50 protein-coding genes and 1 pseudogene (2 of these 51 running past the window's edge) are annotated in these 57307 nt (G+C 68.0%); 24 read left to right on the top strand and 27 right to left on the bottom strand.

The window, feature by feature from the left end; translation table 11 throughout:
• Positions 1–879, top strand: partial view of a cytochrome-c peroxidase gene (locus CFB89_RS22210; protein ID WP_089469751.1) — the 3' portion only. The gene continues 543 nt to the left of window position 1, outside the view; 879 of the gene's 1422 nt are visible here — the last part of the coding sequence; its start codon lies off the left edge, out of view; its stop codon occupies positions 877–879.
• A 25-nt stretch (positions 880–904) separates the two neighbouring features.
• On the opposite strand, the gene CFB89_RS22205 is transcribed toward CFB89_RS22210, so the two are convergent.
• The 5 genes from CFB89_RS22205 to CFB89_RS22185 all read right to left on the bottom strand — a co-directional run bounded on the left by CFB89_RS22205 (position 905) and on the right by CFB89_RS22185 (position 5298).
• The gene (locus CFB89_RS22205; RefSeq protein WP_089469750.1) at positions 905–1654 is read right to left on the bottom strand and encodes a class I SAM-dependent methyltransferase; all 750 of its coding nucleotides are present in this window, start codon (positions 1652–1654) and stop codon (positions 905–907) included.
• 78 nt (positions 1655–1732) lie between these two features.
• Positions 1733–3028, bottom strand: coding sequence for an FAD-binding oxidoreductase (locus CFB89_RS22200; RefSeq protein WP_089469749.1), 1296 nt, complete (start codon positions 3026–3028; stop codon positions 1733–1735).
• Positions 3025–3780, bottom strand: a complete 756-nt coding sequence (locus tag CFB89_RS22195; RefSeq protein WP_089469748.1) for an amino acid ABC transporter ATP-binding protein — start codon at positions 3778–3780, stop codon at positions 3025–3027. The genes CFB89_RS22200 and CFB89_RS22195 overlap by 4 nt, the downstream gene beginning before the upstream one ends.
• Complete coding sequence (locus CFB89_RS22190) at positions 3777–4433, bottom strand: amino acid ABC transporter permease (protein WP_089469747.1); 657 nt, start codon at positions 4431–4433, stop codon at positions 3777–3779. Before CFB89_RS22190 ends, CFB89_RS22195 begins: the two co-directional genes overlap by 4 nt.
• 88 nt (positions 4434–4521) lie before the next feature.
• Positions 4522–5298 carry an ABC transporter substrate-binding protein gene (locus CFB89_RS22185; RefSeq protein ID WP_089469746.1) on the bottom strand — a complete coding sequence of 259 codons (777 nt, stop codon included), beginning with the start codon at positions 5296–5298 and terminating at the stop codon, positions 4522–4524.
• Between the two features lie 159 nt (positions 5299–5457).
• Here CFB89_RS22185 and CFB89_RS22180 point away from each other — a divergent pair, with 159 nt between their 5' ends.
• On the top strand, positions 5458–6249 hold the full coding sequence (locus CFB89_RS22180) for an IclR family transcriptional regulator (protein ID WP_089469745.1): 792 nt from the start codon (positions 5458–5460) through the stop codon (positions 6247–6249).
• Between the two features lie 338 nt (positions 6250–6587).
• On the opposite strand, the gene CFB89_RS22175 is transcribed toward CFB89_RS22180, so the two are convergent.
• Both CFB89_RS22175 and codA read right to left on the bottom strand, forming a co-directional pair.
• Positions 6588–7922, bottom strand: coding sequence for a chloride channel protein (locus CFB89_RS22175; RefSeq protein ID WP_089469744.1), 1335 nt, complete (start codon positions 7920–7922; stop codon positions 6588–6590).
• A 167-nt stretch (positions 7923–8089) separates the two neighbouring features.
• Complete coding sequence (codA, locus tag CFB89_RS22170; protein ID WP_089469743.1) at positions 8090–9331, bottom strand: cytosine deaminase; 1242 nt, start codon at positions 9329–9331, stop codon at positions 8090–8092.
• Positions 9332–9668: 337 nt separating this feature from the next.
• On the opposite strand from codA, the gene CFB89_RS22165 reads away from it, so the two are divergent.
• Together CFB89_RS22165 and CFB89_RS22160 are read left to right on the top strand one after the other, a co-directional pair.
• Positions 9669–10811, top strand: coding sequence for a porin (locus tag CFB89_RS22165; RefSeq protein WP_089470571.1), 1143 nt, complete (start codon positions 9669–9671; stop codon positions 10809–10811).
• 228 nt (positions 10812–11039) lie between these two features.
• Positions 11040–11342 carry a DUF4148 domain-containing protein gene (locus tag CFB89_RS22160; RefSeq protein WP_089469742.1) on the top strand — a complete coding sequence of 101 codons (303 nt, stop codon included), beginning with the start codon at positions 11040–11042 and terminating at the stop codon, positions 11340–11342.
• 130 nt (positions 11343–11472) lie between these two features.
• Here the strand turns inward: CFB89_RS22160 and CFB89_RS22155 are convergent, their stop codons facing one another.
• Positions 11473–12420 carry a LysR family transcriptional regulator gene (locus tag CFB89_RS22155; RefSeq protein WP_089469741.1) on the bottom strand — a complete coding sequence of 316 codons (948 nt, stop codon included), beginning with the start codon at positions 12418–12420 and terminating at the stop codon, positions 11473–11475.
• 199 nt (positions 12421–12619) lie between these two features.
• Here CFB89_RS22155 and CFB89_RS22150 point away from each other — a divergent pair, with 199 nt between their 5' ends.
• Positions 12620–14803 carry an FUSC family protein gene (locus CFB89_RS22150; RefSeq protein WP_089469740.1) on the top strand — a complete coding sequence of 728 codons (2184 nt, stop codon included), beginning with the start codon at positions 12620–12622 and terminating at the stop codon, positions 14801–14803.
• A gap of 136 nt (positions 14804–14939) precedes the next feature.
• Positions 14940–15152: a hypothetical protein gene (locus CFB89_RS22145; protein ID WP_069616510.1), complete on the top strand. Its 213-nt coding sequence runs from the start codon at positions 14940–14942 to the stop codon at positions 15150–15152.
• Positions 15153–15290: 138 nt separating this feature from the next.
• On the opposite strand, the gene CFB89_RS22140 is transcribed toward CFB89_RS22145, so the two are convergent.
• Positions 15291–16400: a P1 family peptidase gene (locus CFB89_RS22140; RefSeq protein ID WP_089469739.1), complete on the bottom strand. Its 1110-nt coding sequence runs from the start codon at positions 16398–16400 to the stop codon at positions 15291–15293.
• A gap of 64 nt (positions 16401–16464) precedes the next feature.
• Entirely contained in the window at positions 16465–17871 is a 1407-nt protein-coding gene (locus CFB89_RS22135; RefSeq protein ID WP_089469738.1) for an APC family permease, read from the bottom strand.
• Between the two features lie 132 nt (positions 17872–18003).
• Between CFB89_RS22135 and CFB89_RS22130 the strand changes: the two genes are divergently transcribed.
• Complete coding sequence (locus CFB89_RS22130; RefSeq protein WP_089469737.1) at positions 18004–18807, top strand: helix-turn-helix transcriptional regulator; 804 nt, start codon at positions 18004–18006, stop codon at positions 18805–18807.
• Between the two features lie 95 nt (positions 18808–18902).
• On the opposite strand, the gene CFB89_RS22125 is transcribed toward CFB89_RS22130, so the two are convergent.
• A complete protein-coding gene (locus CFB89_RS22125; RefSeq protein ID WP_089469736.1) occupies positions 18903–19280 on the bottom strand; it encodes a nuclear transport factor 2 family protein in 378 nt (125 codons plus the stop codon).
• Between the two features lie 404 nt (positions 19281–19684).
• Between CFB89_RS22125 and CFB89_RS22120 the strand changes: the two genes are divergently transcribed.
• The gene (locus CFB89_RS22120; RefSeq protein ID WP_050010995.1) at positions 19685–20059 is read left to right on the top strand and encodes a hypothetical protein; all 375 of its coding nucleotides are present in this window, start codon (positions 19685–19687) and stop codon (positions 20057–20059) included.
• 131 nt (positions 20060–20190) lie between these two features.
• Here the strand turns inward: CFB89_RS22120 and CFB89_RS22115 are convergent, their stop codons facing one another.
• Positions 20191–21708, bottom strand: a complete 1518-nt coding sequence (locus tag CFB89_RS22115) for a CoA-acylating methylmalonate-semialdehyde dehydrogenase (protein WP_089469735.1) — start codon at positions 21706–21708, stop codon at positions 20191–20193.
• Between the two features lie 49 nt (positions 21709–21757).
• The gene (locus tag CFB89_RS22110) at positions 21758–23113 is read right to left on the bottom strand and encodes an aspartate aminotransferase family protein (protein WP_089469734.1); all 1356 of its coding nucleotides are present in this window, start codon (positions 23111–23113) and stop codon (positions 21758–21760) included.
• Between the two features lie 105 nt (positions 23114–23218).
• Here CFB89_RS22110 and CFB89_RS22105 point away from each other — a divergent pair, with 105 nt between their 5' ends.
• Positions 23219–24169: a LysR family transcriptional regulator gene (locus CFB89_RS22105; protein WP_069616503.1), complete on the top strand. Its 951-nt coding sequence runs from the start codon at positions 23219–23221 to the stop codon at positions 24167–24169.
• Positions 24170–24200: 31 nt separating this feature from the next.
• On the opposite strand, the gene CFB89_RS22100 is transcribed toward CFB89_RS22105, so the two are convergent.
• The 3 genes from CFB89_RS22100 to CFB89_RS22090 are packed head-to-tail and all read right to left on the bottom strand — an operon-like array spanning position 24201 to position 26282.
• Positions 24201–25442, bottom strand: coding sequence for an MFS transporter (locus tag CFB89_RS22100; RefSeq protein ID WP_089469733.1), 1242 nt, complete (start codon positions 25440–25442; stop codon positions 24201–24203).
• A complete protein-coding gene (locus CFB89_RS22095) occupies positions 25439–25774 on the bottom strand; it encodes a hypothetical protein (RefSeq protein ID WP_089469732.1) in 336 nt (111 codons plus the stop codon). The genes CFB89_RS22100 and CFB89_RS22095 overlap by 4 nt, the downstream gene beginning before the upstream one ends.
• A 37-nt stretch (positions 25775–25811) precedes the next feature.
• On the bottom strand, positions 25812–26282 hold the full coding sequence (locus CFB89_RS22090) for a MarR family winged helix-turn-helix transcriptional regulator (protein WP_089469731.1): 471 nt from the start codon (positions 26280–26282) through the stop codon (positions 25812–25814).
• Between the two features lie 170 nt (positions 26283–26452).
• Here CFB89_RS22090 and CFB89_RS22085 point away from each other — a divergent pair, with 170 nt between their 5' ends.
• A complete protein-coding gene (locus CFB89_RS22085) occupies positions 26453–26944 on the top strand; it encodes a 2,4'-dihydroxyacetophenone dioxygenase family protein (protein WP_089469730.1) in 492 nt (163 codons plus the stop codon).
• 106 nt (positions 26945–27050) lie between these two features.
• Here CFB89_RS22085 and CFB89_RS22080 read toward each other — a convergent pair whose 3' ends face one another.
• Positions 27051–27773, bottom strand: a complete 723-nt coding sequence (locus CFB89_RS22080) for an epoxide hydrolase family protein (RefSeq protein WP_089469729.1) — start codon at positions 27771–27773, stop codon at positions 27051–27053.
• 75 nt (positions 27774–27848) lie between these two features.
• Positions 27849–28808, bottom strand: coding sequence for a GlxA family transcriptional regulator (locus tag CFB89_RS22075; RefSeq protein WP_089469728.1), 960 nt, complete (start codon positions 28806–28808; stop codon positions 27849–27851).
• A 132-nt stretch (positions 28809–28940) separates the two neighbouring features.
• On the opposite strand from CFB89_RS22075, the gene CFB89_RS22070 reads away from it, so the two are divergent.
• A complete protein-coding gene (locus CFB89_RS22070; RefSeq protein ID WP_089470570.1) occupies positions 28941–29741 on the top strand; it encodes an SDR family oxidoreductase in 801 nt (266 codons plus the stop codon).
• A 119-nt stretch (positions 29742–29860) separates the two neighbouring features.
• Here the strand turns inward: CFB89_RS22070 and CFB89_RS22065 are convergent, their stop codons facing one another.
• The 3 genes from CFB89_RS22065 to CFB89_RS22055 form a co-directional block, all read right to left on the bottom strand.
• Complete coding sequence (locus tag CFB89_RS22065) at positions 29861–31210, bottom strand: MFS transporter (RefSeq protein ID WP_089469727.1); 1350 nt, start codon at positions 31208–31210, stop codon at positions 29861–29863.
• Positions 31211–31304: 94 nt separating this feature from the next.
• Positions 31305–32657, bottom strand: a complete 1353-nt coding sequence (locus CFB89_RS22060) for an MFS transporter (RefSeq protein WP_089469726.1) — start codon at positions 32655–32657, stop codon at positions 31305–31307.
• 186 nt (positions 32658–32843) lie between these two features.
• Positions 32844–33803, bottom strand: a complete 960-nt coding sequence (locus tag CFB89_RS22055) for an MBL fold metallo-hydrolase (RefSeq protein ID WP_050010982.1) — start codon at positions 33801–33803, stop codon at positions 32844–32846.
• A gap of 178 nt (positions 33804–33981) precedes the next feature.
• Here CFB89_RS22055 and CFB89_RS22050 point away from each other — a divergent pair, with 178 nt between their 5' ends.
• Positions 33982–35631, top strand: coding sequence for an IclR family transcriptional regulator (locus CFB89_RS22050; RefSeq protein ID WP_089469725.1), 1650 nt, complete (start codon positions 33982–33984; stop codon positions 35629–35631).
• 796 nt (positions 35632–36427) lie between these two features.
• On the opposite strand, the gene CFB89_RS22040 is transcribed toward CFB89_RS22050, so the two are convergent.
• A complete protein-coding gene (locus CFB89_RS22040) occupies positions 36428–36910 on the bottom strand; it encodes an Lrp/AsnC family transcriptional regulator (protein WP_006479115.1) in 483 nt (160 codons plus the stop codon).
• A gap of 284 nt (positions 36911–37194) precedes the next feature.
• On the opposite strand from CFB89_RS22040, the gene CFB89_RS22035 reads away from it, so the two are divergent.
• The 3 genes and pseudogenes from CFB89_RS22035 to CFB89_RS22025 form a co-directional block, all read left to right on the top strand.
• The gene (locus tag CFB89_RS22035) at positions 37195–37857 is read left to right on the top strand and encodes a LysE family translocator (protein WP_089469724.1); all 663 of its coding nucleotides are present in this window, start codon (positions 37195–37197) and stop codon (positions 37855–37857) included.
• A 74-nt stretch (positions 37858–37931) separates the two neighbouring features.
• Positions 37932–38363, top strand: a complete 432-nt coding sequence (locus CFB89_RS22030) for a YqaA family protein (protein WP_089469723.1) — start codon at positions 37932–37934, stop codon at positions 38361–38363.
• Positions 38364–38661: 298 nt separating this feature from the next.
• A pseudogene (locus tag CFB89_RS22025) lies at positions 38662–39300 on the top strand (methyl-accepting chemotaxis protein); the annotation flags it as partial.
• Between the two features lie 37 nt (positions 39301–39337).
• Here CFB89_RS22025 and CFB89_RS22020 read toward each other — a convergent pair.
• A complete protein-coding gene (locus tag CFB89_RS22020) occupies positions 39338–40990 on the bottom strand; it encodes an acyl-CoA synthetase (RefSeq protein WP_089469722.1) in 1653 nt (550 codons plus the stop codon).
• Between the two features lie 168 nt (positions 40991–41158).
• Between CFB89_RS22020 and CFB89_RS22015 the strand changes: the two genes are divergently transcribed.
• The 6 genes from CFB89_RS22015 (at position 41159) to CFB89_RS21990 (ending at position 50239) form a co-directional block, all read left to right on the top strand.
• Complete coding sequence (locus CFB89_RS22015; protein ID WP_089469721.1) at positions 41159–41902, top strand: Crp/Fnr family transcriptional regulator; 744 nt, start codon at positions 41159–41161, stop codon at positions 41900–41902.
• A 185-nt stretch (positions 41903–42087) separates the two neighbouring features.
• Positions 42088–45255 (top strand): efflux RND transporter permease subunit, encoded by a 3168-nt coding sequence (locus CFB89_RS22010; protein WP_089469720.1) that lies wholly within the window; start codon positions 42088–42090, stop codon positions 45253–45255.
• 47 nt (positions 45256–45302) lie between these two features.
• Positions 45303–46532: an efflux RND transporter periplasmic adaptor subunit gene (locus CFB89_RS22005; RefSeq protein ID WP_089469719.1), complete on the top strand. Its 1230-nt coding sequence runs from the start codon at positions 45303–45305 to the stop codon at positions 46530–46532.
• A gap of 5 nt (positions 46533–46537) precedes the next feature.
• Positions 46538–48049 (top strand): efflux transporter outer membrane subunit, encoded by a 1512-nt coding sequence (locus CFB89_RS22000; protein WP_089470569.1) that lies wholly within the window; start codon positions 46538–46540, stop codon positions 48047–48049.
• A gap of 22 nt (positions 48050–48071) precedes the next feature.
• On the top strand, positions 48072–48767 hold the full coding sequence (locus CFB89_RS21995; protein ID WP_059505120.1) for a heavy metal response regulator transcription factor: 696 nt from the start codon (positions 48072–48074) through the stop codon (positions 48765–48767).
• Complete coding sequence (locus CFB89_RS21990) at positions 48764–50239, top strand: heavy metal sensor histidine kinase (protein WP_089469718.1); 1476 nt, start codon at positions 48764–48766, stop codon at positions 50237–50239. Before CFB89_RS21995 ends, CFB89_RS21990 begins: the two co-directional genes overlap by 4 nt.
• 75 nt (positions 50240–50314) lie before the next feature.
• Here the strand turns inward: CFB89_RS21990 and CFB89_RS21985 are convergent, their stop codons facing one another.
• From CFB89_RS21985 to CFB89_RS21970, 4 genes are all read right to left on the bottom strand, one after another.
• Positions 50315–51358, bottom strand: a complete 1044-nt coding sequence (locus CFB89_RS21985; RefSeq protein ID WP_089470568.1) for a helix-turn-helix domain-containing protein — start codon at positions 51356–51358, stop codon at positions 50315–50317.
• Positions 51359–51502: 144 nt separating this feature from the next.
• Complete coding sequence (locus tag CFB89_RS21980) at positions 51503–53029, bottom strand: amidase (protein WP_089469717.1); 1527 nt, start codon at positions 53027–53029, stop codon at positions 51503–51505.
• 55 nt (positions 53030–53084) lie between these two features.
• Complete coding sequence (locus CFB89_RS21975; RefSeq protein WP_089469716.1) at positions 53085–54143, bottom strand: phenylacetaldoxime dehydratase family protein; 1059 nt, start codon at positions 54141–54143, stop codon at positions 53085–53087.
• 95 nt (positions 54144–54238) lie between these two features.
• Complete coding sequence (locus CFB89_RS21970) at positions 54239–55135, bottom strand: transporter (RefSeq protein WP_089469715.1); 897 nt, start codon at positions 55133–55135, stop codon at positions 54239–54241.
• Between the two features lie 511 nt (positions 55136–55646).
• On the opposite strand from CFB89_RS21970, the gene nthA reads away from it, so the two are divergent.
• The 3 genes in view from nthA to CFB89_RS21955 are tightly spaced (at most 44 nt apart) and all read left to right on the top strand, a layout consistent with a single transcriptional unit that may run on beyond the window.
• Positions 55647–56246 carry a nitrile hydratase subunit alpha gene (gene nthA, locus CFB89_RS21965; protein ID WP_089469714.1) on the top strand — a complete coding sequence of 200 codons (600 nt, stop codon included), beginning with the start codon at positions 55647–55649 and terminating at the stop codon, positions 56244–56246.
• A 44-nt stretch (positions 56247–56290) separates the two neighbouring features.
• Positions 56291–56944 carry a nitrile hydratase subunit beta gene (gene nthB / locus CFB89_RS21960; RefSeq protein WP_089469713.1) on the top strand — a complete coding sequence of 218 codons (654 nt, stop codon included), beginning with the start codon at positions 56291–56293 and terminating at the stop codon, positions 56942–56944.
• A protein-coding gene (locus CFB89_RS21955) for a GTP-binding protein (protein WP_089469712.1) crosses the window boundary here: on the top strand, positions 56941–57307 show its 5' end (the start). 896 nt of this gene lie beyond the right edge of the window; only the first 367 of its 1263 coding nucleotides appear in the window; its start codon is at positions 56941–56943; the stop codon falls past the right edge of the window. The genes nthB and CFB89_RS21955 overlap by 4 nt, the downstream gene beginning before the upstream one ends.

The following is a 57307-nucleotide window of genomic DNA, read 5'->3' as shown; positions in this document are numbered from 1 at the left end:
ACGTCGGCCGCGCCGCAGCTCGTGCCGCAGGGCGGGATGTTCTGGGACGGCCGCGCCGATACGCTGCAGCAGCAGGCGTTCGGCCCGCTGCTGAATCCGGTCGAGATGGCGAATGCGAGCGTCGACGACGTCGCCCGCAAGCTTGCGCAGTCGTCGCATCGCGCGCAGATCGAGCAGTTGTTCGGGCCGCGCGTGTTTTCCACGCCGCAGCTCGCGGTGTCGGAGGCGATGTTCGCGATCGCGCGGTATCAGGTCGAGGATCCGTCGTTCCACCCGTACGACAGCAAGTACGACCGCTGGCTCGAAGGCCGCGCGCGCCTCACGCAGGCCGAGTTGCGCGGGCTGCGCCTGTTCAACGATCCGGACAAGGCGAATTGCGCGGGGTGCCACCTGTCGAAACCCGGCAAGGACGGGCTGCCGCCGATGTTTACCGATTACCAGTACGAGGCGCTCGGCGCGCCGCGCAACCGGGCGCTCGCGCAGAACCGCAACCCGGCGTTCTACGATCTCGGCGTGTGCGGGCCGTTCCGCGACGACCTGAAGGACCAGACGCAGTATTGCGGGATGTTCCTGACGCCGACGCTGCGCAATTCGGCGACGCGCCACGTGTTCTTCCACAACGGCGTGTTCCACACGCTCGATCAGGTGATGGCGTTCTACAACGAGCGCAGCATTTCGCCGCAGAAGTTCTATTCGCGCGGCGCGGACGGCAAGGTCGACGAATACGACGACATTCCGCCGAAATATCGCGCGAACGTCGACGTGACCGACGCGCCGTTCGATCGCAAGCCGGGCGACAAACCCGCGATGACGGCGCAGGACATCAAGGATATCGAGGCGTTTCTCGGCACGCTGACGGACGCCCCGGCGCAGCACTGAGCCGCCGGCCGGGCGCCGCGACGGGTCAGCAGCGCGCGCGGATGCACAGGAAGGCCGGCGCCAGCGACAGCTCCGCATGGAGCCGTTCGGATACGGCCTTCATCTCCGGTAGCGGCGTCGGTTCGACGAAGCGGTCGAGCCGCCAGCCGCCGTCGGCCACCGCGTTCAGGATGTCGGCGAGCGGCCGCCGCCACGCTTCGACGTAGGGCCGCGGTTCGCCGAACCCCGACCAGTGGAAACCGAAGCGTGACGTGTCGAAGTACGTGCCGTCGCCGCGCGTGCGTTCGTCCATCCAGTCGCGCATCGGATGCGCCATCGAGAACACGAGCGTCCCTCCGGGGCGTGCGACGCGCCGGAATTCACGCAGCGTCGGCGCGAGGTCGCGCACGTAGTCGAGCGCGAGCGAGCACAGCACCTTGTCGACCGATGCGTCGGGCAGCCACGCGAGCGGCGCTTCGAGGTCGCCTTCCGTGACGTCGACCGCCAGCCCCGCGCAACGGGTTCGCGCGAGCGCAACCATCTCCGGCGTCACGTCGAACGCACGCACGGTCGCGCCGTGACCGGCGAGATGCGCGCTGCAGATGCCGGGCCCGCAGCCGGCGTCGAGCACCGTCAGGCCGTCGACGTCGCCGAGCAGCGCCATCGTGGCCGGTCGCTCGTAGAGCGCGTTGTGCGCCTTCGTCGGCGCGATGTCCGCATAGCGTTGCGCGAAGCTCGCGTACGCGCGGCGGCCGGGTGATTCGTTCGGTTCGGTCGGTTCGGTCGGTTCGTTCATGCGGTATCCGTCGGTCGAAACGGGGCAGGCCGATTCTGCCCGATCGGATAACGGATGGCGACTGCCGTCACGCCTGCGTCAGGACAGGCTGTCGAGCAAGCGATACCACGCGACGCCGGCCGCGATATAGAAGCGCTGCAGCCCGTGCAACGGGATCGGCCGGATCGGCGTGACCCGAAACGGCAGCGGCAGTTGCGCATCGCCCGACAAATGGGCGGCCAGATGCTTGCCGAGCGTCGTCGCCATCGCGATGCCGCGGCCGTTGTAGCCGAGCGCGATCGTCACGCCCGGCGCGGGCTCATGCGCGTGCGGCAGGAAGTCCGCGGTGATCGCCACGCGCCCCGCCCAGCGGTATTCGAACCGAACACCCTTCAGTTGCGGATACAACAGCGTCGTCGCGCGTTCGAGGTGGCGCCAGTCGCTCGGCGCGCGCGGGTCGGCAAACGGGCCGCGGCCGCCCATCAGCAAGCGCCCGGCCGCGTCACGGCGGAAGTACAGCAGCAGGCGCCGCGCATCCGATGCGACCTCGCCGCCGGCGAGGATGTCGCGACCGAGCGCCGGCGCGAGCGGTTCCGTCGCGACGATGAAGCTGTTCGCGGCGATCACCGACTGGCGCAAGCCGGGCCATAGCCCGTCGGTGTAGCCGTTGGTCGCGATCACGACGCGCTCGGCCGACAACGTCGCGCCGCCGGACGTCGCGATCCGCCAGCGGCCGTCGGCACGTGTCAACCCGACGGCGCGGGTCGAGCCGTGCACGACCGCCCCACTCGCCTGCGCGGCGCGCACCAGGCCGCGCGTATAGCTGAGCGGCTGCACGCTGCCCGCGCGGCGATCGATCCAGCCGCCCGCATACGCCGGCGTGCCGAGCCGCCGCGCGACGTCGTCGCGGCTCAGCACGTCGACCGGCGCGCCGCGCGCGGCCCACTGCTGCGCACGGCGCGCGACCGTGTCGAGCATCGCGGCGGTCGGTGCCGGCTGGATCCAGCCGGCGCGACGCGCATCGCAGTCGATTCCGTGCCGCGCGATCAGGTCGAACACGGTATCGGCCGCGCCGCCGACGATGCCGGCAAGCCGCTCGCCAGTCTCGTCGCCGAACCGGCGGACCAGTTCGTCCGGATCGTATTTCAGCCCTGGAATCACTTGCCCGCCGTTACGGCCCGATGCGCCCCAGCCCGGCTGCGCGCCGTCGATCACGCGGACGTTCGCGCCGCGTTCGGCCAGATGAAGTGCCGTCGACAAGCCCGTGAAGCCGGCGCCGACGATCGCCACGTCGCACGACACGGACGCATCGAGCGCGGGCGTATCCGGCGCCGGCGCGGCGGTCGCCGCCCACAGCGAATCCGGCCATCCGGGTGCCGCGTTCGTTGCGCTCATGTTCGATCCGGGTGATCGGCGCCGTCCGACGCCAGCAGACGACGCAGGAATTCCTGCGTGCGGGGATGGGCCGGCTGGGTCAGCACGTCGCGCGCCGGCCCGCTTTCGCAGATCGTGCCGTCGTGCAGAAAGCACACGCGGTCGGCCACCTCGCGCGCGAATGCCATTTCGTGCGTGACGACCACCATGGTCATCCCGTCGCGGGCGAGCCCGCGCATCACGCCGAGCACTTCGCCGACGAGCTCGGGATCGAGCGCCGACGTCGGCTCGTCGAACAGGATCGCCTGCGGCGCCATCGCGAGTGCGCGTGCGATCGCGACGCGCTGCTGCTGCCCGCCCGACAACTCCGACGGATACGCATTCATCCGGTGCGAAAGCCCGACCTTGTCGAGCAGCGCGCGGGCCTGCTCACGCGCTTGGGCAACCGGCACGCGCCGCACGTGCACCGGCCCTTCCATCACGTTCTCGAGCGCCGTGCGATGCGCAAACAGGTTGAAGCGCTGGAATACCATGCCGACCCGCATCCGCAGTTCGTGGATCCGCTTCGAATGCGCGTCGACTGTCACGCCGTCGATCGTGATCGACCCTTCGTCGTAGGTCTCGAAGCCGTTGATACAGCGCAGCACGGTCGACTTGCCGGACCCGGACGGCCCGATCAGGCACACGACCTCCCCCTGCTGCACGTCGAGGCTCACGCCCTTCAGCACCGCGTGCTGCTGAAACCGCTTGTGTATCGAATCGATCCGGATCATGCGCCTCTCCTCAGTGCGAGCCGCTTGCCGAGCCGGTTCACGCCGAACATCAGCGGCAGGCCGAGCGCGAGATACAGCAGCGCGACGAGCGTGTAGACGCTCATGTTCTGGAACGTCGACGACGCGATCAGTTGGCCGGCGCGCGTGATCTCGGCGACCGTGATCGTCGACGCGACCGACGAATCCTTCAGCAGCATCACCAGCGTGTTGCCGTACGGCGGCAGCGCGATGCGAAACGCCTGCGGCAGCACCACGCGTCGCATGATCATCGGGCCGCGCATGCCGATCGCGTGCGCGGCTTCGATCTGGCCGTGGTCGATCGCCTCGATGCCCGCGCGGAAGTTCTCGGCCTGATACGCCGAGTACGCGATGCCGAGGCCCAGCACGCCGGCCTGGAACGCCGACAGTTGCACGCCGAGATCGGGCAGCACGAAGTACATGTAGAACAGCTGCACGATGATCGGCAGCCCGCGGATCACGTTGATGATCGTGCTGCCGGCCGTCGAAACGGCACGATGGCGCGACACCTTCAGCAGCGCGAGGATCAGCCCGAGCACCGAACTGAGCACGAATGCGCATGCGGTGATCTCGATCGTGACCACCGCGCCCTTCAGCAGGATCGGCAGGAAATCGATCGCGTTCTGAAAAAACATGAGGCCTCCTATGCGACGACCGGACGGCGCGCCGCGATGGATGCCCGCGACGCGCGGGCGATGCGGGTCGGGAATCGAGCGACGACGCTCAGCTCATGTGCCACTTCTGCAGGATCTGCTGCAGCGTGCCGTCGGTCTTCATCTTGCGGATCGCGCCGTTGAGCTGCTCGAGCGTCGCTGTATCGCCCTTGCGCACGATGAAACACACCTGCCCCTTCACGACGCTCTGGTATTCGGGCACGAGCCGCACCTGGCGATTGACGCCGTGCTCGATCTGGTACGCGACGATCGGCTGGTCGGCGAAGCCGGCCTTGATGCGCCCGAGCGCGACGTCGCGCATGATGTCCGCGATCGAATCGTAGGTCCGGACTTCCTTGAAGATGCCCTTCTTGTTGAGCGCGTCGACGAACGCCGTGCCGACCTGCGCGCCGACCACCTGGCCCTTGAAATCGTCCATCGACGTATAGCGGCCCGGGTCGTCGGCCTTCACGATCAGGCCTTCGCCGAACGAATAGACGGTGTCGGAGAAATCGACGACCTGCTGGCGCGCCGGCGTCTTCAGCATCGCGGCCGAGATGATGTCGATCTTCTGCGTGGTGAGCGACGGGATCAGCGCCGAGAACACGGTCTGCTGCACGTCGACGCGAAACCCGGCCGACTTCCCGGCCGCGGTGATCGCATCGACCATCATCCCCTGGATCGAATTGCTCTTGACGTCGAGAAACGTGAACGGCACGCCGGTGGCCGTCGCGCCGACCTTCAGCGTGGGCTCGGCCGCAACGGCACCCGCCGATGCCGTGGAGAGTGCGATACAGGTGGCGAAACCGGCGGCCAGTGCGCCGAACCGCTTGATGAACGGAACCATGGTGACTCCTCCTCGAATAATCCGGGCGCCGGCCGGTCGCTAATCGACGCTGCGACGATGACTTGATCTTAAAACGAATCAAAAATATCGCAAATAGATTTTTGCGTATCGATATTCGATACGATATGATGCGATATCGAATCGATCCCGCCCCTCGCCATGGACACGTCGCCCGACCAAGCAAACGATCTGCTGTTCAACCAGTCGCTGGAAAAAGGGCTGAACGTGCTGCGCGCGTTCAGCGCGAAGCGGCGCACGATGACGCTGGCGGAAGTGGCCGACGCGGCGGGGATGACGAAAAGCTCCGCGCAGCGGATGGTCTATACGCTCGAGAAGCTCGGCTACATCCGCAAGCATCCGGTCACGCGGCGCTACCAGCTCACGCCGCACGTGATGCGGATCGGCTTCAACTATCTCGCGGCCGATACGTTGATCGACGTCGCGAATCCGTTCCTGTCCGAGCTCACGAACCTGACCGGCGAAACCACCAATCTCACCGAGCCGGACGAGGATGAAATGGTGTACGTCGCGCGTTTCGTGTCGACGAAGTTCGTGCCGATCCACATGCCGATCGGCAGCCGCATCCCGATGTACTGCACCGGCTCCGGTCGTGCGTTCCTGAGCGCGTTGCCGCCGGAAGAAGCACGTATGCGGCTCGACGGCATGGCGCGCACGCCGCATACGCCGCGCACGGTCACGGCGCTCGACGATCTCGTCGCGTTGCTCGACGGCGCGCGGCGCGAAGGCTACGCGACCAACCAGGAAGAACTGTTCATCGGCGACATGTCGATCGCGGCGCCCGTGCTCGGCAGCCAGGGGCAGCCGGTCGCGGCCGTGCACGTGGTCGCGCCGACGAGCCGCTGGACGTTCGACGACGCGCGCCGCAAGCTCGCGCCGGCGGTAATCGACTGCGCGCGCGGGATCAGCAATTCGATCCGGACGCTTGAGTAGCGTCGATGAAATGGCATGCGGCGCGCCGTTGCATTGAAGTTCTGGAGGCAAGTTCGTGAGCCGGCCTCGGGCGAGGTTTGTACGACGCCTTCGCCACGGCCATCGTCGGTTGAAACGCGATGCACGCCAACGCGGCAGCGATCCGGACTCCCCTCATGACAGGCTCCAGAAATTTGCGCGATCGGTACGATGGTTTTGCCAGCCAATCCACTCCGAGACGGAATTGAGGCGTCAGCGTTGCATGCTCTTCCCGTACCCGCGCAACGCCCCCAGATACGCCACGTCGTGGATGAATCGCGGCGCTCGTCGATGCGTATTCGAGCCCTGGGGTAAGCCCGCTAGCGTGCAACCGCCTCCGGCGTGCTGACGGCTGCGATCGCTGTCGCTCGCCGCTCCGCCAGCTTCTGCGCAAGCCGGTACGCGACAAGCGAGCCCGCCACGGCCAGCAGCATGGGCACGAGGCTGTCGTGATTCGCACGCGTGAATTCGAGCATCAACACGACGGCCGTGATCGGCATCTGCATCGACGCGGCGAGAAACGCGGTCGCGCCGATCAGTGCGCATCCGCCGAGCGATGCGCCCGGCCACACCGCGCTCCACAGTCCGCCGAGCACGACCCCGAGCAACGCGCCGTTCGCGAGACCCGGCGTCAGCAGCCCGCCTTCCGCGCCGACCCGCAGGCTGCCGGCCTCGATCAGCACCTTCAGCACGAGCAACGTCGCGGCGAAACCGATCGTCAGCGTGCCGTCGAAACCGAGCGACGCCGGGCCCTTGCCGTTGCCGAGCAGTTGCGGAAACCCCATCGCAAGCACGCCGATCACCGCGAAATTGAGCAGCGCGAACACCGGCAGCCGCCAGTCCTTCGGCGCGTTCGCCCGCGCGCGGCTCGTGAGCCGCACGAAACCGTACGCGGCGAAGCCGAACAGCGGCCCGCAGACGATCGACCATGCGACGAGCGGCGTGCTCAGCACGAACGCCGGCACCGTGTACTGATGCTCGTTGCCGAGGCCGATCCACGCGACGACCGCCGCGATCGCGGACGTGACGACCGCCACGATCAGCGCACGCAATTCGAACGTGCCGAGCAGCACCTCGAGCACGAAGATCGCACCGCCGAGCGGCACGTTATAGACGGCCGCGAGCCCCGCGCCGGCGCCGCACGCGACCATCAGCCGGCAGTCGTCGGGCGTGAGTCGCGCCGCGTGGGCAAACCGCCCGGCGAGCAGCGAACCGATCTCGCGCGGCGCGACTTCGCGGCCGAGCGGCGAGCCGAGCGCGACGGTGACGATCTGCAACAGCGCATGAACCGTCGTGCTGACGAACGGCATCCGGGGATCGGCCGCGCGCACCGCGCGACGGATGCTGACGAGCGGCCGGCCATACCGGTAAAGCGCCCACCAGCCGCCGCCGGCGACGATCCCGCAGCCGACCAGCACCGCCAACCGGCGCAACGGCTCGGCCGCGGTCACGCCAGTGAGGAAGCTCTCCGGCCCGATCACGTGCGCCAGGCTGTAGCCGTACGCGAGGTGCTGGATCGCATGCAGCAGCAGCGCGAGAAGCATGCCGCCGAGGCCCGCGCCGAGGCCGGTCAGGACAGTGACGACAGCCATGCGCGCGAACGGACTGGCGGTCGGCGAAGCAGCAACGGGGGCGGACGGAAGATCGAGGCGCATGGGGTCGGCGAACGAAGAGGGAAAAGGACGGTGCGCAAAGGGGCACGCCGTCGTCAGGACCGAATCGTAGGCCCCGGCCTCTCATGAGACAAACGTATTTTTCGAATCGACTGATGTATTTTACGAATACTTGACGGCCAGCGGGCCACGACGGCCCGCCTTCCGCATCAATCCGGATACGTAATGCGCTCCGGTTCACGCCGCATGATGACTTCCCCGTGGCGCACCGACAGCGTGGCCTTCGCCTGCCGGCGCACGGCTTCGTAGTCGCTGTCCGCGTCGAGCACGACCAGATTGGCCGGCCGCCCGACCGCGATGCCGTAGCCATCGCCGAGATGCATCGTCGTCGCGCTGTGGTCGGTCACGAAGTCGAGGCAGCGCTGCAAATCCTGGTAACCCATCATGTGGCAGATGTGAAGGCCCGCGTCGAGCACGCGCAGGATGTTGCCGTTGCCGAGCGGATACCACGGGTCCTTGATCGAATCCTGCCCGAAGCACACGTTGATCCCGGCACGGTCGAGTTCCGCGACGCGCGTGACGCCGCGCCGCTTCGGAAACGTGTCGAAGCGTCCTTGCAGATGGATGCTCTCGGTCGGGCACGAGATGAAGTTCAGCCCCGCCCGCTTCAGCAGCCGGAACAGCTTAGAGCAGTATGCGTTGTCGTACGAACCCATCGCGGTCGTATGGCTCGCGGTGACGCGCGCCCCCATGCCGCGCACGCGCGCTTCTTCCGCGAGCACTTCGAGAAAGCGCGAATGCGGATCGTCGGTCTCGTCGCAGTGCACGTCGACGAGGCAGCCCGTGCGTTCCGCGAGATCCATCAGGAAGCGGATCGAGCTGACGCCCTGCTCCCGCGTGTTCTCGAAATGCGGGATCCCGCCGACGACGTCCGCACCGAGTTCGATCGCCTGCTCCATCAGTGCGCGGCCACCGTCGAACGATTCGATGCCCTCCTGCGGGAACGCGACGATCTGCAGGTCGATCAGCCCGCGCGCCTCGTCCTTCACTTCCAGCATCGCCTTCAGCGCGGCCAGCGTCGGATCGGTCACGTCGACGTGCGTGCGCACGTGCTGGATTCCGTGGTCGCGCAGCATGGCGATCGCCGCATGCGCACGCGCCTTCGTGTCCTCGTGCGTGATCGTCGCCTTGCGCTCGGCCCAGCGCTCGATGCCCTCGAACAGCGTACCGCTCATGTTCCACGCGGGTTCGCCGGCCGTCAGCACCGCATCGAGGTGGATATGCGGTTCGACGAGCGGCGCGATCGCGAGCCGGCCGCCGCCGTCGATATGGTCGGGGTTCGTCGACGCGACCGGTGCGATTTGCGCATCGATCCGCGCGATCTTGCCGGCATCGATGCCGATCGTGAACAGGCCGTCGCGGCCGCGCAGGCGTACGTTGAACAGGTTCATGGGGAGGCCTCTTGTCGTATGCGTTGACACGGCCGCGCGATCTGCGTCGGCGGCCGTGCGGTCCGGGCGACCAGTATGGAGGAAAAGCGGCGATGCGCGCACGTACCGCGCATGTTGCATCGACACGACAGCCGGGCCGCGCCGGACGGAAGCTGCGGGCCGGCCATCGCGCAGGAACCGCCGGCCGGCGCGGGCGCATCGCGTCGTGTCGGTTTTGTGAACGACTCTTGCACGATCCGGAACAGTGCGCTCGCGGCCGCTCGGCCCGTGCGCGCGACGCGCATTCCTATACTTGCGCCGAACTTTGGTTTCCCGTCCCACACGCAGGAGCTTGATGATGCAAAAAACCCTGATCGCCGGCGCGTGCGCCGCCGCCCTGTTCGCGCCGCTCGCCCACGCGCAGAGCTCGGTCACGCTGTACGGCCTGATCGACGCCGGCATCGCCTATACCAACAACGTGAACGGCGCGTCGCAGTGGCGCATGGCGACCGGCACGATCAACGGCAGCCGCTTCGGCCTGCGCGGCACCGAGGATCTCGGCGGCGGCCTGAAGGCGCTGTTCGTGCTCGAGAACGGCTTCAACGCGAACAACGGCGGGCTCGGCCAGGACGGCAAGCTGTTCGGCCGTCACGCGTATGTCGGCCTGAGCCAGGCCGGCTACGGCACGCTGACGCTCGGCCGGCAGTACGACACGATGGTCGACTTCGTCGCGCCGCTGTCCGCGACGTCCGGCGATTTCGGCGATGCAGGCTTCGCGCATCCGTTCGACAACGACAACCTGAACCACTCGCTGCGCATCAACAACGCGGTCAAGTACACGAGCGACACGATCGCGGGCTTCAAGGTCGGCGCGCTGTACGCGTTCTCCAACTCGGCGAACTTCAGCGCGAACCGCGCGTACAGCATGGCCGCGAGCTACACGAACGGCCCGCTGAAGCTGGCCGGCGCCTACCTGCAGATGAACGGCACGAAGGGCTCGACGAGCGCGAGCCCCGGCGCGACCGATTCGGCCGAAGCGAAGAGCCTGAACCAGGGCGGCTGGTCGATCGGCTCGGACCGCATGCGCACCTACGGCGGCGGCGTCAGCTACGTGTTCGGCCCGGCGACCGTCGGCTTCGTCTACACGCGTTCGCAGTACGACAACACGGGCGCGTTCGGCTCCAGCGGCCAGATCGCGTTCAACAACTATGACGTGAACGTGCGCTATGCGGTGACGCCGGCCATCAGCGTCGGCGCGGCCTATGTGTACACGGACGCCAGCGTGTCGAATCCCGACAGCAAACACGGCACCGACCCGAAATGGCATCAGGCGAACCTGCAGGCCGTGTACAAGCTGTCGCGCCGCACCGACCTGTACGCGGAAGCGATGTTCCAGCATGCGTCGGGCCGCGGCTACCAGGCGTTCATCAATACGTCGGGCGGCGCATCGAGCACCGCGAACCAGGTGGTCGGCACGATCGGCATGCGCACGCGGTTCTGACGGGCATCGCGCGACGTCGTCCGTATGCACGGCGCCCGTGTGCACGGGCGCCGTGCACACACGGGTCCGGCGGCCGCGGACGACGACGCCAATGTTGTTCCTTCTGGAACGCAGCCCTCCTGGAATCGGGGTGTTTGCACGCGGACTCGCTACGTAGACTGACGTCGAAGGTCGGCGCCGCGCACCGCGTGTCGATCCGGCCACCCACCCCTTATTCAGGAGAACCTCGTGAAATCGCTCGTCGTTACCGCCGCCGCTGCCGTCCTGCTTGCCGCACCGGCCCTGTCGTTCGCCCAGCAGGCGAAGTCGCCCGTCACGCGCGCGCAGGTGCTGCAGGAGCTGATCGATCTCGAATCGGTCGGCTACAACCCGGCGCGCGGGGAAGTCGGCAACTATCCGGACGACGTCCTCGCGGCGCAGGAACGACTGCAGGCGAAGCGTCTTGCCGAGCGGAAAGCGGCGCGGGCTGCGTACGGCCCGGCCGGCGAGCCGGCAACCGAATCGGGCGCGGCGGCCAAGCCCGCGCTGTGACGACGCGCGTCGCTCGCATCAAGCGTGCATGGCGAGCGACGTGGTTTTGGCATGGTCATGAAATGAAGCAACCCGCCGCGCGCCGATGCGCGCGCGGGGTCCAGGCGGCCTGCGCTCAGGCGGCCTGCGCTCAGGCGGCCTGCGGTTCGCGGCCGATCGCGTTCAGCATCTCGACGTCGCGCGCGATCATCGTCGGCACCTGCGCACGCAGCATCTCGACCCAGGTCCGCACCTTCGCATCGACGAAGCGGCGCGACGGGTACAGCGCATACACGTTCATCTTCTGCAGGATATGCGCGGGCAGCACGCGGACGAGCGTGCCGTCGCGTAGCGCGTCGATCGCCGAATACAGCGGCAGCATGCCGATCCCGATGCCGTCGCGGATCGCGAGCGCGAGCGATTCGGCGGTGTTGGTCTGCACCGGCCCGGCGACGTGGATCTGCTCGACGCCTTCGGGCCCTTCGAGCACCCATTCGTGCGTCGGAAACGCCGGCGTACACAGCGTCAGGCACGCATGCGCGGCGAGATCCTGCGGGCGGGCCGGCACGCCGTGCCGTTTCACGTAGTCGGGCGATGCACACAGAATGCTGAACGTCGAGCCGAGCAGATGCGACACGAGTTCCGAATCGGGCAGCGACGACGCGGTGACGACGGCCGTGTCGCTCGTGCCGTCGAACAGGTCGGGCATGCGCTGCGACAGCGACAGCTCGATCGACACGTCCGGGAATTGCGCGTGATAGCGCGTCAGCGTGGGCAAGACATAGTGATGACCGACGCTCGCGAAGCTGTGCATGCGCAGCACGCCGGCCGGGCGCTCGTGCGCGCAACTCGCCTCTTCTTCCGCGCGGTCGACGTCGGCGAGGATCTGGCGGCAGCGCCGCAGATAGCTTTCGCCGGCCGACGTGAGCGCGAGACGCCGCGTCGAGCGATTCATCAGACGGGTGCGCAAGCGCGCCTCGAGCTCCGACACCGCGCGCGACATCGCGCCCGTCGTCGAATTCAGCGATTGCGCGGCGGCGGTGAAGCTGCCCGTCTCGACGACGCGCGAAAACACCCGCATGTTTTGTAGGGTATCCATTCCTGTGAGCGACCTGTAGCGGAGCCGCCATTTTCCTCCACCGGATGCGACAGATTGTTACTCCGGCTGCAACTATCGTTTCCCCGCAGCTGCGTTAATGCGCGGGCGCCGCACTCCTACAATCGGCGCCTCACCAGTCGAACGGACCCGTTCGGACCCGCCGCGGCAGCTCGCGCGGTCGGCCTTGGGCCCTCTTTTCATGAAGCCACCACCTGCGATCGCGCGACCTTCCATCGAACCGGCACGATGGAGGCGATGGCTCGATCCGCTCGGCAACGCGGCGCGCGACTGGGCCACGACCGACGGGATGATCTGGCTGCACCTCGCGAAAACCGTGCTCGCGGCGCTGCTGGCGATGGGCATCGCGATGCGTCTCGAGATGTCGCAGCCGCGCACCGCGATGACGACGGTGTTCGTGCTGATGCAGCCGCTGTCGGGGATGGTGTTCGCGAAGAGCTTCTACCGCGTGCTCGGCACGGCGGCCGGCCTCGTCGGCGCGCTCGCGCTCGGCGGGCTGTTCGCGCAGCAGCCGGAGCTGTACATGGCCGGCATCACGCTGTGGATCGGCGGCTGCATCGCGCTCGCGGTACGCAACCGCCACTTCCGCTGGTACGGCTTCGTGCTCGCCGGCTATACGGCCGCGCTGATCGGCCTGCCGGCCGTGATGACGCCGCAGACGCTGTTCCAGTCCGCGCTCACGCGCGCCGCCGAAGTCGCCCTCGGCATCGCGTGCTCGGGCGCGGTCAGCGCGCTGATCCTGCCGTTGAGTTCCGCGAAGGCGCTGATGCGCTCGTTGAGCGCACGCCACGCGACGTTCGCGGCGTTCACGGCCGGCGCGCTCTCGGGCGACGTCGCGCGCGGCGATTTCGAGCGGCGCTTCGCCGATTTCGTCGACGATATCGTCGGCTTCGAAGCCAACCGCGCGTTCGCGTCGTTCGAGGATCCGCACATTCGCGCGCGCAGCCGCCGGCTCGCGCGGCTGAACAGCGAGTTCATGAACGCATGCACGCGGCTGCATGCGCTGCATCAGCTCGTCAAACGGCTGCGTGCGAGTCAGTCGGACGCGGTGCTCGATGCGCTGGCGCCGCACGTCGACGCGCTGGCGCTGCGCTTTGCCGCGTTACGCGACGAACGCCCGCGCGGCATCGCGCCGGCCACGGGCGCGCTGCTCGAACTGCGCCGCTTCCACGGTGCATTGCCGAAGGCCGCGCGCGCGTCGCGGCGGGCCATCGAGGACCATGCGGCCGGCGGCCTGCTCGACTTCGATACCGCGATCGAACTGCTGTACCGGTTCATCGACGAATATCTCGGCTACGTCGACACCTACGCGTCGCTCGATCAGGACGATCACGCGTTCGAGCGCTCGGTCACGCATTACGCGGTGAAAACCAATGCGTTCTTCGTCGGCTTCGCGTTCCTGCGCACGGTGGTCGCCGTCGGCGCGATGAGCGCGTTCTGGATCGCGTCCGAATGGCCGAGCGGCTCGCTCGCGGTGATCGCCACCGCGATCGCGTGCGCGCTCAGCTCGACGTCGCCGCGCGCGCCGAAGTTCGTCGCGCAAATGGGCGCGGGCGCGGCGTTCGCGACCGCGGTCGGCTATCTGTTCCTGTGCTACGTCTATCCGAACATCGACGGCTTTCCGCTGCTGTGCGCGGCGCTCGCCCCCGTGCTCGGCCTCGGCGCGTTTCTCGCGATGCGGCCCGGCCTGTCCGGCTACGGGATCGGCTTCGCGGTGTTCTTCTGCCTGCTCGCGGGCCCCGACAACACGATCGCGTATACGCCCGAAGTGCTGATCAACAACGGGCTGGCGGTCGTCGTCGCGATGCTTGCGTGCTCGCTCGTGTTCGCCGTCGTGTTCCCCACCCACATGCCCTGGCTGACCAGCCGGATCGCGCACGACTTGCGCCGCCAGGTGACGCTTGCGTGCGAAGGCGCGCCGGACGGCCTCGCGCAGCGCTTCCAGTCGAGCACGCATGACCTGATGGCGCAACTGCGGACGCTGCTGGTGCGCCGCACGCGGCAGCATCGCGATGCGCTGCGCTGGATGCTGTCGACGCTCGAGATCGGCCACGCGGTCATCGACCTGCGCGACGAGCTGCACGCGTTCGGCGCGGCGAAGCCGCCGCAGATGCTGCGCTGGACCGGGTCGATCGATGCGGTGCTGCTCGAACTGCCACGCTTCTTCGACGATCCGACGCCCGCCCGCCATGCGCGCACGCTGAAATCCGTGAATCTCGCGATCCGCGCGGCGCAGCACGCGCTGCAGGCGTGGTACGCGGTGCCCGACGCGCGGCGCAACATGCAGCGGATCGTCGGCTGCCTGCACTTCATGCGCAGCGCGCTGCTCGACAAGGACGCACCGTTCAACCGGCACCGCCATTGAAGATCGATGCGCGCGCAACGGGATCGTTGTTCCGGATGGAAATAAGCTCTCCAGGCGTGGTGATTAATCTTTAAGCAGTGCGAGCCTATAGTTTCCTCACTGCCAGCGAGACTGGCACTCACCCAGGAGAAACAAAATGAAGCCGCTGCACCTCGCCCTCGTTGCCCTGTCGCTCACCGCTGCCGTCGCCCACGCGCAGCCGGCGCCGGCAGACGCCGCACCGCAACAGGCGAACCGCGCCGAGGCCGTCAAGGCCGCCGGCCGCGTCGATCGTGCGCAATCGAAGCAGGAAGACCCGAACGCATGCGTCGGCCCCGTCAGCTTCTGCAACATCTACTTCGGCAGTTGAGCATGACGCCGCGTCGTCACGGCCATGCCCGCATCGCCCGCACCGCATGCATGACGTGCGCGGGCGAACGGCGGTCCGGCCGATCGCCGCATCGCCGCCCTGCACCACGCCGCTTCGATTGAAGCGGCGCTTGCCGTTTCAGGCGCCGCGCCCCGGCCGCCAGCCCACTTCGCGCAACGCATCCAGCAAGCGCGCCTGCCCGAGCCCTTCGACCCGCGCCCCGCGCGACTCGACGTCGCCGCCTGCAACCAACGCATTCACGATCGCTTCCTCCACCGTTTCCGCCGCCGCGACGAACAGCGCGGAAATATGGTCGTTGTTGACCATCCGCACGTCGGTGGTCGGCGTGCCCTTGCTGCCGTAATTCACGGCAGGCAAGCCGGCGTTGCCGGTCGCGAACGCGAGGAAGATGTCGCCGCTCGAATCCTCGGTGCCGCCGCCGACGCGGGCGAGCCCCACACTCGCGCGCTGCGCGAGACGCCTGCATTGATGCGGCAGCAACGGTGCGTCGGTCGCGATCGTGACGACGATCGAACCCATGCCGGCCTCGCCTTTCGCTTCGGCTTCGCGAAACGGCGAATGCACGTGCCGCAGCACTTCGCCGACCGGGTAGCCGGCCACGCGCAGCATCTCGCGCACGCCGTAGTTCGCCTGCACGAGCGCGCCGACCGTCCAGCCGCCCGCGTCGCTCGCCAGCACGCGCGACGCGGTGCCGATGCCGCCCTTGAACTCGTGGCAGATCATGCCCGTGCCGCCGCCCACGCCGCCTTCGGCGACCGGCCCCGGCTGCGCGGCGGCCAGCGCGCGCTGCACGTGCGCGGCGTTCACGTGCTGCCCCCAGATGTCGTTCAGCAGCCCGTCGTAGGTTTCCATCACGACCGGCATGCACCAGTACACGCGGCCGGCCGCCGCTTCGCGTTCGTTCGCGACCAACGCGTCGCGCACCGCGCCGACGCTGTGCGTGTTCGTATAGGCGATCGGCGTGGTCAGCAGGCCGGCTTCGCGGATCCATTCGAGCCCGGTCGCGTCGCCGTTGCCGTTCAGCACGTGCACGCCCGCGAAGCACGGCGAATCGTGCGCGGCGCCCGCGCGCGGCTCGATGACGGTGACGCCGGTGCGGATCGATGCGTCGCCGTTCGCCACGTTCAGCGTGCAATGACCGACCCGCACGCCCGCTACGTCCGTGATCGCGTTGAAGCGGCCCGGCGTGCCGAGTCCGATGCGGATGCCGAGATCCCTCGTGCGCATGATGTCATTCCTCCCGTCTTTCAATGATTCGGTGTAGCGGTGATACAGGGTGTCGACCCGATGCTCAGAGCGCACGGAATGCCGCGCTGTGGCGCGCCCACGCTGCGTACATCACGAGCGCCGCGACCAGCAGCCCGGCGATGATGATCAGGTCGGTCGGCTTCGTCGCCGTCGCGAGCGTCGTGTAGAGCGTGTATGCGGCGCCCGCCACAGCGACCAGCGGCGTCAGGGGCCACAGCGGCATCCGGTAATGATGCTCGACGTCGCGGCGCACGAACCGGCTCGCAAGCGCGGCCAGCCCGACGACGAGGTAGATCAGCAGCAACAGGTCGACCGTGAACGCGGTCAGCTCGTCGAGGCTCGACACGAACACGAGCCCGGCCGACGGGATCGCGAGCGCGATCGTCGCGAGCCACGGCGATTCGAGGCGCGGATGGATCGTCGAGAACGCGCGGTTGCAGGTGCGCGACCAGAGCGCATGCCGGCCGCTGCTGTACAGCAGGCGGCCCATCGCGATCACGATCGCGATGATCGCGTTGAACACCGACAGGAAGATCCCGCCGCTGATCACGCGCGACACGGCCGGATTGCTCAGCGAGCGCACGACATAGCCGATCGGATCGGCGCTCTTCGTCAGTTCCGTCAGCGACGGCGCGCCGAGCACGATCGCGGTGAGCGGCACCAGCTCGACGACGAGAATCACGAGCAGCGAATAGATCACCGCCTTCGCGACGTTGCGATTGCCGCCGCGCAGGTCTTCCGCGAGATAGGCCGCCGAGCCGAAGCCGTTGTAGCAGAAGATCGCGGTGCCGATCGCGGGCACGATGGCCGCGAGCGTGGCCGGCACGAGCGCATTGCCGCTCGCGACGACCGGTGCGATCAGCACTTCGGCGCCGCGATGCGGCGACCCGAAGCCGAGCCCGGCGATCAGCATCAGCACGCCGATTTCGACGACCAGGAACGCGCCGGTGATCCACGCATTCGTCTTGATATTCAGCATGCCGAGCAGATAGCTGAGCAGCACGATCGTCAGCGCGACCGACTGATTGCCGAAGTGCGTGCCGAGTGCGCTGTTCAGGTACGGCGCGGCGCCGCTGGCGAGCACGGCCGGGATGAACACGCTGACGGACAGCACCGTGATGAAGGTCAGGTAGCCGGGCAGCGTGCCGAACACGCGCTTGGCCATCACGTATTCGCCGCCCGCGCTGCGGTGCGCGGCGCTGAGTTCCGCATAGCAGAGCGCGAACGCCAGCGCGAGCACGCCGCCGAGCACGAACGACAGCACCGCGCCGCTGCCGGCCTGCTGGATCGCGAACGGCGCGATCACGAAGATCGAGCTGGCCGGGGTCACGCCCGATACGGTGATCATCACTGCGTCGCGCACGCTGAGCGTCTGCGACAGCGCGCGCGGCGCGTCTTCCGTTGCAGGCGCCGCTTGCAGCGTGCCCGTCGATTCCGACATCATCGCCATTTCGTGCTCCTTTGTTCCTTTGCCGCCTTTTTTTGAACACCCATACTCGGGCCCGATTGATTGCGTGGCAGTCTAGGAAGCCAATTTCAGGACCGCTATTCCCCCTTCGTGTTACGCCCTTCCGGTGGTGGTATGGATCGTCTCTTTTCCGAAATCGCGATGCATCAGGCGCTCGGCCGCGCGATCGACCATCTCGGCCAGCCGCGCTTCTGGCGGTTCCTCGTGCTGCTGCTCAATGAAATGACGCCGTTCGACAACGCGCTCGCGACCGCGATCGGCCGCGACGGCGTGCCGCTCGTGCTCGACGAATACGACACGGGCGGCACCGACTCCGCGTCGCCGGTGCCGCTTTACCTGAACGGGTTATATCTGCTCGATCCGTTCCTGCAGGCCGCGCACGACGGGCTCGCCGACGGCTGCTACCGGCTCGAGGAAGTCGCGCCCGACCTGTTCCGGCAGAGCGAGTATTTCCAGAGCTACTTCCGCGATGCGGTCGGCGACGACGAGATCCAGATCCTCGTGCGGCCGAATGCCGACACGCTGCTGTCGCTGTCGCTCGGTGCGGCGACGCGCTTCGACGTCGAGCCGCTCGGCAAGCTGACGGCCGCGATGCCATGGGTGCTCGCGGTCATCCGGCAGCATTGGCGGCTGGCGGGCGATGCCGCGCGCGCCGCGCCCGACGCGGACCTCGGCGCGCGCGTCGAGCAGGCGCTCGCGCGCTTCGGCGCGGGTGTGCTGACCGATCGCGAGATGGCGATCGCAAGAATGGTGCTGCGCGGCAATTCGTCCAAGGCAATTGCCGAACGGCTGGCGATCTCGCCCGAAACGGTGAAGGTGCATCGGCGGCACCTGTACGCGAAGCTCGGGATTTCTTCACAGCCCGAATTGTTTTCGCGGTTCATTCAGGCGCTGGGGGAAAACGACGCAGCCGGTTGAGCGGCGCGTGCGCCGTCGGCCGGCGACGCGCCGGCAGGCGGCCCTGCGCGGGCGGGGCGACGGCGAAACGTCGGCTTCGCACCGCGCGATTGCATTCACCTGCCCGATTCGACGAACCCGCCATCCGGTGCCGGATGCGGCACGTACCAGCCGAAATACACTTCGGCCTCGACGAGCCGGCCATCGCGAACGCGCAACCGTTCGGCGTTGCGGAACCGCCTGCCGGCGGTCGTCACGGCTTCGTACACGACGAACACGTATTCGCCGTGCACGGCGACGTCGACGAATTCGAAACCGGCGAGCATCGCGCTGTTCGGCCAGCAGCGTGCGAGATACGCATCGCGATCGAGCCGGTTGTCGAGCGGGCTCGTGAAATGGAAATCCGGCGCGATCAGCGCTTCGATCGCGTCGCGGTCCTTGTCGACATACGCGCGATAGCTGGCGCGCGCGACATCGCCTGGATCCTGAAGCATCGTCGTCCCCTCCCGGAAGGATCGGCGCGAGCCGGGCTCGCGCTGACGACGATATTCCGGCGGAATGCGCGCGATGTCATCCACGCAAACCCGTATCCGGGTCGTTGCCGCCGCAACGCACGCGCGGCTGGGGCTCGGGGACGGATGCCGAATACCCGGGCACGACGACGATCGTCGCGCCGTTGCGCACTGCGTGCGCGCCGCCGATATGCCCCCCGATCTTCTCGCAGCACCGCCAAAAACCGCCTATCGTGAATAAGGCGCTCCGTTTGCCGCCTTTCGCCCCGACGTCGCTCGCGGGGGGCGGCGACGGCGCCGTGCTCCGGCACCATTCATCGCGATTCCGGCGCACGCTCGCCCGTGCACGCAATCGCGGCCGCCCACCGGATTATCAGGAGGCACTCATGAAAGCCGCGCTGCTCGTCAGCTCCGCCCTGCTCGCCATTGCGTCAGCTTCGGCCACGGCCCAGGGTTCCATCACGAAGGAAGAAAACGGCGCACTCGTCGCCGCGAACGGGATGACCGTCTACTCGTTCGACAAGGACAAGCCCAACGCCGGCACCAGCGCCTGTTCAGGCCCATGCGAAACCCTCTGGCCGCCGTACAAGGCCAGTGCGACCGACGTACCGGTCGGCCCCTACACGATCGTCAAGCGCGACGACGGCAGCCCGCAATGGGCGTACAAGGGCAAGCCGCTGTACTTCTACTCGAAGGACATGAAACAGGGCGAACGCAACGGCGACAACTTCAAGAACGTGTGGCACGTGGTCGCGCCTTGAACCTGCTGTCGACGCGTTCCGCGCGTTTCGCCGGGACGTAAAAAAGCCCGCCTCCGATCGTCGATCGGGGCGGGCCTCGGCGGCGCCTTCTTACGTCGCGCCGGCTGCATGTTGCCGGCGCGCGCGTCGACTCAGCGGTTCGACGGGAAGCTGAACACCGTCCCTTCGCGCACGCCGGCCGACGGCCAGCGCTGCGTGATCGTCTTGCGCTTCGTGTAGAACCGCACCGCATCCGGGCCGTACGCGTGCAGATCGCCGAACAGCGAACGCTTCCAGCCGCCGAACGAGTGATACGCGACCGGCACCGGCAGCGGCACGTTGATGCCGACCATGCCGATCTGGATGTTGTCGCTGAAGTAGCGCGCCGCCTCGCCGTCGCGCGTGAACAGGCACGTGCCGTTGCCGTATTCGTGCGCGTCGATCAGCGCCATCGCGTCGTCGAGCGACTTCATGCGGATCACGCCGAGCACCGGCCCGAAGATCTCGTGCTGATAGATCGGCATGCCGGGTTTCACGTTGTCGAACAGGCACGGGCCGAGGTAATAGCCGCCGTCGTGGCCGTCGACCTTCACGCCGCGACCGTCGACGACGAGCGTCGCGCCCGCGGCCACGCCCGCTTCGACGAAACCCGTCACCTTCTCGAAATGCTGCTGCGTGACGAGCGGGCCCATGTCGACGCCCGCGCCGTTGCCCGGGCCGACCTTCATTTTCTCGATCTCGGCCTTCAGCCCCGCGACGACCTGGTCGCCCGTGTCGTCGCCGATCGCGACGACGAGCGGAATCGCCATGCAGCGCTCGCCGCACGAGCCGTACGCGGCGCCCATCAGCGCGTTCACCGCGTTGGGGATGTCGGCGTCCGGCATCACGACCGCGAAGTTCTTCGCGCCGCCGAGCGCCTGCACGCGCTTGCCGTGCGCGCAGCCGGTCGAATAGATGGTTTCGGCGATCGGCGTCGAGCCGACGAAGCTCACCGCCTTCACGCGCGGATCGGTCAGGATCGTGTCGACCGCTTCCTTGTCGCCGTTCACGACGTTCAGCACACCCGGCGGCAGGCCGGCTTCGAGCGCGAGCTCGGCCATGCGCAGCGTCGACGACGGCGTGCGCTCCGACGGCTTCAGCACGAACGTGTTGCCGCACGCGACGGCCATCGGCCACATCCACAGCGGCACCATTACCGGGAAGTTGAACGGCGTGATGCCGGCGGCCACGCCGAGCGCCTGGAACTCGCTCCACGAATCGATCGCGGGGCCGACGTTCTTGCTGTGCTCGCCCTTCAGCAGTTCGGGCACGTAGGACGCGTATTCGACGTTCTCGATCCCGCGCTGCAGTTCACCCATCGCGTCGGCAAGCACCTTGCCGTGCTCGGCCGTGATCAGCGCGCACAGTTCTTCCGCATGCTCCTCGAGCAGCGTCTTGAAGCGGCTCATCACGCGGGCGCGCTTCAGCGGCGGCGTGTTGCGCCAGGCCGGGAACGCGGCCTGCGCGGATGCGATCGCCGCTTCGACGGTCAGCTTGTCGGCGAGCGCGACGCTCTTGTGCGATTCGCCGGTGGCCGGGTCGAACACCGGTTGGACCCGGCTGCCGCCGTCGACGCGCTTGCCGTCGATCAGGTGGCCGACGGTGGAAGTCACATTGCTGTCGTGTTTCATCGTTCAGGCTCGTTCGTGAATTCGGTTGTCGCTTGGAACGCGCGCGGGCTCAGTCCACTTCGTTCAGTGCGTCGGACAGCGCGTTGACGAGGTTGTCGATCTCGCGCTTCTCGGCGATGAACGGCGGCGCGAGCTGGATCGTGTCGCCGCCGTAGCGCACGTAGAAACCCTTCGCCCAGCAGCGCATCGCGATCTCGTACGGGCGCCGCGCCGGCTCGCCCGGCAGCGCGGCGATCGTCAGGCCGGCGGCCAGCCCGTAGTTGCGGATGTCCGCGATGTGGCGCTGGCCCTTCAGCCCGTGCACGGCCGCCTCGAAATGCGGCGCGAGATCGCGCACGCGGGCCACCGCATCTTCCTTCACCAGCAAGTCGAGCGCCGCGACGCCGGCCGCGCATGCAACCGGGTGCGCCGAATACGTGTAGCCGTGCGGAAACTCGAGCATGTACTCGGGGCCGCCCGCGGCCATGAACGTATCGTAGATTTCCTTCGTCGCGATCACGCCGCCGAGCGGCTGCACGCCGTTCGTCACCTGTTTCGCGAAGTTCATGATGTCCGGCACCACGCCGAAGGCGTCGGCGCCCGTCATCGCGCCGGCCCGGCCGAAGCCCGTGATGACCTCGTCGAAGATCAGCAGGATGTCGTGCGCGGTACAGATGTCGCGCAGGCGCTTCAGATAGCCCTTCGGCGGCACGACTACGCCCGCCGAACCGGAGAACGGCTCGACGATCACGGCCGCGATGTTCGACGCGTCGTGCAGCGCGATCAGCTCGAGCAGGCGGTCGGCCAGTTCCGCGCCGTGTTCGGGCATCCCGCGCGAGAACTTGTTCTCGGCCAGTTGCGTATGCGGCAGGAAATCGGCGTCGAGGCCCTGGCCGAACAGCTTGCGGTTCGGCCCGATCCCGCCGACCGAGATACCGCCGAAGTTCACGCCGTGGTAACCCTTCTCGCGGCCGATCAGGCGCGTCTTCGTGCCCCTGCCTTTCGCGCGCCAGTACGCGCGGGCCAGCTTCAGCGACGTGTCGGCCGCTTCCGAGCCCGAGCCCGTGAAGAACACGTAGTCGAGGCCGGCCGGCGTCAGTTCCTTGATCTTGTTGGCCAGCTCGAACGATTTCGGGTGGCCGAACTGGAAGGCCGGCGCGTAGTCGAGCTGGGCGACCTGGCGGCTCACCGCCTCGACGATTTCCGTGCGGCCGTGACCGAGTCCCGTGCACCAGAGGCCTGACAGGCCGTCGAAGATCTTGCGGCCTTCGCCATCGGTGTAATACGCGCCCTTGCCGGACACGATCAGGCGCGGATCGGCCTTGAACTGGCGATTGGCCGTGAACGGCATCCAGTGCGCGTCGAGCCATGCGGCGTCGGTGCGGAGGTTCGTGTCGTCGTGCTGGGCGGTGGTGATGTCGGTCATGTCGGTCGGCGCGGCGCGCCCCTCCTTCTCGTATTGATATTGCGCATTGTCGGGACGCCAATTAGTCTTTTGAATATCGCAATATCAATGTTCACTTGCGCAATGATGCAAGCAAAGAAACCGAAGAGCCGCGCGCTGCTCGGGCAGCTCAGCGACATGGATCTCCGCCTGCTGCGGGTCTTCAAGGGCGTCGTGCAGTGCGGCGGGATGGCGGCGGCCGAACTGGAGCTGAATATCGGCATCTCGACGATCAGCCGGCACGTGAAGGATCTGGAAACGCGGCTCGGCCTCGTGCTGTGCCGGCGCGGCCGTGCGGGCTTCACGCTGACGCCCGAGGGGCAGACGGTCTACGAGGAAACGCTGCGGCTGCTCGCGTCGATGGAAGCGTTTCGCAGCCGGATCGACGGCATTCACGACAAGATGGGCGGAGAACTGCACATCGCGGTGTTCGACAAGACGGCGACCAACCCGCATGCGCGCCTGGGCGACGCGATCCGCCAGTTCGCGGACGAAGCGCCCGACGTCGCGCTGAACCTGCACGTCGCGTCGATCAACGAGGTCGAGCGCGGGGTCATCGACGGCAGCTACCACGTCGGGATCATTCCCGCGCACCGCAACTCGGGCAGCCTCGTGTATTCGGCGCTGTTCGACGAACGGATGCTGCTCTACTGCGGCCGTCAGCATCCGCTCTTCGACGCACCGCACGGCAAGCTCACGTGGACGACGATCCGCCACCACGCATTCGCGGGGCTCGGCTTCCATTCGCCGAACATGGAGCTGAGCCACCGCGCAAAGCTCACGCGCAGCGCGACCGCGTCGGACCAGGAGTCGATCGCGACGCTGATCCTGTCGGGCCGCTATCTCGGGTTCCTGCCCGATCACTACGCGGAGAGCTTCGAAAACAAGGGGCTGATGCAGCCGATCGCGCCGCACCGGTTCAATTACCGGTGCCGGTTCGTGAGCCTGCTGCGGCGCTCGCCGCGGCCGTCGCGGGCAGCGCTGCTGTTCCAGTCGTGCCTCGAAGCCGCGCATGCGGCGGTGTTGCCGGCGGCTTAGCCGGCGGCTTCGGTTTCGGTTTCGGTTTCGTTCAGGCCCCGTCGTCGGCCGCGCGCGGCCGCGCCCGCCCGCGCGTGACGAAATGGGTCGCGACGAGCGCCGCGGCAAACCCGGACGCCGCGCCGACGCCGAGCGCCCAGCGCGGGCCGAGATGGTTCGCGACCCAGCCGGCCACCGGCGCGCCGATCGGCGTGCCGCCCAGCGCGACCGCGAGGCGCAGCGCCATGACGCGGCCGCGCATCGCCGGCTCGGTGGAGAGCTGCATCAAGCTGTTCGTGGAATTCATGAAGGTGATCGCGGCGATGCCGGTCAGCACCAGCGCGGCGGCGAACGACCAGTAGCCGGGCGCCAGCGCCGCGAACGTGCAGCCGAGCCCGAACAGCGCCGCGCCGATCCACAGATGACGGAACCGCGGCTGCTCGCGGCGCGCGGCGAGCAGCGCGCCCGAGATCGTGCCGACCGCCATCATCGACGACAGGAAGCCGAACCCGCGCGCATCGACGTGAAACACGCTGGCGGCCATCGTCGAAATGAACAACTGGAAATTGAGCCCGAACGTGCCGATCAGGAACAGCATCACGAGGATCGCGGTCAGGTCCGGGCGGCGCCACACGTAGCGGAACCCGTCGAGCAGGCTGCCGCGCGAGCGGCCGGCCCGTACGTTCGCGCGCAACTCGTCTTCCCGAAGCCGCGACAGCGACGCCAGCACCGCGAAGAAGCTGAGCCCGTTCGCGAAAAACGCCCAGCCGGTGCCGACCGATGCGATCAGGAAGCCGGCCGCCGCCGGGCCGACCATCCGCGCGGCGTTGAACGACGTCGAATTGAGCGCGACCGCGTTCGCAAGCTCGCGGTCGCCGACGAGTTCCGCGACGAAGGTCTGCCGCACCGGCGCGTCGAACGCCGACGCGCAGCCGAACAGGAATGCGAACACATACACGTGCTCGAGCCGCACGGCGCCGGTGACCGTCAGCACGCCGAGCACGAGCGCCAGCGCACCCATCAGCGCCTGCGTGGCCATCAGCAGCTTGCGCTGGTCGAAGCGGTCGGCCGCGTAGCCGGTCCACGGCAACAGCAGCAATTGCGGGCCGAACTGCAGCGCCATCACCGTGCCGACCGCCGATGCGTCGTGATGCGTGAGCTGCGTGAGAACGAGCCAGTCCTGCGCGGTGCGCTGGATCCACGTGCCGATGTTCGACACGAACGACCCGATCGCCCACACGCGATAGTTGAAGCTGCGAAGCGAGCGGAACACGCCCGCGGCCGACACGCTCATCGCCGCTCCCGGTCGGGCGCGTTGCCGCCGTGCAGTTCGCCGAAATGCCGCGCGAGGAACAGCCCCAGAACGAGGATGCCGAGGCCGAACGCCGCCGCGTCGGCCGTGATCTTCAGGTCGAAATCGCCGATCCGGCGCACGAGTGCATAAGCGACGACGAGGTTCACGACGCCCCACACCACGTTCACGGTGGACGACGACAGCCCGCGCCCGGGCGGATTCGCGAACGGCGTCTGGAACGGCTCGCCGCGCAGGCCGCTGACGAGATGCGGCACGGCGTTCGCGAGAAACGCGCCGCAGAAGAAGTACGACACGAGATGCAGGAAGTTCATGGGCGGGCCATCCTTTCGGCGAGCGGGTCGATACGGTTTACGGACGTGCCGGGTCCTGGAATTCGGCGAGCCGCTGCAACAGCTTCACGGCCGCCGCGAGCTCGGCCTGTTCCGCCGCCGACAGTTGCGCGTGCAGCGCACGGAACAGCCAGTCGTCCTTGGCCGCGCGGTTCGCTTGCAGCACCTTGCGGAAGCCAGGCGTGAGCGCGATCAGCGTCTGCCGGCCGTCGGTCGGATCGGGCGCGCCGGCGACCGCGCCGAGCGCCTCCAGCGTCGCGACCGTCACGCGCATCGACTGCGGACGCACGCTTTCGGCACGTGCGAGCGCCGACACGGTTGCCGGGCCGTCGCGATCGAGCCGCAGCAACACCGATTTCTGCGAGGACGTGAGGTCGTTCGGATGGGCCTGCTCCCGCATTCGCCGCATCAGCTTGCCGACCGAGATGCGGAGTTCGCCGGCGAGGCCGGCCAGCGGCAGCGTGTCAGGGGGAGACAAGGGGGAATTCATGAATTCAAGATAGCATATCGACAGCCAAACTGTACAGTTTGACTGTATATTTCATCGCGTAAGGATCGGAGCACCCGCACCCGCTTTCGCCGCGATGCCGCCCCCGTCCGGCCGCTCGAGCCGGCTCTGCGATAATGCGGGCTTCTCCCGTTTCCGCGCCGCCTTCCGCCATGACGCAGCCGTCCGCCCCGTTCTCCACCGACCTGCCGCCGATCTCGTGCCTGCCCGGCGACGCGCTGCCGTGGCTGCCGATGAGCGCCGACCTGCCGGGGCTCGCGATCAAGTACCTGCACATCAACGCGGCCGAGGACACGCTCACCGCGCTGCTGAAGATGCCGGCCGGCGGCACGCTGCCGCGCCATCGGCATGATGGCGAGGTGTTCGTCCATACGCTGCAGGGTGCATGGCGCTACCGCGAATACGACTGGGTCGCGCACGCCGGCTCGACGGTGCTCGAACCGGCCGGCTCGGTGCATACGCCGGAAACGCTCGGCGCGCCGGGCGAGGACGTGATCACGCTGAACGTGATGCGCGGCGACCTCGTGCTGCTCGACGACGACGGCCGCGAAACGGCGCGCGAGAACTGCCGCGTCGCGCTGCTGCGCCAGCGCAAGCATGCGCGTACGGCGCCGGATGCGGCCACGGCGTTCGTTACGCGGTAAGACTCGGGACAGGCGTCGGCGCGGCGCGATCCGCGCGATACGGCCGCACCCGATCGCCAGGATGGCCACCGACGTCCTTCGCCCGCTTCGCCGGCCGCTCCGCGCGTTATCGGAAACGCCTGAAAAACCGCCGAATATCGTCGGCAAGCAAATCCGGTTCTTCCATCGCCGCGAAATGACCGCCGCTCGGCATGTCGGTCCACTGCGCCACGTCGAACACGCGTTCGAGCCAACCGCGCGGCGGACGGCTGATTTCCTTCGGAAAGCGCGCGAACGCGACCGGCACGCCCGCGCCCAGATCGCCGCCCTGCGCGCCAAAGCGTCGGTAGCCAAGGCCGGCCATCAATTCCGCCCAGCAGTCGGCGACCTGAAGCGCCGACGTGCCGGGCGCCGTCGGCGCCGGAGAAAACAGGAAGCCGGGCAGCGACGGCGCGACGATGTCGAATGCGTCGTCCGGATCGCCGCCGAACGCGGCCGGATCGCACAGGCGATCGATCAGCGCGTGGAATTCGAATGCGGAACCGGGCCAGCCGTGCGTGACGACGAGCGGATAGGGTTTCGGGCCGGTGCCGCGCCGATGCACGAAATGCACGCGCCGGCCGTCGACGTCCGCGACGAATTGCGGCAGCCGGTTCAGCGCGCGTTCCGCCGCACGCCAATCGAACCCGTCGGCCCAGTACGCGGCCAGCTCGCGCAGCCACGCACCCTCGACGCCCTGCTGCCACGGCTCGGCAGGCGTCAGGTTCGGCGGGCGGGTGTCGCGCAGGCGTCGACGCAGTTCGTCAAGTGCTTGATCGGGTATCGCAATGTCGAACGGCTCGGCGTGCATCGTGTCTCCTCGCGAAACATGTCGACGAAATTCTGCGCGATTTTTCCGACCCGCGCTGGCGTGCGGCCGCGCGCGTCAGCCCGTTTCCCGCTCATCCGCCCGTGCGTCGCGCCGCAACGCCTGCGGCGGCACGCCGAACCCGCGCACGAACGCGTCGCGCATGTGCCGGCGGTCACGAAAGCCGTTCTCCTTCGCGATCACGTCGAGCGGATGGCGGCTCTGTTCGATCATCAGCCGCGCCGATTCGAGCCGCAGCCGCTCGATCGCCTTCGCCGGCGACTGCCCGGTTTCAAGCGTAAACACGCGGCTGAACTGGCGCGGGCTCAGGTGCACGGCCTCGGCCAGCTCCTCGACGGTCAGCGCGCGGCCGAGATTTTGCCGCGCGTAGTTCAGCGCGTTCTGGATCCGGTCGGATTTCGGCGCAAGCTCGAGCATTTCCGAATGCTGCGACTGGCCGCCGGCGCGGCGCTGATGCATCACCAGCTTGTGCGCGACCGACCGCGCGGCGTCGGCGCCGAGGTCCTTTTCCACCATCGCGAGCGCGAGATCGAGGCCGGCCGTCATTCCGGCCGACGTCCAGATCGGGCCGTCGACGATGAAGATCCGGTCGTCCTCGACGCGAATCTCCGGGTAGTGCCGCTGCATGTCGCGGCCGAACGCCCAGTGCGTGGTCGCGCGACGCTGCGCGAGCAACCCGGCCTCGGCCAGCACGAACGCGCCCGTGCAGATGCCGGCGATCCGCCGCGCATGCGCATTCGCGCGGCGCAGATAGGCGACGACGCCGGCCGGTGCCGGCGCGGCGAGCGGATCGTTGACGCCCGCGACGATCCACGTGTCGACGCCGAGCCGCCCGCGCAGCGCGCGCGTGGCGACCGACAGCCCGAGCGACGAGCGCACGTCGCCGCCGTCGACCGAATAGTTGTCCATCGTGTAGAACGGCGCGTCCATGCCCACGTTCGCGTACTCGAACACCGACTGCGCGGCGAGCGCCATGATCTGGAAGCCGTCGCTGATCAGAAAGCCGATTCGGTGCATCTGCGTTCTCCGGTTTCGTGCCGAATGGCCCGATGTCCGGAATCATACCCATCTACGTCATTTGTGTCGCCGCGTTTCGAGGCCAGAATGCCTTCACGCCATCCGGCCATCCTCATCGAAACGGAGCACATCATGACGCAAGCACATCGCGGTACCGCCCTCATCACCGGCGCGTCGTCGGGCATCGGCGCCGTCTACGCCGATCGCCTCGCGCGCCGCGGCTACGACCTGATCCTGGTCGCACGCAACCGCGACCGGCTGAACGCCCTCGCCGAGCGCATCACGAACGACACGCAGCGCGGCGTCGAGATCGTCGACGCGGACCTCAACGACCGCGCGGCGCTCGCCGCCGTCGAAGCGAAGCTGAAACAGGACGCGAGCATCACGCTGCTCGTGAACAACGCGGGCATCGGCACGCATGCGCCGCTGCTCGACAGCGACGTCGACGCGATGACGCGGATGATCGACCTGAACGTGACCGCGCTCACGCGGCTGACCTATGCGGCCGTGCCCGGCTTCGTCGCACGCGGCCGCGGCGCGGTGATCAACATTTCGTCGATCGTCGCGATCTCGCCGGAAACGCTGAACGGCGTGTACGGCGGCAGCAAGGCGTTCGTGCTCGCGTTCAGCCAGTCGCTGCATCACGAACTCGCCGACAAGGGCGTGCAGGTGCAGGCCGTGCTGCCCGGCGCGACGGCCACCGATTTCTGGCAGACGGGCGGCCTGCCGCTCGAGCATCTGCCGAAGGAAATCGTGATGACGGCGCCGGACATGGTCGATGCGGCGCTGGTCGGGTTCGATCGCGGCGAACTCGTGACGATCCCGTCGCTGCACGCGGGCGACGAATGGGACGCATACGAGGCCGCGCGCCGCACGATGGCGCCGCACCTGTCGGCCGATACGCCCGCGCCGCGCTACGCGGCCGTGCGCTAGCCGGACGGTATCGGCATCGCGCCCGGGCCAGGCCAGCATCTCGCGTGGCCGTTGCTCACCGAGCGGGGGCCGGCCGGCATCGTCCGGCCCGCCGCGTCGATGCATCCGGCGCAGGTCGATCAACGCGGCGCGTGCGCCGGCTCCCGCGGCGTCGCGCGCACGCCCAGCAGCATCGCCACCGCGCACGCGGCCAGCAATCCGGCGATCATCAGCATCGCCGCATCCATGCTGCCGGTGCGCGTGCGGATCACGCCGACGATCCACGGCGTGATCATCCCGCTCGATACGCCGATGCTGCTGATCAGCGCGATCCCGCCCGCCGCGCCGGCCCCCGCGAAATACGCGGACGGCACGGCCCAGAACACCGGGTGCGCGGCGAAGATCAGCATCGCCGCGATCGACAGCAGCGCCATCATCGCGACGATGCTCGGCAGGTGCAGCGTCAGCAACGCGAGCGCCACCGCGCCGCCGAATGCGCACACGGCGAAATGCCGGCGGCGTTCGCGCTTGCGGTCCGAGCGCCGCGCGATCGCGATCAGCCCGGCCGCGCCGATCGCGTTCGGCACGATCGACAGCAGGCTGATGTGCACGACATCGTGAATGCCGAATTCGCGAATCATCAGCGGCATCCAGAACAGCAGCATCAGCAGCGCGGTCGTCAGCGAGAAATAGATGAACGCGAACAGGTAAGTGCGCGGTTCGGTCAGCACCTGCCGCAGCGAAACAGCCGCGTGCGCGGGCGCATCCGCGCGATCGGCGGCCAGATCGGCCGCGAGCCGCTGCCGGTCGTCGCCGGACAGCCAGCGCGCGTGTTCGGGGCGGTCGCACAGCCAGAACCATGCGATCACGCCGAGCAGGATCGCGGGCGCGCCCTCGATCGCGAACATCCATTGCCAGCCGTGCAGCCCGAGCACGCCGGACATCCCGCGCATCAGCCAGCCCGATAGCAGCCCGCCGATCATCCCGGCCACCGCGACGCCCGCGTAGAAGATCGACAGCACCGACGCGCGACGGCGCGCCGGATACCAGTACGTCAGGTAGAACACCACCCCGGGGAAGAAACCGGCTTCGAACAGCCCGAGCAGGAAGCGCAGCACGTAGAACTGCTTGGCGCTGTCGACGGTGATCATCGCGACCGACACCGCCCCCCACAGGACCATGATCCGCGCGAACGTGCGGCGCGCGCCGAAGCGGCGCAGCAGCGCGTTGCTCGGCACCTCGAACAGCACGTAGCCGACGAAGAACAGCACCGCGCCGAGGCTGTACATCGCGTCGGTCAGGCCGAGATCCTGCCGCATCTGCAACTGCGCGAAGCCGATGTTGCTGCGATCGAGGATCGACACGATGTAACAGACGAACAGGAACGGCACGATGCGCATGCCGATGCGGCGGTAAAGCGCGTCGTTGCCGGACGCGGCGGGGCCGGACGCAGCCGCGTGCGCGGCGTCCGCTTGCAGGGGGATGGACATCGATCGTCTCCTCGATGGATGCGAATACGGGCCGGACGTGAAACGCGACGCCGGTCGCCGCCGCCCGCCGACGGCGACCGGCCGAAATCGACGGTCAACCGCGCCGCGCGGATTCGCCCTTCACGCCCGCCATCAGCGCCACGCCGCTCGCGACCAGCAGCGCGGCCAGCAGATACACGGCGAGATCCATGCTGCCCGTGCGCGTGCGGATCATCCCGATCACCCACGGGCTGACGATGCCGCTCGTGATCCCGATGCTGCTGATCAACGCGATCCCGGCCGCGGCCGCGTGGCCGGACAGGTAGCGGGTCGGCACGGCCCAGAAGATCGGCAGCGCGGCGAAGATCAGCGTCGCCGCGATCGACAGGCATGCAAGCATCGCCGCGAAGCTGTGCAGGTGCAGCGTCAGCGCCGCGAGCGCGAGGCCGCCGCCGATCGTGCAGCACGCGAAGTGCTTGCGGCGCTCGCCGGTGCGATCCGAGCGGCGCGCGATCAGCACCAGCCCCACCGCGCCCACCGCATTCGGCACGACCGTGTAGAGGCTCACGGCGACGACGTCGGTCACGCCGAAGTCGCGGATCATCAGCGGCATCCAGAAATTGAGCGTCAGCGATGCGCAGGTCAGCGAGAAATAGATGAACGCGAACAGGTACACGCGCGGGTTCGCGAGCGCGGCCATCACGCTGCGTCCGTCGTGCGCGTTGCCGTGTGCGCGGCCTTCGGCGCACAGCGCGGCGACGCGGGCCTTTTCGTCGGACGTGAGCCACGTCGCGTCCTGTGGCCGGTCGACGAGGAACGTGAACGCGGCGAACGCGAGCAGGATCGCCGGCGCGCCTTCGATCGCGAACATCCACTGCCAGCCGTGCAGCCCGAGCACGCCGCTCATGTCGCGCATGATCCAGCCGGACATCAGGCCGCCGAGCACGCCGGCCACCGCGACGCCCGCGAAGAACACGGAGATCGCCGCCGCACGCCGGTTCGTGGGGAACCAGTAGGTCAGGTACAGCACGATGCCGGGGAAGAAGCCGGCCTCGAACACGCCGAGCAGGAAGCGCAGCACGTAGAAATGCGACGGCTGCGACACGAACATCATCCCGGTCGACGCGAGGCCCCACAGCAGCATGATCCGCGTGAACGTGCGACGCGCGCCGAACCGCGCGAGCAGCATGTTGCTCGGCACTTCGCAAAACACGTAGCCGACGTAGAACACCGCGGCGCCGAGGCCGTACATCGCATCGCTGAAGCCGAGATCGTGCTTCATCTGCAACTGCGCGAAGCCGATGTTGATGCGGTCGAGGAACGACACGACGTAGCAGAGGAACAGGAACGGGACGATCCGCCACGCGATCTTGCGGAACAGCAGCGCGTCGTCGAGTGCGGATGCGGAAGCCGGCGCCGACGCGCTCGCGTGCGCGAGCGTCGCTTCGGCGGGAAGCGATTGAGGCATGTCTCTCTCCAAACGGGCCGCGCGATATCGAGCGCGCGGCAGTCTCCGAGGGCGTGCATGCGCCCTGCTTTCTTGTGAGACCGGATACGGATGCCGGCGCCGCGGCGCGATGCCGCCGCGGATGCCGCAACCCTCAGTGAAACGGCGAGGCGATCATGTCAACGCCGCCTCGCCGCCGCGTGCCGTTCACTCCTGCAGCGCGGCCCACATGTCCTTGTCGCGCTGCGCGGTCCAGATGCGCGGATGCGCGATGCCGCTCGCCTCGTCGAACGCGCGCGACACGTCGAACGGCAGACAGTGCTCGTAGATGAACACGTGGCCGAACTTCGGGTCCATCGCTTCGCGCGTGAGCGCCATCGCCGCCTTCAGGTCGAGATTGCGCTCGACGGCCTTGCGGCCCTGCGCGAGCAGCGTCGTGACGAAATCCTTCGTGTAGTCGAGGCCCTTGTTCACTTCGGCCGGATTCAGCAGCGCCGGGCCGCGGCCCGGCACGAGCTTCTCGGCGCCGAGCGCGCGCAGCGCCTCGAGCGTGGCCGGCCACTGTTCGAGCTGGGCGTCGCCGCAATAGCACGCGGCGTCGTATTCGACGAGGTCGCCCGAGAACAGCACCTTCTGCGACGGCAGCCACACGATCGTGTCGCCCTTCGTGTGGCCCGAGCCGACGTGCATGATCTTCACTTCGAGCTTGCCGAGGAACAGCGTGATCTCGCGCTCGAACACGAGCGTCGGCCAGGTCAGGCCCGGCACCGTCTCGACGCCGGCGAACAGGCGCGGGAAGCGCTCGATTTCCGACTTCATGTCGGCCTCGCCGCGCTCGACGATCATCTCGTACGTGCCGCGGCTCGCGATCACGTGCTGCGCGCCTTCGTCGAAGTACGCGGACGCGCCGAGCACGCGCACCGCATGGTAGTGCGACAGCACCACGTGCTTGATCGGCTTGTCGGTCACGCTGCGGATCTTCGCGATCAGGTCCTGCGCCATCGCGGGCGTCGCGGTCGTGTCGACGATCAGCACGCTGTCGTCGCCGATGATCACGCCCGAGTTCGGGTCGCCTTCGGCTGTGTACGCGTACGCGTTCTCGGACAGCTTCGTCCAGGTGACTTTCTTCTCTTCCAGATCGGCTTGGGAGGCGAATGCTTTGGCCATTGTGCGTTCCGTGGCTGCGAGCCATGTGTTGAGGGGAATGAGCGGATCATCTGCCCGCCCCGAATATTTGTCAATGGCAAATCGGCTTGCTATTGTTTAATACGGGTAAACCTGCGGGGCTGGCGCCAAAAACGGCGTCGGATACCATGCGGGGTTTCGTCAACGGAAGAATCATCGCGTGCAGAACCACGAAGTCAGCGCGGACGATGCGCCGCCCAAGGCGCAGCGCGGCATCCAGAGCGTCGAGGTCGGCGGCCGGCTGCTCGACGCGCTCGCGCGCCGGCGCAAGCCGCTCGGGCTGTCGGAGCTGGCCGCCGCGGCCGATCTCTCCACCGCGCAGGCGCACACCTATCTCGTGAGCCTGACGCGGCTCGCGCTCGTGAAGCGCGATGCGATCACCGGCAACTACGAGCCGGGCCCGCTGTCGCTGCGGCTCGGGCTGATGTCGATCGAGCGCCAGCCGGCCTACCGCGCGACGCTGCCGCATGCGGCGCGGCTCGCGGAAACGGTCGGCCTGAGCGTCGCGCTGTCGGTGCCGGGCGTGCTCGGCCCGACGATCGTGCGCATCGAGCACGGTGGCTATCCGCTACACATGAACCTGCACGTCGGTTCGGTGATGTCGCTGGACACCACGGCGACCGGCCGGGTGTTCCGCGCGTTCGGCGACGCCGCGCAAATCGGTGCGATGGCGGCCAGTCAGGCCGGCGCGGGCGATACGCTCGCCGGCGCCGAACACGCATCGCGCGTGACGGACGCCGACGCGCGACACGCGGACCTCGACGCCATCCGCGCGCGCGGCATCGAACGCAGCATCGACCGGCCGAGCCCGGGCGTCAGCGGGATGTGCGTGCCCGTTCTCGATGCGCACGGGCGCCTGCAGCTCGCGTTGACCGTGATCGGTTCGACGGGATCGATCGATGTCGACTGGGATGGCCCGATCGCGGCGGCGTTGCGCGATGCGGCGCGGCAGGCCACCGCGTCGCTCGGCGCGGAACCGGCGGAGCCGGTGCCCGCGCCGGCGCCGGGCACCGCGCGCGTACCGCCCGCGCTGGGCGACGACGCGAAGGCGCAGCGCGGGATCAATGCGCTCGACAGCACCGGCGACCTGCTGCTCGCGCTGGTGTCGGCCGGCCGCGCATTGCCGCTGCGCGATCTCGCGACGGCGGCCGGCATGCCGGCCGCGAAGGCGTTTCCGCATCTGGTCAGCCTGCAGAAAATCGGCCTGCTGGGTCGCGACGACGCCGGCTGCTTCAACGGCGGCCCGCTCGCGCAGGCGCTCGGGCTGATCGCGATGCAACGCGTGTCGCCGACGCGCGACGCGGAAGCGGAGATCGTCGCGCTCGCCGGCGCGACCGACATGAGCGTGGCCGCCGCGACGCTCGGGCCGCTCGGGCCGACCGTGATCCGGCTGGAAGAATCGGCGCGGCCGCAGCACGTGAGCCTGCAGGTCGGCACCGTGATGTCGCTCGTCAATACGGCGATCGGGCGGATTTTCGCGTCGGGCATGTCCGACGACGTGCTGGCCGACCTGCTCGCCAACGAGCCGGTGCGCCTCGCCGGCGCGCGCACCGCGCCGGACGACGCGGCCTTCCGCTCACGGCTCGCGGCGATCCGCGCGGACGAACTTGATTTCGCGTTCGACGCGCCGGTGCCCGGCATCGGGACGATCGCCGCGCCGGTGTTCGATCACACCGGCAGCATCCGGCTCGTGATCGCGATCATCGGCTCGTCGCGCGGCTTCCCGCGCGGGCCGGACAGCGAGCTGGCGCAAGCACTGCGCGCCGCGACGCGACGGCTGTCCTGGCGCTTCGGGTGGATCGGCCGGTAGCCGCGCCCTTTCCCCACACCGTACGTTCGAATCCCTTTCTTTCTGCCCGCGGGGCCGTGCCGGCGCGGCCTCGTCACGCCTATCCGACACGCGCGGACAGCCAATATTCATGTTGCGCGGCAGCAACATAAATTGTCAGTAATTCTCATATAACGAAATCGCATTTCACAAGGCGAGGCCGTTTCGCTATGATTAGGGTTATCCCTAACTCGCCACCTATATGGGGCTTCGTCATGCAAACGTCTAATGTCTCCGATCGTTCCACCCAATCCACTGGCTGGCTCGCACGTGTTGGCGAGCTGCTTGCGGAAGCCTGGGCACTGCACCTCGAGAACTGCGAAGTCATCGCTGAAGCACACGCGCGCCTGCCGCGCTGAGCGAACCGCCAGCCGCCTGATGCGTTTGCGCTGACGCGCACCGCGAGCGGCTGTTGCACCGGGCACCGGACGGGTGCGCCGGTCGGATAGGAAGAGGCCAGCCGCGCCCGTCCCGGCCGAATACGCTCGCCGCGCGGCGAGCGTTTCAAGATCGTGTCGAGGCCGCGTTTCAGGCCGATATAGGCGCCGATTCGTATGTATCGGCGCGAACCGCTTGCTGCAAGCCGGTTGCCCGCATGAAAAGCCACGGCGATTAGCGCCCGGCAATCGTAATCGGAAGATTCATCCGTTTTTGTGGGTCAACGGCCCGTCTTCACGGCCAGCCTTCCCTTTCAGCCTTTCACCGGTTACGTTCGCGCCAGTGCCTCGCCGCATCCGCGCGCCGTTGCCACGCCGGTCGCGCTTCCATCTCCCTTCCGTCACACCTGAATCGAAGGCACATCCTTCATGCACCGCAGCGCGAACATCGAACGGCTGTGGCGGATGCTCGATATCCGGTACAGCTTTTCGCGCAGGAAGCGTTCGTAGCCCGCCGTGCCGTCCACCGCGACCTTGATCCAGTAGTCGTACTCGCCCGACACCAGATACGCCTCGAGCACTTCCGGCAGCGCCGCCAGTTCGGCGCCGAAGCGCGCCAGCGCGTCGTCCTCATGGCGATCGAGCGTGACTTCGAGAATCACGATGTCCGCATAACCGAGCTTGCGCTGGTTGACCAGCGCGACATAGCCGTCGATGTAGCCGTCGAGTTCGAGTTGCCGCGTGCGGTTCCAGCAGGCGGTGGTCGACATGCCGATCTGTTCGGCCAGTTCGGCGTTCGACAGACGCGCATTTTTCTGCAATGCCCCGAGGATCTTGCGGTCCTGATTGTCGAGCGTTTTCGGCGTGCGTTCGCGGGTAGCCATGGCGAGAAGAATCTTCTACTGGAAATCGGCATTCTATCTGAACGACATTCCGGTTTCAGGTCCGTTTTGCTGGAAAACAGGAAGCCTTTTAACCGGGCCGCTTGATACATTTTCTCCATGCCTGCTGCCCGGCACGCTCCCCGCGACCACCCCTCGCAGCGGGACGCACGACCGCAATCACGAGTTGCGGTGCCGGCCGGCAGGCATGCGATTCCCCGCCGCCCGCACGCCTATCCGACCGCGTGCGGGGCCGGTGCCTGCTTCCCCGTTCCTGCCCGTTCGTCATGTCGTTCAAGCTTTATCTGTCGTTCCTCGCTGCTTCCGTCGTCCTCATCTACGCGCCCGGCCCCGTCAACCTGCTCACGATGAACCAGGCGCTGCGCACCGGCTGGCGCCGCGCGCTGCCGTGCGTCTGGGGCGGCACGCTCGCCGTGCTGCTGCAACTCGCGCTGACCGCGCTGTGCCTGAATTCGCTGGTCCACCTCGACGAACACGCGCTGACCGTGCTGCGGTGGGCCGGCGCCGCGTATCTCGTCTGGCTCGGCGCCAGGCAATGGCTGAATCGCGCGCCGGCCGGCGCAGCCGCGGCACCGGCCGACACCGGCGCCGACACCGGAACGGCAAGCGCCGCGCCGGACACCGACACCGGGCGCGCGCTGTTCTGGCGCGGCGTCGCGACTTCCGGGCTGAATCCGAAAACGCTGCTGTTCTTTCCGTCGTTCTTTCCGCAATTCATCAGCCCGACTGCCGACTGGAGCCTGAACGGCCAATATCTGCTGCTCGCCGCGACGTTCGCGCTGCTGTTCGCGGGCGGCGTCGCGTCGATGGCGCTGTTCTCGCACCGGCTGAGCCGCGCGTTGCAGCGGCCGGCGCGCATGCGTGCGATGAACCGCGTGACGGGCGGACTGCTCGTCGGGATGGGCGCGATCATGGTCGGCTGGAACTGAGAACGCCGACGCGTGCCTTTCCGCGCGACCATGCGCGCCGTACCCGGCGGCGACACCGCCAGTACAATCGCGCGATGTCCGAATTGCTCACTTACGGCGGCCTGTTCGCCGTGTCGATGGTCGCCGCGACCCTGTTCCCGCTCCAGTCCGAAGCCGTGCTCGCCGGCCTGCTGCTTGCCGGGCGCGAACCCGTGTGGGCGCTGGTGCTCGTCGCGAGCGTGGGCAACGTCGCCGGCTCCGCGATCAACTGGGCGCTCGGGCGCGGCATCGAGCACTTTCGCGAGCGCCGCTGGTTTCCGGTCAAGCCGTCCGCGCTCGCGCGCGCCGAGCGCTGGTATGCGCGCTACGGCCGCTGGTCGCTGCTGCTGAGCTGGGCGCCGGTGATCGGCGATCCGCTGACGATGATCGCCGGCGTGCTGCGCGAGCCGCTGCCGACCTTTCTCGTCATCGTGACGATCGCGAAAGTCGGCCGCTATCTGGCCGTCGCGTGGCTCGTCACGCACTGATCTGCGCTGTCCCTTCCCGCGCCTGCCGGTCCGCGATTCGCGACCACCGCTAAAGATTTCGAGAAAGTTGCCGTATTAACGGGTCCACGAGCGGTGACGCGTGCGTTCCGCCCCCTCTCACTCCCACTCAGGATGTTCCATGAGACTGACCCAACTGGGCCGGGTGAGCGTCGGCGCGCGTCTGGCCGCGCTCGCGTGCGCGCTCGTCGCCCTGCTGTTTACCGTGTTCGCGTGGACACTCGCCCATTTCGCCGGCCAGCAACTCGCCGATGAAGCACATAAGCGGATCGACGACAGGGAGCAGATCACCGCCGCCGTGCAGCAGAGCGCCGAGCATGCGGCGCAAGCCAACGCGCTGGTTGCGGACGCATCGGCCGCCGCGACGAACGGCGACACCGCGGTGCAGCGCGTGGTCGCGACGATGGACGACATCGGCCGCGCGACGCGCCGGATCGCGGAGATCACCGGCGCGATCGAAGGCATCGCGTTCCAGACCAACATCCTCGCGCTGAACGCGGCCGTCGAGGCCGCCCGCGCGGGCGAACACGGCAAGGGCTTCGCGGTGGTCGCGGCCGAGGTGCGCGCGCTGGCGCAGCGCAGCGCGGCCGCCGTCAAGGAAATCGACGCGCTGAGCGCCGAATCGTCGACGACCGTCGAACAGGGTTACCGGATCGCGGACGCCGCGCGCGGCACGATGCGCGACATCGTCGCGCGGGTCGACCAGGTCCGCACGCTGATCGCCGAGATCAGCGCCGCGTCGCGCGAACAATCGACCGGGATCGAGCAGGTGAACCTGGCCGTCACGCAGATCGGCGAAGCGACGCAGCAGAATGCGACGCTGATCTCGGACGCCGAGCGCGCGGCCGTCGCGTTGCGCGACCAGGCCGCGCACCTGTCGGACGCCGTCAGCGTGTTCCGGCTCGAACGCAGCGCGTGACGGACAGCCGGCGATCGAGCCGGGCCGGGCGGCTCGCCTACTTCTTGTCGCCCGCCAGGTCGATCGCCGTGTTCGAGCCGACCGCATTGCGCAACTGGAACTTCTGGATCTTGCCGGTCGACGTCTTCGGCAGCTCGCCGAAGCGCACGACCTTCGGCACCTTGAAGCCCGCGAGCAATTGCCGGCAGTGCGCGACGATCTCCGCCTCGGTCGCACTCATGCCGTTACGCAGTTCGACGAACGCGCACGGCACCTCGCCCCATTTCGGGTCGGGCATCGCGACGACCGCGGCCACCTCGACGGCCGGATGCCGGTACAGCGCGTCCTCGACCTCGATGCTCGAGATGTTCTCGCCGCCGGAGATGATGATGTCCTTCTTGCGATCCTTGATCCGGATATAGCCGTCCGGCATCAGCACCGCGAGATCGCCCGTATGGAACCAGCCGCCGTGGAACGCCTCGTCGGTCGCCTTCGGGTTCTTCAGGTAGCCCTTCATGCAGATGTTGCCGCGGAACATGATCTCGCCGAGCGTCTCGCCGTCCGCCGGCACCGGCGTCATCGTGTCGGGATCGAGCACCGTCGCGCCTGCTTCGAGGTGGTAGCGCACGCCCTGGCGCGCATTCAGCCGCGCGCGTTCCTCGTCGGACACTTCGTCCCAGTGCGACTGCTTCGCGCAGACGGTCGCCGGGCCGTAGACCTCGGTCAGCCCGTACACGTGCAGCAGGTCGAAGCCGATCTCCTTCATCTTCGCGATCACGGCCGGCGCGGGCGCCGCGCCCGCGACCATCGCGTGCACCGTATGGTCGATCCCCGTGCGCAATTCGGCCGGCGCGTTCGCGATCGCGCTCTGCACGATCGGCGCGCCGCAGTAATGCGTGACGCGCTCGCGGCGGATCAGGTCGAACACGGTCTTCGCGTCGAACTTGCGCAGGCACACGTTCACGCCGCCGCGCGCCGCGACGGCCCACGGAAAACACCAGCCGTTGCAATGGAACATCGGCAGCGTCCACAGATACACCGCGTGCTTCGGCATGTCCCATTCGAGGATGTTGCTGATCGCCGCGAGATACGCGCCGCGATGGTGGTAGACGACGCCCTTCGGGTCGCCGGTCGTGCCCGACGTGTAGTTCAGCGCGATCGCGTCCCATTCGTCGGCGGGCGGCGTCCAGGCGTAGTCGGGGTCGCCGCCGGCCACGAACGCCTCGTAGTCGGTCGCGCCCGCGAAGCGGTCGGGGTCGGCCGGCATCGCGTCGGCCACGCTGACGATCTTCAGGCCCGGCACCTCGAGCGCCGCGCGATGCGCGAGCTCCGCGTATTCGGTGTCGACGATCAGCACCTTCGCCTCGCCGTGACGCAGCATGAACAGCACCGACGACACGTCGAGCCGCGTGTTGATCGTGTTCAGCACGGCGCCGGCCATCGGCACGCCGAAGTGCGCCTCGACCATCGCCGGGATGTTCGGCAGCAGCGCCGCGACCGTGTCGCCGCGCTCCACGCCGGCCTGCGCGAGCGCGCTCGCCAGTTGCTTCGCGCGCGTGCAGGTCTCGCCCCACGTGCGCCGCACGTCGCCGTGCACGATCGCGAGGCGCTCGCCGTAGACTTCGGCCGCGCGGATCAGGAAATCGATCGGCGTGAGCGGCACGTAATTGGCATCGCGGCGGCCGAGCCCGGCCTCGAACATCTGCGTCATGATCCTGTCTCCCGTGTTCTGTCGACCGGGATGCGTGCACCCCGGATCGTTTTGATGTGGTTCAATTGCCGACAGCCTAACGGGCGTTATTGTGAGCCGTCTGTCATCGAAACGACAGAGTGCCGCTCGAACGCTGCGCGTTATCCCTATCCTCGCAAACCCGCACCCATGCACGACCACTCCGACGCGGCCGCCCGGCCGGCCGACACGCTCCCCGAACCGGGCCCGCTGCCGCCGCTCGCGACGCTGTTCGGCCAGTGCGCGTGGTTCCGCACGCTGGCGCCCGAACACCAGGCGCTCGTGCTCGCCCAGTCGCACGTCGAGCAGTGCGAAGCCGGCGACGTGATCGCGCACCGGCTCGCGCCGTCCGCATACTGGATCGGCGTCCATCGGGGGCTGCTGAAGCTCGCGATCTTCAACGTGTCGGGACGCGGCTGCACGTTTTCCGGCGTGCCGTCGGGCGGCTGGTTCGGCGAAGGCAGCGTGATCAAGCGCGAGCTGCGCAAGTACGAGGTCGTCGCGATCCAGCGCTCGACCGTGCTGTTCGTGCCGGTCGACACGTTCCACGCGCTGCTCGACACGAGCCTGCCGTTCACGCGCTTCGTGATTCATCAGCTGAACAACCGGATGGGCGAATTCATCGCGTCGATCCAGAACAGCCGGCTGCTCGACGTCGACGCGCGCGTCGCGCAGGCGCTCGCGCAGCTCTTCAACCCCGCGCTGTATCCGGATACCGGCCCGTCGCTGTCGATCTCGCAGGAGGAACTGGGGATGCTCGTCGGCGTGTCGCGCCAGCGGATCAACCAGGCGCTGCAGCAGCTCGAGAAGCTCGGCGCGCTGCGGCTCGCGTACAACCAGATCGAGGTCGTCGATCTCGACGCGCTCGCGCGCTTCGGCATGGAGCAGCTGTGAGCGCCGCCCGAGGCGCGAAACCGTCGCCGTCGCGACCACGCATTCCATCTGCGGAATCGGCCGGCGACCGGCGCGCCCCAACCTGACAATTCCGCCAGTTTCGCGACAGTAACCCGTCGCGGGCCGACGCCTATCATTCGGGTTCCCTTCACCGACGCCTGATCACCGCCTGCCCCGCCGCCTTCATGTGGATCGTCAATCTCGCGCTCAGGCGCCCCTACACGTTCATCGTCATGGCCATCATGATCGTGCTGGCCACCCCGCTTGCGCTGATGCGCACACCGGTCGACGTGCTGCCCGCGATCAACATCCCCGTGATCAGCGTGATCTGGAATTACAGCGGCTTCTCCGCGACGGAGATGACGAACCGCATCACGTCCGTCCATGAACGGATCCTGACGACCACCGTCAACAACATCCAGCACGTCGAATCGACGTCGCTGCCCGGCATCGCGGTCGTGAAGGTGTTCCTGCAACCGGGCGCGAACGTGCAGACGGCGATCGCGCAGACGGTGTCGTCCGCGCAGGCGATCGTGCGGCAGATGCCGCAGGGCGCGACGCCGCCGCTCGTGATCACCTATTCCGCGTCGAGCATTCCGGTGATCCAGCTCGGGCTGTCGAGCAAGACGCTCAGCGAGCAGTCGCTCGCCGACATCGCGCTCAACTTCCTGCGCCCGCAACTGATCACGGTGCCCGGCGTGCAGATTCCGTTTCCGTACGGCGGCCGCACGCGCGTGGTCGCGATCGATCTCGATCCGCAGGCGCTGCAAGCGAAGGGCCTCACGCCGGCCGACATCGTCAACGCGGTCAACGCGCAGAACCTCGTGCTGCCGACCGGCACCGCGAAGATGGGCCAGACCGAATACCGGGTCGACACGAACGCGTCGGCCGATACGATCACCGACATCAGCAACCTGCCGATCCAGACCGTCAACGGCGCGACGACCTACCTGCGCGAGGTGGCGTCGGTGCGCGACGGCTTCGCGCCGCAGACGAACGTCGTGCGCCAGAACGGCCAGCGCGGCGTGCTGATCTCGATCCTCAAAAACGGCGACGCGTCGACGCTCAAGGTCGTGTCGGACCTGAAGGCGCTGCTGCCGAAGGTGATCCCGACGCTGCCCGAAGGGCTCACGATCACGCCGCTGTTCGACCAGTCGGTGTTCGTCAACGCGGCCGTCCAGGGGGTGATCCACGAGGCGCTGATCGCCGCCGTGCTGACCGCGATGATGATCCTGCTGTTCCTCGGCAACTGGCGCAGCACGCTGATCATCGCGATCTCGATCCCGCTGTCGATCTTCACGTCGCTGATCGCGCTGTCCGCGCTCGGCGAAACCATCAACATCATGACGCTCGGCGGGCTCGCGCTGGCGGTCGGCATTCTCGTCGACGACGCAACGGTCACGATCGAGAACATCGAGCGGCACCTCCATCTCGGGACGAACCTGCACGACGCGATTCTCGAAGGCGCGGGCGAGATCGCGGTGCCCGCGCTCGTGTCGACGCTGTGCATCTGCATCGTGTTCGTGCCGATGTTCTTCCTGACCGGCGTCGCGCGCTTCCTGTTCGTGCCGCTCGCGGAAGCCGTGGTGTTCGCGATGCTCGCGTCGTACGTGCTGTCGCGCACGCTGGTGCCGACGCTCGCGATGCTGCTGTTCCGCCCGCAGCAGGCAAGCACCGGCCCCGATCATTCGACGTCGCGCTTCGCGCGCATCCATCACGCGTTCAACCACGCGTTCGAACGGCTGCGCGCGTGGTACATCGTGCTGCTCAGCATCCTGCTCGTGCGCCGCCGCTTCTACGCGCTGTGCTTCCTCGGTTTCTGCGTGCTGTCGACCGGCCTCGTGTTCGTGCTCGGCCGCGACTTCTTCCCGAACGCCGATTCCGGCAACCTCCGGCTGCACATGCGTGCGCCGACCGGCTACCGGATCGAGGAAACCGCGCGGCTCGCCGATCAGGTCGAGCGCGTGATCCGCGAAACCGTGCCGCCCGACGAACTCGGCGCGATCGTCGACAACCTCGGGCTGCCGGTGAGCGGCATCAACCTGTCGTACAGCAACGCCGGCACGATCGGCACGCTCGACGGCGAGCTGCTGATCGCGCTGAAGCCCGGCCACCGCGCGACCGCGCACTACGTGCAGACGCTGCGCAGGCTGCTGCCGCAGCGCTTCCCGGGCGTCGAGTTCTTCTTCCAGCCGTCGGACATCATCACGCAGATCCTCAACTTCGGGCAGCCGGCCGCGATCGACGTGCAGGTGCTCGGCAACGATCTCGCGAGTAACATGACCATTGCGAGCAGCCTGATGAAGAAGATCAGGCAGATCCCCGGCGCCGTCGACGTGCACGTGCTGCAACGCAACGACGAGCCGACCCTGCTGGCCGACATGGACCGTACGCGCATGCAGCAGCTCAATCTCTCCGCGCAGAACGTCGCGCAGAACATGCTGATCTCGCTGTCGGGGAGTTCGCAGACCACGCCCTCGTTCTGGATCAACCCGCGCACCGGCGTGCAGTACCCGCTGCAGATCCAGACCCCGCAATACGACATCGCATCCGTCGACGACCTGCTCGGCACGCCGATCTCCGCCAGCGGGCGCACCGGCACGCCGCCGCAGTTGCTCGGCAACCTGGTGCAGGTGCGCAGTACCGCGAACCCCGCCGTGATCACGCACTACAACATCCGCCCGGCGATCGACGTGTACGTGAGCGTCGAAGGCCGCGATCTCGGCGCGGTCGCGGGCGAGATCGACCGCATCGTGTCCGACGCGCGCGCGTCGCTGCCGCGCGGCACCGGCCTCGCGATGCGCGGCCAGATCGAGACGATGCGCACGTCGTACGTCGGCCTCGGCGCGGGCGTCGCGATGGCGATCGTGCTCGTCTACCTGCTGATCGTCGTCAATTTCCAGTCGTGGCTCGACCCGCTGATCATCATCAGCGCGATGCCGGCCGCGCTCGCCGGCATCGCATGGATGCTGTTCGTCACCGGCACGCACCTGAGCGTGCCCGCGCTGACGGGCGCGATCATGACGGTCGGCGTCGCGACCGCGAACAGCATTCTCGTCGTCTCGTTCGCGCGGCAACGCCTCGCGGCCGGCGCGCCGCCGCTCACGGCCGCGCTCGAAGCCGGCGCGACACGCATCCGCCCGGTGCTGATGACGGCGCTCGCGATGATCATCGGGATGGTGCCGATGGCGCTCGGTCTCGGCGAAGGCGCCGAGCAGAACGCGCCGCTGGGCCGCGCGGTGATCGGCGGGCTGCTGTTCGCGACCGTTTCGACGTTGCTGTTCGTGCCGCTCGTGTTCGGCGGCGTGCATTCACGGCTGGCCCGGCGGCGCGCGCGCCAGGCCGGTCACTGACTTTCGCCCTGCTTTTCACCTACTACCCGGTTGAATTGGTTGAATTCATGGAAGAGAAACATCACAGCGCCGTCGGCATCCAGGTGGACGAACACGGCATGCACCTGCCGGCGCGCGCGTCGGTGTCGCGGCGCGGACGGATCGTCGTGATCGTGATCGGCGTGCTGCTGGCCGCCGGCGCCGCGCGCACCATCGTCGTCAACGTACTGAACCAGCGTCACCTCGACGCGGTCGCCGAGCAGAACACGCGCCAGTACGTGAGCGTCGTGCATCCGGTCGACGCGGCCACCGGCGGCAAGCTGACGCTGCCCGGCACGCTGCGCGGCTTCGTCGAGGCGCCGATCTATGCGCGCGCCAGCGGCTACGTGCTGCGCTGGCAGGCCGACATCGGCGCGCACGTGAAGCAGGGGCAAACGCTCGCCGAACTCGACACGCCGGAGTTGAACCAGGAACTCGCGCAGGCCACCGCGCAGCGCCAGCAGGCGCAAGCGTCGCTCGCGCTCGCGAAGACGTCGTTCGACCGCGCGCAGCAGTTGCGCCAGCGCGATGCCGTGTCGCAACAGGAACTCGACGACCGGCAAGGCGCGTTCAACCAGGGCACCGCGAATCTCGCGGCGGCCGACGCGAACGTGCGCCGTCTCACCGAATTGAAGGGCTTCCAGCGGATCGTCGCGCCGATCGACGGAATCGTCACGCAGCGCAACGTCGACGTCGGCGATCTCGTCAATTCCGGCAACGCGGGCCGCTCGCTGTTCACGGTCGTGCAGGCCGACCGGCTGCGCCTGTACGTGCAAGTGCCGCAGGCGTATGCGCAGCAGGTGAAGGTTGGCCAGCACGTGAGCGTCGCGCAGGCCGAGCTGCCGGGGCGGACCTTCGACGGCACGATCACGCGCACGTCGCAGGCGATCGACGTCGCCACGCGCTCGCTGCAGATCGAGATCACGCTGCCGAACCCGGACGGGCGGCTGCTGCCCGGCGCGTACGTGCAGGCGACGCTGCCGATGACGCCGGTCGGCCGCCTGCAGGTGCCGGCCAATACGCTGCTGTTCCGCGCCGAAGGCCCGACGGTCGCGACCGTCGATGCGAACGGCAAGGTCCGGCTGAAGCAGGTCACGGTCGTGCGCACGATCGGGCAGACGCTCGAAGTCGACGGGCCGATCACGCCGAACGATCGCCTCGTCGCGAACCCGAGCGACGCGCTCGCGACCGGCGACGCGGTCGTCGTGCAGGCGCCGGCGGCGCAGCCGGCCTCGGCCGTCGCGGGAGCGAAGTCGTGAGTGCGATACGCACCCGCGTGCACCCGGCCGCGATCGGCGCCGTCGCGATCGTCGCGGCCGCGATGCTCGCCGGCTGCACGGTCGGCCCGGATTACCGGCGCCCGGCCGTCGACACGCCGGCCGCGTGGCGGCTCGACCCGGCCGACGCATACTGGCACCCGGCCGCGCCGGCCCGCGCGCCGCTCGATCCGGCCTGGTGGACCGCATTCGGCGACGCCCAGCTCGACGCGCTGGAAGCCGATGCGCTGCGCAACAACCAGAACCTGAAAGCGGTGGCCGCGCGCTACGACCAGGCGAAGGCGACGCTCGCGTCGGTCGCATCCGCGCAGTATCCGGCCGTCGGGCTGAACGCGAGCGGCCAGCGCTTCAAGATCTCCGCCGACCGGCCGCAGACCAACTACGCGACGAAAAGCATGTCCACCGTGCAGAACGAGATCCAGGTCGGCGCGGCGGTCAGCTACGAACTCGACCTGTTCGGCCGCGTGCGGCGCAACGTCGAAGCCGCGCAGGCCGGCTCCGAGCAGGCGCGCGACGATTTCGCGAATGCGCGCCTCGTGCTGAGCGCCGATCTGGCATCGAGCTACTTCGCGCTGCGCGAGCTCGACACCGAGATCGACGTCGTCAAGCGCTCGATCGAACTGCAGCGGAAGGCGCTCGATTACGTGAGCGCGCGTCACGACCTCGGCGCGGTGTCCGGTCTCGACCTGTTGCAGCAGCGCGCGCAGCTCGACGCGACGCGCACGCAGGCGCAGTTGCTGATCCAGCAGCGCGCGCAGGTCGAAACCGCGATCGCGACGCTGGTCGGCACGCCGGCCCCCGCGTTCTCGCTGCCGCCTCGCGTGGTGCCGATCAACGCGCCCGCGCTGCCGACCGGCATGCCGAGCGATCTGCTGCAGCGGCGCCCCGACGTCGCGTCGGCCGAGCGCGCGATGGCCGCCGCGAACGCGCAGATCGGCGTCGCGCGCGCCGCGTATTTCCCGCGCATCGCGCTGTCGCCGGACATCGGCTGGGACGCGACCCGTTTCGCGGGCCTGTTCACCGTGCCGGCGCTGCTGTGGTCGGTCGGCGGCTCGCTCAGCCAACCGCTGTTCGAGGGCGGCAAGCTGAAGGCCGGCGTCGATTTCGCGCAGGCCGGCTACGTCGCCGCGCAGGCCAGCTACCGGCAGACCGTGCTCACCGCGTTCCAGGAGGTGCAAAATGCGGTGACCGGCCTGTCGGTGCTCGCGCAGGCGGCCGAGCAGGCATCGGCGGCCGTCGACGACGCGCGCAAGCTCGTGTCGCTCGCGCAGGACCGCTACGCGGGCGGCCTGACGCCGTTCATCGACGTGCTGACGGCCCAGCAGCAGTTGCTGACGAGCGAGCGCCAGGCCGTGCAGATCCAGGGCCAGCGCGCGGCGCTCGTCGTGTTTCTCGCGAAGGCGCTCGGCGGCGGCTGGGACGGCGATGCGTCGAACGGCCCCGCGCCGTCCGACGTCGCGTCGGCGGCCCCGCAGCACGGCGCGGGCGTCGGCCCTTAACCCGGTTACGCGGAATACGAACATGAAAGTGCTGATCGTCGAAGACGAACCGAAAGTCGTCGAATACCTGAAGAGCGGCCTGACCGAGGAAGGCTGGGTCGTCGACACCGCGCTCGACGGCGAGGACGGTGCGTGGAAAGCCGTCGAATTCGACTACGACGTGGTCGTGCTCGACGTGATGCTGCCGAAGCTCGACGGCTTCGGCGTGCTGCGTGCGTTGCGCGCGCAGAAGCAGACGCCCGTGATCATGCTGACCGCGCGCGATCGGGTCGACGACCGCGTGCGGGGCCTGCGCGGCGGCGCCGACGACTACCTGACCAAGCCCTTCTCGTTCCTCGAGCTGATCGAACGGCTGCGCGCGCTGACGCGCCGCGCCCGCGTGCAGGAATCGACGCTGATCTCGATCGGCGACCTGCGCGTCGACCTGATCGGCCGCCGCGCGACCCGCGACGGCGCGCGGCTCGACCTGACCGCGCAGGAATTCCAGCTGCTCGGCGTGCTCGCGCGGCGCAGCGGCGAGGTGCTGTCGAAGACGACCATCGCCGAACTCGTGTGGGACGTGAACTTCGACAGCAACGCGAACGTCGTCGAGACGGCGATCAAGCGCCTGCGCGCGAAACTCGACGGCCCGTTCGCGGACAAGCTGCTGCACACGATCCGCGGGATGGGCTACGTGCTCGAGGCGCGCGAGGACGGCGACGCGGAGAAGCACGCATGAAACGCTCGATCACCCTGCGCCTGTCGGCGATGTTCGGCATCGTGTCGCTGCTCGTGTTCACGCTGGTCGGCTGCGGGCTGTTCGTGATGATGGAGCGCCAGTTGCTCGCCGAGCTGCGCGCGACGATCGACACGCGCGCGAAGGTCGCGCAGATGATCGTGTCGCATGCGACCACGGCCGCGCGCGGCCGCCTGATGCAGGAAAAGCTCGCCGACCTCGAACCGCCCGACGGGTCGACGCGCTATCAGGTCGACAGCCCCGACGCCGATTTCCGCTTCGGCCGTCCCGTCGACGGGGTGCCCGACGGCAAGCCGTTCGGCGCGTTCCAGCAGTACGCGCTCAACAACAGCAGCTACAACGTGATGACGAAGGCCGTCGCGATCGCCGGCAGCGGCGAGCGCCCGGACGTGAAGCTGATCGTCGCGTCGTCGTGCGAGCGCACGCAGCGGATGCTGCGTCGTTTCGTCTGGACGCTGGCCGCGCTGATCGCGACGGCCACCGTCATCACGCTGCTGCTGAGCCGCGCGGTCGCGCGCTTCGGGCTCGCGCCGCTCGACCGGCTGTCGCAGGACGCGGCGAGCGTGAGCGCGACGAACCGCCGCCAGCGGCTGCACACCGACGCGCTGCCGACCGAGCTGCGCGATCTCGCGACGTCGTTCAACGGCGCGCTCGAACGCATCCAGCAAACCTACGCACGGCTCGAAGCGTTCAACGCGGACGTCGCGCACGAGCTGCGCACGCCGATCAGCATCCTGATCGGGCAAACCCAGGTCGCGTTGACGAGCCGCGACCGCTCGGTCGACCGGATGCGCCAGACGCTGCAGTCGAACCTCGAGGAATTCGAGCGGCTGCGCGTGATCATCAACGATATGCTGTTCCTGTCGCGCAGCGACCGCGGCGAACGCGCGACCGACCTGAAGGACGTGTCGCTCGCCGACGAGGTGCGGCGCATGCTCGACTTCCTCGAAATCCCGCTCGACGAGGCGCGGTTGCGCGCCGAGCTGCACGGCGACGCGCGCGCGGCCGTCGATCCGTCGCTGTTCCGCCGCGCGATGACGAACCTGCTGATCAACGCGATCCAGCATTCGGCGCCGGGCGCGACGCTGAACGTGACGATCACTCGCCGCGACACGCTCGTCGAGATGGCCGTGTCGAATCCCGGCGAGCCGATCGATCCGGTGCAGCGCTCGCACGTGTTCGAGCGCTTCTACCGGCTCGAGGAGGCGCGCGCGAACAGCAAGGAAAACCACGGGCTCGGGCTGTCGATCGTCAAGGCCGTGGCCGAGATGCACGGCGGCGGCGTGTTCGTCGCCTGCTCCGGGGGTGTCAACACGTTCGGCTTCTCGGTGTCGACGCAACCCTGGTCGGGCGGGCCGCTGCGTCCGGCCGACGCCGCCGATTCCAGCGATGCGGCCAATCCGGCCGATCCGCGCGGTGCTCGCGCGGCGCCCGTGCCGCGCGCATTGCACTGACGGCGTCGCGCCTGTCGACGTCCAGCCGCTTCCGATCGGCGCTGGCCGGCCGCGAACGCGGCCCGGAACGACGCGTTACGCGCGCGGCTTGCCGCCCTGCTCGCGCCACGCCCGCGGCGACATCGCAAACCGCTCGCGAAACACGCGACTGAAATGCGACATGTCGTTGAATCCCCAGCGCAACGCGATGTCGGACACGCGCAGCACCGCGCATTGCGGATTCGCGAGATCCTGCGCGCACCGTTCGAGCCGCAGGTTCAATACGTAGCGCATCAGCGACGTGTTCTCGGCCTCGAACAGCTTGTTGATGTACCGCGACGAAATCCCGATCGACCGCTCGATCATCATCGGGCTCAGCTCCGGATCGTGCAGGTGTTCGAGCAGATGCCGCTTCACCCGCGTCAGCGTCAACGCCTTCATCCTCGATTGCGCGAGATCGTTGCGCTGCATGCCCCCGAGCGTCATCGCGATCAGTGAGATCGCGGTATCCGACAACTGCCGCATCTCGTCCTCGGTCACGCTGCGGATCTGCGCCGACATCTGCTCGAGAAACGCACGCATGACGCTGCCCACGCCCTGCCCGGTGTGCGTCGGGCAGGCCGTGCGGTGCTCCATGCCGACGACGAGCTGGTTCAGGGTCGCGCGGGGAATGCTGACGACGATCTCGCGCCACGACTGGCCGAACTGCAGGTGGTGAGGCCGGGTCGCGTCGTAGACCGCGAAATCCCCGGGGTGCAGCGTGACGATCTTGCCGTCCTGCTCGACCGATTGGCTGCCCTCGAGCATCAATACGCCGAAATACTTGTCCTCATACTCGCTTCGCGCCTGGCGATAGCGCCGAATCACGGCCTGCTCGCTGGCGTAGATTTCCGAGATCCGCATCTTTTCGCATTTGCGCTGCCGCACCTGGCCGAAGAAATCGGCCTTCTGCACGGCCGCGATCTGCACGTCCGCGAACAAACGCAGAATCGTCTCGCGCCAAAACTCGATACGCTGGCTGACCGAGCCGTCGGTCGCCACCTCGATCGCCGAATTCGTCCATTCGTCCGGCGGGCTGTCGTCGGCCGCCGGGCCGGACGCGTCGCCGCTTGCGGCGCGCGGGAAAGGACGCATCGTCATGGTCGTGCCCCACATCGGTTAGCCAACACGCAGCCGGTAGCGTGCCCGTTCAAAAGCGCCTTGTCCAATCGGCAACCGTGCGAGCCGCGTCGCCGGTCGGACCCGCAGGCGGCGCGGCGGCGATACGCGGCCGCGCCGGGCATGTCATGCGAACGTCGCCTGACGCCAGTCGGAAGACTGTTCATACGCATAGGCGCAGCGGTAGATCGTCGCCTCGTCGAAGCGGCGCCCGACCAGTTGCAGCCCGATCGGCAGATCGTCGGCGACCCCGCACGGCAGCGACATGGCCGGATGCCCGGACACGTCGAACGGCGCGGTATTCGCGAGCATCTCGAACGCCCGCGTCAGCGATTCGGACATCGCGCAGCCGGGCTTCGGCAACTCCGACGCGCGTATCGGGACGGTCGGCATCAGCAATACGTCATACGATTGCAGCGCCGTGTCATACGCCGATCGCAAGCGTCGCGCGAGGTTCTGGCACTTCGCGTAGTAGCGCCCGCGATACCGGCTCGTGAAATATTCGCCGAGCAGCATCGTCACCTTCACGGTATCCGGCAACTCGTCGGCGCGCTCGCGCCAGCCCGCGTGATGATCGATCATGCCGGTCACGTACAGGCCGCCCCAGTTGAAGCCGTGGCTGTTGCCCTTCATCATCTGCTGCGTCGCGCCCTCGGCCGCGATCGGCAGCCAGATCGCGGTGCCGGCCGCATGCAGCGGCACCGACACTTCGTCGACGCTCGCGCCCAGCTTGCGCAACCGGAGCGCGGCGACCCGCACGGCCTCGTCGACCACTTTCTCCGAATTCGCGAGCCCGAACGCCTCGCGCAGCACGCCGATCCGCAGGCCCGCGATGCCGTCGCGAATCGCGCCGAGATAATCGGCGCGCGGCGGCAACATCCGTTGGCGCGGATCGAGCCCGTCGTCGCCCGCGATGACGTCGAGCAGCAGCGCGTTGTCGAGCACGCTGCCCGTCATCGGCCCGAGATGATCGACGGTCGCCTCGATCGGCATCGCGCCGGTGTACGGCACGAGCCCGTGCGTCGGCTTCATCCCGTAGATGCCGCAATAGGCGGACGGGATTCTCACCGAGCCGCCCTGGTCGCCGCCGAGCGCCATGTCGACCTCGCCGCTCGCGACCAGCGCGCCGCTGCCGGACGACGAGCCGCCCGACGAATATCCGGCCTTGCGCGGATTGTGCACCGGCCCCGACGCGCTCGTGTGCGAGCCGCCGGAAAAGCAGTAGTACTCGCAGGTCGCCTTGCCGGCGATCGTCGCGCCGGCGTCGAGCACCCGCGTGACGACGGTCGCATCGATATCGGGCACGTAGCCCTCGAACGTGCTCGCGCCATTGCGCATCGGCACACCGGCGACGCAGATGTTGTCTTTCACGGCCACCGTCTTGCCGCGCAGCTTGCCGTCGGCGGCGCCGTGGATCGTGCTCTTGCGCGCCCATGCGCCGTAACGGTTCTCGTCGCCTTCCGGGCGGTAGCCGGGCGTGCGCGGATACGCGACGACGGGCAGAGGGTCGGGCAGCGCGTCGATCATGTCGTACGCGTCGAAGTTGGCCTGCAGCGCATCGTCGTAGTCGGCGAGCTGGCGGGCATCGACATGAAAGCCGAAACCGGCTGCAATGTCGGACAGTTGTTCGCGGGTCGGGCGTTTGATGGCCATCGACGTTCTCCAGTTCGGTAAGCGGCGGCGCCAGCCTGGGCGGCGCCGGCCGGATTCATCGCGCGACGGCGACGGCGTCGCGCATCAGCCCGGTGCGCGGATGGCAGTTCACGTATTCGTAGACCTGATGCTTTGCGTCGAAGACGGAAACCTCGTGATACAGCCGCAGTTTCGACAGCCCGGTGACGACGCGGAAGAACGTGACGAAGATCCGCAGGTGCGTCGGATGGGATTCGGCCCACCGCTCGAGGCGGTCGAGCGAGCGCCAGTGGCCAATGTTGTAGCTCTCGTCGAGTTCGTTGCCGTCCAGATCGATCGAGCGCACGTAGCGATTGCTGTAGCAGCCGACGTCCTTGCCGTTGTCGCGCAGGAACTCCATTCCGCTGCGCAGCGTCGGCTCGATCTCCTCCAGATACAGCCGGCGCTCGTCGCTCTCCGCCGCGCGCCAGTCCTGACCGGAGCGAATCAGCGCGATGTTGTCGTGCGCCAGTACGACGACACGGCCGCCGCGAGCCGGATCGCCGTCGACGATGCGCAACTCGCCGTCCGCGGCCATCCAGTCCGTCTGCGAGATCGGGAACCGGTCGCGCATCGATCCCCAGTAGCCGTGCTCCTCGATCTCGCCGCTGACGCCGTCCATGATCGCGCCGACGCCGGGGAAATCGCTCGTAAATGCGTAAAGCGTCTCGAACTGCTCGGCGCGCGGCGCGACGATTTCCCGGAAGTAGCCGATCCCGTCCGCGAGGCGTGCGTCGGAGGCCCACCATTCGACGAGCGCCGGCGACGCGATCCAGCGCGCATACGCGGCCGGATCGCGCCAGTAGCCGACGGCAATCAGGTTCTCGTAGCCCTGGTCGTCGGTGTGTTGCGTCAGGTCGAAATTGTTCGGGCCGTCCTGCGCACCGAAATCGGCGACGATCCGGCGCAACGCGGCCAGCGCCGCCGCGCGCTTGTCGGCGCCGCGATACTGGACGCCGAAATAGCCCATCACGACCTGGCTCAGGTCTTCGGCGGCCCGGGCGACGTACATCGGGAACGGCGGCTGGTAATCGTCGGCGACGCGGCGCGACAGCGTCCGCGGGCACATCAGGTGTTTGTCGATGGCGGATTCCATGCGTGATCTCTCTGGAAAGGGAATCGGGTGTCGAGGGTTCGACGTGGGGGACTCGGAGCGACATGCACCGGCCATAGCCCGGCGCATGCGTGTCGTCAGAAGATGTGCGCGTAACGCAGGCCGGCGAGCACGCTGTTCTTCGGGCCGTTGCGCACGCTCAGGTCGGTGCCGAGCTGGATTTGCACCTGGTCGGCCTTCGTCACGAACTTCGCCGCGGTGAGCCGCAGGCGCGTCGTGCGCAACGCGTCGTTGTTGTCCGCGCCGTCGACGCGCGTTTCGCCGCCCCAGAGCTGGGTGATGCCGACCCCGAGCGACGTGCCCGGATCGGGCATGTAACGCACCATCGCCTGGGCGCTGTAGCTCATCCGCTGATGCAGCGTCGCACCGCTCGCGCCGTACGACGTGTTGTTGCCGTACCAGATCGCGTCGCCGACGAGATCGAGGGCCCATTGCGGCGAAAAGTGCTTGACGTAGGCGGCCTGGAAATCGAGCGACCAGCGGTTGGCGCCGAGATTGAGGCCGCGGTTCTGGTCGTAACTTCCGGTCGGCGCATAAACGTAGACCGTCGCGGCGACGACGTCCTTCGCTTCGTTCAGGCGGAATTTCAACGGCGCGGTCAGGATCACGTCGCCGACGCCGTTCGTACTGCCAAGCGCGCCTGCGTTGCCGAAACTGCTGATGTGACCGAACGGCAGCAGCACCTGCGGATCGATCGTGAGCCTGTCGGTGAGCTGGAACACGTGCAGCAGGCGGGCGATGCCGACATTGGACTGCAGGTCGAAATCCGACGTCCGGTGGCCATTCGCGTAGTACGCGTTCGTCGCCGAATAGTTGTAGTACAGCACGCCGATCGTCGCGCCCACCGGATACTGCTCGTAGTCGCCGGGATCGACCTCGACCGCGCCCGCGTAATGCGATGCGACGACCATCAGCGACAGGCCGATCCAGCGCGCGACGCGCTTCAGTTTCATTCTGTTGACGTTGTCCATCATGCTCCTCACCTGGATGCGCAGACACCGCCACGCTCGACGTACGACGAACGGGAACCGTTGCCGGACGGTGGAATCGCGGGGTGCTGGCTGACTGTTATTCCGCCGGTACTCGAGGGAGCGCCGACGATTCGCGACATCGAACGGCCATCGCTTGAGGATGAGAATAGAAAGGCAAAATCCGCATTTCTGTTTTCCGGCGGAACAAGAAATTGGCTGTGGCGGACCTCCGCGGCCAGTGCCCGGCAGCGGTCGCAAAACCGGCCCGGGCTGCCGCCGTCTCATGCCGGACGCCCTGCCGATGCCGCGAATCGCCGCGCATCCGGTGCGCGTCGGCGCCTGCCGTGCAATGGGGCCGTCTCGGCATAGTTTCCGATCCGTGCCGGCAAAGAACCGCGTTTTTTCTCTTCTTACCCTGCTCGTCGAGCGTGACCGACACGACGCGCCATCCCCCGCCACGGCAGCCGCCACGCCGTGGCGGCGGTCGCCCCGAACCACGACAAGGAGCCCCACGATGAATACGACGCCTTCCGAGAAAACCGCCTCGACGCCCGGCGAACGCGCCTGGGCGCTGTTTCGCGTGATGAAAGAGAAGAACCTGATTCCCGACGGCTATATCGACAATCTGACCGAGCTGATGTCCACGACCTGGGATCCGGCCAACGGCGCGCGCATCGTCGCGCGTGCGTGGGTCGACCCCGCGTTTCGCGAACTTCTGCTGAAGGACGGCACGGCCGCATGCGCGCAGTTCGGCTACACCGGCCCGCAGGGCGAATACATCGTCGCGCTCGAAGACACGCCGACGCTGAAGAACGTGATCGTCTGCAGCCTGTGCTCATGCACGAACTGGCCGGTGCTCGGGTTGCCGCCCGAGTGGTACAAGGGCTTCGAATATCGTGCGCGGCTCGTCCGCGAAGGGCGCACGGTGCTGCGCGAGCTCGGCACCGACCTGCCCGACGACGTCGTCGTGAAGGTTTGGGACACCACCGCCGAAAGCCGCTATCTCGTGCTGCCCGTGCGGCCGGCCGGCACCGAGCACATGACCGAGGAACAACTGCGCACGCTCGTCACGAAGGACGTGCTGATCGGCGTCGCGCTGCCGCGCGCGCACTGACGCGCACCCCGTTTCGCTCTCGACCTTCCTCTCGGAGATCACATATGGACGGCTTTCACGACCTCGGCGGATTCCAGGGTTTCGGCCCGGTGCCGCATACGATCAACAGTCTCGGCTACAAACCGGTCTTCAAGGAAGACTGGGAGCATCTCGCGTACAGCCTGATGTTCGTCGGGGTGGATCAACTGAAAAAATTCAGCGTCGACGAGGTGCGTCACGCGGTCGAACGCATCGACGTGCGCCAGCACGTCGGCACGCGCTACTACGAGCGCTACGTGATCGCGACCGCGACACTGCTCGTCGAAACCGGCGTGCTCACGCAGGACGAACTCGACCGCGCGCTCGGTGCGCCTTTCCGGCTCGCGAACCCGCCGCGATCCGGCGGCCGGGCGGCCCCGCTCGACTCGACGCGGTTCGAGGTCGGCGATCGCGTCGTCGTTCGCGACGAATACGTCAGCGGACACATCCGCGCGCCGGGCTACGTTCGCGGCAAGACAGGCGTCGTGCTGCACCGGACGACCGAATCGTGGCCATTCCCGGACGCGATCGGCCACGGCGACACCGGCGCCGCGCATCAGCCGACCTATCACGTCGAGTTCCGCGTGAAGGATCTGTGGGGCGACGCCGCCGACGACGGCTATGTCGTGGTCGACCTGTTCGAAGGCTACCTGGATCGCGCGTCCGGGCAGAGCGCATGACGACGCCGGCCATTCGACACGTGCCGGCCGCTCCGCCGCCGAGGATTCCGGTCACCGTGCTGTCCGGCTTCCTCGGCGCCGGGAAGACGACGTTGCTGAACCATATCCTGCGCAATCGCGCCGGCCTGAAGGTCGCCGTGATCGTCAACGACATGAGCGAAGTCAACGTCGACGCCGACGATGTGCGACGCAACGTCGAGTTGCATCGAGGCGAGGACGAGCTGGTCGAAATGACCAACGGTTGCATCTGCTGCACGCTGCGCGCCGATCTGCTCGAGCAGATCAGCACGCTTGCGCGGCAGCATCGCTTCGATTATCTGCTGATCGAGTCGACGGGTATCTCGGAGCCGATGCCGGTCGCGG

This window comes from Burkholderia sp. AU16741 (assembly GCF_002223345.1).
GTDB classification, from domain to species: domain Bacteria; phylum Pseudomonadota; class Gammaproteobacteria; order Burkholderiales; family Burkholderiaceae; genus Burkholderia; species Burkholderia sola.
This window is presented reverse-complemented; position numbering and strand designations above follow the sequence as displayed.

Excerpts from the sequence above, each read along its gene's own strand:
- CFB89_RS22085 (WP_089469730.1), top strand. The coding sequence starts at position 26,453 with ATGACGCAGCCGTCCGCCCCGTTCTCCACCGACCTGCCGCCGATCTCG.
- CFB89_RS22135 (WP_089469738.1), bottom strand. The coding sequence starts at position 17,871 with ATGGCGATGATGTCGGAATCGACGGGCACGCTGCAAGCGGCGCCTGCA.
- CFB89_RS22095 (WP_089469732.1), bottom strand. The coding sequence starts at position 25,774 with ATGAACTTCCTGCATCTCGTGTCGTACTTCTTCTGCGGCGCGTTTCTC.
- CFB89_RS22080 (WP_089469729.1), bottom strand. The coding sequence starts at position 27,773 with ATGCACGCCGAGCCGTTCGACATTGCGATACCCGATCAAGCACTTGAC.
- CFB89_RS22120 (WP_050010995.1), top strand. The coding sequence starts at position 19,685 with ATGAAAGCCGCGCTGCTCGTCAGCTCCGCCCTGCTCGCCATTGCGTCA.
- CFB89_RS22150 (WP_089469740.1), top strand. The coding sequence starts at position 12,620 with ATGAAGCCACCACCTGCGATCGCGCGACCTTCCATCGAACCGGCACGA.
- CFB89_RS22190 (WP_089469747.1), bottom strand. The coding sequence starts at position 4,433 with ATGTTTTTTCAGAACGCGATCGATTTCCTGCCGATCCTGCTGAAGGGC.
- CFB89_RS21975 (WP_089469716.1), bottom strand. The coding sequence starts at position 54,143 with ATGGAATCCGCCATCGACAAACACCTGATGTGCCCGCGGACGCTGTCG.
- CFB89_RS22020 (WP_089469722.1), bottom strand. The coding sequence starts at position 40,990 with ATGACGCAGATGTTCGAGGCCGGGCTCGGCCGCCGCGATGCCAATTAC.
- CFB89_RS22075 (WP_089469728.1), bottom strand. The coding sequence starts at position 28,808 with ATGCACCGAATCGGCTTTCTGATCAGCGACGGCTTCCAGATCATGGCG.
- CFB89_RS22115 (WP_089469735.1), bottom strand. The coding sequence starts at position 21,708 with ATGAAACACGACAGCAATGTGACTTCCACCGTCGGCCACCTGATCGAC.
- CFB89_RS21980 (WP_089469717.1), bottom strand. The coding sequence starts at position 53,029 with ATGGCCATCAAACGCCCGACCCGCGAACAACTGTCCGACATTGCAGCC.
- nthB (WP_089469713.1), top strand. The coding sequence starts at position 56,291 with ATGGACGGCTTTCACGACCTCGGCGGATTCCAGGGTTTCGGCCCGGTG.
- codA (WP_089469743.1), bottom strand. The coding sequence starts at position 9,331 with ATGAACCTGTTCAACGTACGCCTGCGCGGCCGCGACGGCCTGTTCACG.
- CFB89_RS22090 (WP_089469731.1), bottom strand. The coding sequence starts at position 26,282 with ATGAATTCCCCCTTGTCTCCCCCTGACACGCTGCCGCTGGCCGGCCTC.
- CFB89_RS22015 (WP_089469721.1), top strand. The coding sequence starts at position 41,159 with ATGCACGACCACTCCGACGCGGCCGCCCGGCCGGCCGACACGCTCCCC.
- CFB89_RS22140 (WP_089469739.1), bottom strand. The coding sequence starts at position 16,400 with ATGCGCACGAGGGATCTCGGCATCCGCATCGGACTCGGCACGCCGGGC.
- CFB89_RS22130 (WP_089469737.1), top strand. The coding sequence starts at position 18,004 with ATGGATCGTCTCTTTTCCGAAATCGCGATGCATCAGGCGCTCGGCCGC.
- CFB89_RS22195 (WP_089469748.1), bottom strand. The coding sequence starts at position 3,780 with ATGATCCGGATCGATTCGATACACAAGCGGTTTCAGCAGCACGCGGTG.
- CFB89_RS22105 (WP_069616503.1), top strand. The coding sequence starts at position 23,219 with ATGCAAGCAAAGAAACCGAAGAGCCGCGCGCTGCTCGGGCAGCTCAGC.
- CFB89_RS22005 (WP_089469719.1), top strand. The coding sequence starts at position 45,303 with ATGGAAGAGAAACATCACAGCGCCGTCGGCATCCAGGTGGACGAACAC.
- CFB89_RS21970 (WP_089469715.1), bottom strand. The coding sequence starts at position 55,135 with ATGATGGACAACGTCAACAGAATGAAACTGAAGCGCGTCGCGCGCTGG.
- CFB89_RS21985 (WP_089470568.1), bottom strand. The coding sequence starts at position 51,358 with ATGACGATGCGTCCTTTCCCGCGCGCCGCAAGCGGCGACGCGTCCGGC.
- CFB89_RS22125 (WP_089469736.1), bottom strand. The coding sequence starts at position 19,280 with ATGCTTCAGGATCCAGGCGATGTCGCGCGCGCCAGCTATCGCGCGTAT.
- CFB89_RS22175 (WP_089469744.1), bottom strand. The coding sequence starts at position 7,922 with ATGCGCCTCGATCTTCCGTCCGCCCCCGTTGCTGCTTCGCCGACCGCC.
- CFB89_RS22035 (WP_089469724.1), top strand. The coding sequence starts at position 37,195 with ATGTCGTTCAAGCTTTATCTGTCGTTCCTCGCTGCTTCCGTCGTCCTC.
- nthA (WP_089469714.1), top strand. The coding sequence starts at position 55,647 with ATGAATACGACGCCTTCCGAGAAAACCGCCTCGACGCCCGGCGAACGC.
- CFB89_RS22200 (WP_089469749.1), bottom strand. The coding sequence starts at position 3,028 with ATGAGCGCAACGAACGCGGCACCCGGATGGCCGGATTCGCTGTGGGCG.
- CFB89_RS22180 (WP_089469745.1), top strand. The coding sequence starts at position 5,458 with ATGGACACGTCGCCCGACCAAGCAAACGATCTGCTGTTCAACCAGTCG.
- CFB89_RS22185 (WP_089469746.1), bottom strand. The coding sequence starts at position 5,298 with ATGGTTCCGTTCATCAAGCGGTTCGGCGCACTGGCCGCCGGTTTCGCC.
- CFB89_RS22040 (WP_006479115.1), bottom strand. The coding sequence starts at position 36,910 with ATGGCTACCCGCGAACGCACGCCGAAAACGCTCGACAATCAGGACCGC.
- CFB89_RS21995 (WP_059505120.1), top strand. The coding sequence starts at position 48,072 with ATGAAAGTGCTGATCGTCGAAGACGAACCGAAAGTCGTCGAATACCTG.
- CFB89_RS22055 (WP_050010982.1), bottom strand. The coding sequence starts at position 33,803 with ATGGCCAAAGCATTCGCCTCCCAAGCCGATCTGGAAGAGAAGAAAGTC.
- CFB89_RS22070 (WP_089470570.1), top strand. The coding sequence starts at position 28,941 with ATGACGCAAGCACATCGCGGTACCGCCCTCATCACCGGCGCGTCGTCG.
- CFB89_RS22060 (WP_089469726.1), bottom strand. The coding sequence starts at position 32,657 with ATGCCTCAATCGCTTCCCGCCGAAGCGACGCTCGCGCACGCGAGCGCG.
- CFB89_RS22010 (WP_089469720.1), top strand. The coding sequence starts at position 42,088 with ATGTGGATCGTCAATCTCGCGCTCAGGCGCCCCTACACGTTCATCGTC.
- CFB89_RS22165 (WP_089470571.1), top strand. The coding sequence starts at position 9,669 with ATGCAAAAAACCCTGATCGCCGGCGCGTGCGCCGCCGCCCTGTTCGCG.
- CFB89_RS22155 (WP_089469741.1), bottom strand. The coding sequence starts at position 12,420 with ATGGATACCCTACAAAACATGCGGGTGTTTTCGCGCGTCGTCGAGACG.
- CFB89_RS22030 (WP_089469723.1), top strand. The coding sequence starts at position 37,932 with ATGTCCGAATTGCTCACTTACGGCGGCCTGTTCGCCGTGTCGATGGTC.
- CFB89_RS22065 (WP_089469727.1), bottom strand. The coding sequence starts at position 31,210 with ATGTCCATCCCCCTGCAAGCGGACGCCGCGCACGCGGCTGCGTCCGGC.
- CFB89_RS21990 (WP_089469718.1), top strand. The coding sequence starts at position 48,764 with ATGAAACGCTCGATCACCCTGCGCCTGTCGGCGATGTTCGGCATCGTG.
- CFB89_RS22205 (WP_089469750.1), bottom strand. The coding sequence starts at position 1,654 with ATGAACGAACCGACCGAACCGACCGAACCGAACGAATCACCCGGCCGC.
- CFB89_RS22145 (WP_069616510.1), top strand. The coding sequence starts at position 14,940 with ATGAAGCCGCTGCACCTCGCCCTCGTTGCCCTGTCGCTCACCGCTGCC.
- CFB89_RS22100 (WP_089469733.1), bottom strand. The coding sequence starts at position 25,442 with ATGAGCGTGTCGGCCGCGGGCGTGTTCCGCTCGCTTCGCAGCTTCAAC.
- CFB89_RS22110 (WP_089469734.1), bottom strand. The coding sequence starts at position 23,113 with ATGACCGACATCACCACCGCCCAGCACGACGACACGAACCTCCGCACC.